Origin of the sequence: Allobosea sp. LjRoot237 (assembly GCF_964253285.1) — a bacterium.
Taxonomy (GTDB): domain Bacteria; phylum Pseudomonadota; class Alphaproteobacteria; order Rhizobiales; family Beijerinckiaceae; genus Allobosea.
The window spans coordinates 1-57,671 of the sequence record NZ_CAXUQP020000001.1 but is presented as its reverse complement, the minus strand read 5'-3'; the positions used below and the strand labels follow the sequence as shown (position 1 = coordinate 57,671).

Below are 57,671 nucleotides of genomic sequence, written 5' to 3'. Positions count from 1 at the left end.
TGAGGAAATTGCGCCTATTGGCGCGTGTCTTCGTCTGCTCGGACGTCATGGTTCTCTCCCCGGAGAAACGGCGCCGTTGAAGCCGGCGTGCATTGTTTGCGGCTCTGAAGGCCGCCGGATTTCAGAGTTTCGGCGGCAGCGGGAGATAGCAAGCGGGAAGGTCGTTGCACTTTAGTTGCAGGCGGAACGGGTATTATTCCCAATGGGAACGAGTGCTGTTCCCTTGCGGAAAGAAATGGCAGGCGAACGCCTGCGTGCCAAAGAAAACGGCGCCGCACAAAGTGCGGCGCCGCCATCGATCGGACGAGCCTGATCGAGAATTCGTGTTCAGCGGCGCTTACCGGCGACCCGCATCTCCATGTACTGCACGGCTTCGAGCAGCACGCGACGCGGCCGCTCTGCATCGCGCTTGGCCTGCTCGGCCTTGCGCTGCACCTCGCGCTCGATCTCGGCCTGACGCTCGGCCTCCTCCTGGGCTGCACGCTCCAGGGCGGCGAGGCGCTCGGCTTCCAGGCGCTCCGCTTCCTTCTTGGCATCGCGCTCGGCCCGCGCGACGGCGATCGCCTCGCGCTCGGCCCGACGCTGCACCATCACCGGATCGTCCGGCCCGGGGCGCTTCTTGAAGCGCTCGAGCAGGGCCTTCTTCGCATTGGCGGAATTGGCCTGGCGGTCGGTGAAATGGCGGTCGTTCGGATTCTTCAAGGTTGGCCTTCAGGAGTTGCTCGGGCGAAAATGCCGCCCGCGCGCTGCAGATAAAGCAGCGCGCGGGGTTTTTGTAGTGAAATCAGCGCGGGGCGGCTGCGCCGGCAGCGCGGGGCTTGAGCACCTTCGGCTTCGGCGCGGCGATCAGACCTTCGCGCTGGGCCTGCTTGCGAGCGAGCTTGCGGGCGCGGCGGACAGCCTCGGCCTTTTCGCGGGCGCGCTGCTCGGACGGCTTCTCATAGGAGGCGCGGCGCTTCATCTCGCGAAACACGCCTTCGCGCTGCAATTTCTTCTTAAGAACGCGAATGGCCTGATCGACATTGTTGTCGCGCACGAGAACCTGCATCCGTGTCTCCAGCTTTGCAGGATGGAAGGAAAAAGGGCCAGGCTGAGCCCGACCCTTGATGAATTACGCGCCCCGGTAACAGAAATCAGCGGCCAACACCACCCCCGTTTTACCCCGTTTTGCGCATGGCGAGCCCGCATCGCCTCACGCCTCTTGGCATGGCATGACCCGCCATGCACCCTCGAGCTTCCCTTCGATCATCCCGGACACCATGGATTCCCAAGCCGCCAACGAGCTCTTTGCCCATATCCGCGTCGTCATCGGCATGGTGGTCGGCCTCGGCATCACAAGGCTACTCACCGGCCTCGCCCGGCTGATCCAGCATCCGAAGCGCTATCGGCTGTCGGCAATCCATCTGTTGTGGGTTTTTTCGCTGCTGGTCGAGCTCGCCTTGTTCTGGTGGTGGGAATTCGCGCTGTCCCGGCTGCCGAGCCTGACCTTCGGCACCTTCATCTTCCTGATCGTCTACGCGCTGACGCTCTTCCTGCTATGCGCGCTGCTGTTCCCGGACGATCTCGACGAATATGCCGATTACGAGGACTATTTCCTCAACCGCCGGCGCTGGTTCTACGGCCTCTTCGCGCTGACTTTCGTCCTCGACGTCGTCGATACCGCCCTCAAGGGCTCCGAGCGCTGGAGCCATTACAGCGCCGATTATCTTGTCCAGGTCCCGCTCGGCCTCGGGCTCTGCCTGCTCGCCTCGCTCTTCGCCAACAAACGCCTGCAGCTCGCAACGGCATCGCTCCACATCGCCTACCAAGCCTATTGGATCGTCCGGGTGCTCGGCGCGCCGGTATGACGAGCCTTTCCCGCGCGGGGCGTAGCGGCAATGCACCTGCGCTGCTTTACAATGCCGGCGATTTGGCCAAGGAACGGCGACAGGCACTATCTTGCCCGCCTTGAAGCCCGGTCCCGCCGTGAACCTGCCCGCCCTCGACCAGTTCCGCCGTATCGTCGTCAAGGTCGGCTCGTCCCTGCTCGTTGATCGCACGCAGGGGCGCTTGCGCCATGCCTGGCTCGCCGCGCTCGCCGAGGACCTCGCCGAATTGCACGGCCGCGGCGCCGACGTGCTCGTCGTGTCCTCCGGCGCAATCGCGCTCGGCCGCACCGTGCTGAAATTGCCGGCCGGCCCGCTCAAGCTCGAGGAAAGCCAAGCCTCCGCCGCAGTCGGACAGATCGCTCTTGCCCGCAATTGGGCAGAAGCGCTCGGCCATCACGGGCTCAATGCCGGCCAGATCCTGCTGACGCTCGCCGATACCGAGGAGCGCCGGCGCTACCTCAACGCCCGCGCGACGCTCGGGCGTCTGCTCGACCTGCGCGCCGTCCCGGTCATCAACGAGAATGACACGGTCGCGACCTCCGAGATCCGCTATGGCGACAATGACCGGCTCGCCGCCCGCGTCGCCACCATGGCCGGCGCCGACCTCCTGGTGCTGTTCTCCGACATCGACGGGCTCTATACCGCCCCGCCTTTGTCCAGCCCGGACGCCAGGCACATCCCGGTCATCCCGGCGATCACCCCGTCGATCGAGGCGATGGCCGGCGGCGCCGCCTCCGAGCTATCCCGCGGCGGCATGCGCACCAAGATCGAGGCCGGCAAGATCGCGACGGCTGGCGGCGCTCATATGCTGATCGCCGATGGCCGCTCCAAGAACCCGCTGCGCGCTGTCGCCGAAGGCGCCCGCTGCTCCTGGTTCCTCAGCGCCTCGACGCCCGCGACCGCACGCAAGACCTGGATCGCCGGCTCGCTCGAGCCGCGCGGCACGCTCCACGTCGACGACGGCGCCGCCCGGGCACTGCGTGGCGGCGCGAGCCTGCTGCCGGTCGGCGTGACCCGGATCGAGGGCGCCTTCAGCCGTGGTGATGCCGTGGTGATCCGTGCCGGCGACGGCAGCGAGCTCGGTCGCGGCCTCGTCGCCTATGATGCGGACGAGGCGGCGCGCGTGCTCGGCAAGGCCTCGCGCGATATCGAGGCAGTGCTCGGCTATCCCGGCCGCGCCGAGATGATTCACCGGGACGACATGGCGCTGCGCCTCGGCTACGATCCGGGCGTGTGAGGAAACTTCAGGCCGCAATGACCAGCGAAAGCGCCAGGCGCCCCCCCGCGCCCGACAATGAGAACGGCGGCGTCGCCGCGCTGATGAGCGCGCTCGGCCGAGGCGCACGCGCCGCGGCGCGCCGGGTCGGTACCGCCCCGGCTGAGCAACGTGACCGTGCGCTCGCGGCCACGGCGGTCGCCTTGCGCGAACGCGCCCCGGCGATCCTCGCCGCCAATCGTCAGGATCTCGCCGACGCGCACGCCGCCGGCCTCGCTGCCTCCTTCATCGACCGGCTCACCCTCGATGATGTCCGTCTGGAGGCGATCGCCCAGGCGGTCGCCGACATCGCCGCCCTGCCCGATCCGGTCGGCCGCGTATTGGCGAGCTGGACTCAGCCCAACGGCTTGTTCTTCGAGCGCGTCGCCACGCCGCTCGGCGTCGTCGCCGTGATCTTCGAGAGCCGCCCCAACGTCACGGCGGACGCCGGCGCGCTCTGCCTGAAGAGCGGCAACGTCGCGATCCTGCGTGCCGGCTCCGACAGCTTCCGCACCTCGAGCGAGATCGCCACCGCCATGCAGGACGGGCTTGGCGCCGCCGACCTGCCGCGCGAGGCGATCCAGCTCGTGCCAAGCCGCGACCGCGCCGCCGTCGGCGAAATCCTCAAGGGGCTCGATGGCGCTATCGACGTGGTCGTGCCGCGTGGCGGCAAGAGCCTCGTAGCGCGCGTGCAGAAGGAAGCGCGCGTGCCGGTCTTCGCCCATCTCGACGGCAACTGCCATGTCTATGTCCATGCGCAGGCTGACCTCGCCATGGCTCGCTCGATCCTGCTCAACGCCAAACTGCGCCGCATCGGCGTCTGCGGCGCCGCGGAGACGCTCCTGGTCGACGAAACCTGTGCCGCGACGCATCTGCAGCCACTGGTGGCCGCCCTGCTCGACGAAGGCTGTGCCGTACGCGGCGATACGGCGGCGCAAGGCGTCGATCCGCGCGTCACCCCGGCGAGCGAGGAGGATTGGCGCACCGAATATCTCGACCGCATCATCGCGGTGAAGGTCGTGCCGGGCCTCGACGCCGCGATCGCTCATATCGAGACCTACGGCTCGCATCATACCGAGGCGATCGTGACGGGGGACGAGGCCGCCGCCACCCGCTTCCTCGCCGAGGTCGATTCGGCGATCGTCCTGCACAATGCCTCGACCCAGTTCGCCGATGGTGGCGAGTTCGGCTTCGGTGCCGAGATTGGTATCGCCACAGGCCGCATGCATGCGCGCGGCCCCGTCGGTGTCGAACAGCTCTGTTCCTTCAAATATCGGGTCCATGGCCGGGGTCAGGTCCGACCGTGAGCGCCGAGGAGCTGCGCCTGCCGCCGCACGCACCCGGCCTGCGCATCGGGCTGTTCGGCGGCACCTTCAACCCGGCCCATGACGGCCATCGCATGGCGAGCCTCACCGCCTTGCGCCGGCTCCAGCTCGACCGGGTCTGGTGGCTGGTCACCCCCGGCAACCCCTTGAAGGACAACCACGCCTTGCCGCCGCTGACGCAGCGCATCGCGACCGCTCGCGCGCTTGCCGACCACGGCCACATCAATGTCACCGGCATCGAGGCGACCTTGCGCACCCGCTACACCGCCGACACGCTGCGCCAGCTGAAGCGCCGTTGCCCGGGTGTTCGCTTCGTCTGGATCATGGGCTCGGACAACCTGGCGAATTTCCACCGCTGGAACGAATGGCGCGCCATCGCCAGGATGATGCCGATCGCGGTGATCGACCGGCCGGGCTCGACCCTTCACTCGGTCGCCTCCCCCGCCGCCAATTGGATGGCGCGCTGGCGCTTGCCGGAGAACCAGGGCGCCGCCCTGCCGGTGCGGACGCCGCCCGCCTGGATCTTCCTGCACGGGCGTCGGTCCGAGCTGTCCTCGACCTATCTGCGCGAGCTCGCCGAAAGCAATTGAACTCAACCCCTCCGACGCTTAAATTGGGGGTGTCGCGCTGTGAGCGCGTCGTCACGTGAGGATACGACTCTGGACCGTCAATCGATCGGCGAAGCTGCCATCACGCCGCTTCCCCCGGCTGCCCTGACCGACAACCCGGCCGCGTCCAGCATTGCGCTCGCGCTCCAGGTTCTGGACGACATGAAGGCCGAGGACGCCACCGTGATCGACCTGGTCGGCAAGACCTCGCTGGCTGACGCCATGATCATCGCTTCCGGCCGGGTCAACCGTCACGTCGCCTCGATCTCCGATAGCCTGGTCGAAGCCTTCAAGAAGGCTGGCCACGAGACGCCGAGGGTCGAAGGCTTCCCCGCCTGCGACTGGGTGCTGATCGATACCGGCGACCTGATCATCCACGTCTTCCGTCCGGAAGTGCGCCAGTTCTACAATCTCGAGAAGATGTGGGGCGCCGACCGGCCGCGCGAGCGCCTCGACGGCTAACCCCTAGTTTTCGTGCGCCTTTCGGTCATCGCCGTCGGCCGCCTCAAGGATGGGCCGGAGCGCGATCTTTGCGCCCGCTATCAGGAACGCGCCCAGGGTCTCGCCCGTGGACTCGGCCTGAGCGGGCCTGATGTCGTCGAGCTTGCCGAAAGCCGCGGCCGCCGTACCGAGGAGCGCCGCCGCGACGAGGCCAGGCTGATCGCCGAGCGCCTGCCTCCTTCCGGGCTCGTCATCGCCCTGGATGAACGCGGCAAGAGCCTGGACAGCGACACATTCGCCAACAGGCTCGCCATGGCGCGCGACGCCGGGACCCCGGCCGCGACCCTGCTGATCGGCGGGGCCGACGGGCTCGATGCCGGGCTGCGCGAGCGTGCCACGCTGGTGCTCTCGTTCGGCGCGCTGACCATTCCGCACCAGATCGTCCGGGCTCTCGTACTCGAACAGCTCTATCGGGCAATGACGATCATGGCCGGCCACCCTTATCATCGGGCATGACCCGCCCCTTCCGGCTGATTCGGATTTCGCGCGCGCTCCGGCCCTGGCCGGCGCTGCTTTGCGCTTGCCTCGCCGGCAGCACCGTCATGGCTCAGACGGCTCCCACACCCGAATCGGAGCAGACCGCCCGCGAGACCGAGCAGAAGCGCGAGGAGAAACGCGCCCGTGAGGCCGAGCTCAAGGCGATCGAGGAGCGGCTTGCCGGCAGCGCCGAGGCCCGCGCCAGGCTGGAAGCCGAGATCGCCGGCATCCGCGCCGACCGGACCAAGCTCAACCAGGCCCTGCTCGATACCACCGCCCGCACGCAAGGCGCCGAAGGCCGCATCGCCGGGCTCGAACAGCGCCTTTCCCTGCTGCAGACCAGCGAGACCGCGATCCGGCGCTCGCTGGAAAGCCGGCGCGGCCTGATCGGCGAGGTGCTGGCTGCGCTGCAGCGCATCGGCCGCCGGCCACCGCCGGCGGTACTGGTCCGGCCAGAGGATATCCTCGAAGCGGTGCGCGCCTCGATGCTGCTCGGCGCGGTCGTGCCCGATCTGCGCCAGGAGATCGCGATCCTCGGGACCGACCTTGCCGAACTGGTGCGCCTGCGCGAGCGCATCGCCGAGGAGCGCAAGGCGATCGCCGGCGAGATGGAGGGATTGGCCGGCGAGCGCCAGCGCCTCGCCTCCCTGATCGAAGCCAGGCGCAGCCGCGAGGCAAGCGCCACCCAGGACATCGAGGCGCAGCGCGCCACAGGCAGTGAACTCGCAACACAGGCGAAAACCCTGCGCGATCTCGTCGAGCGGATCGAAAAGGACATCTCCTCCGCCACCCGCGCCGCCGAAGCCGCCCGCCGCGCACTCGAGGCCGAGACGCAGGAGCAGCGCCAGCGCATGGCCCAGCTCGCCTTCCGCGATCCCGCCCGACTCGCCCCCAAGGCGGCCTTCCAGGAATTGCGCGGCATGCTGCCCCTGCCGGTCGCCGGTTCACAATTGCGTGGATTTGGGTCGAGCGATGAAGTTGGCGCCCCAACGCGCGGAATTTCGCTTTCCACCCGCCCAAATGCCGTGGTTTCGTCACCTTCGGATGGCTGGGTGGTCTATGCGGGGCAGTTCCGCTCCTTTGGCCAACTCTTGATCCTCAATGCCGGCAATGGTTACTATGTTCTTCTGGCAGGCATGCAGCGCATCGATGTTTCGCTGAACCAGTTTGTGCTGGCTGGAGAGCCGGTTGCGGTGATGGGCGAGACTGCGGAAGCGGCCGCGACGAATGTGGGAGCGGGGACCGGTGAGCCGGTCCTCTATATCGAGTTCAGGAAAGACGGCGTCTCGATCGATCCGACGCCGTGGTGGACGAAATCGCAAAGCGAAAAGGTTCGCGGATGATGCGCAAGGTTTCTCTCGTTCTGGTCGGCGCCATCGCCGGCGCGGGCCTCACTGGTGTCGCGACGCAGACGAGGCTGTTCTCCTCGACCAGCGCGGTCGCGGCCTCGGCCGAGGTTTATCGCAGCCTCAATCTGTTCGGCGATATCTTCGAGAAGATCCGCACCGACTATGTCGAGAAGCCGGATGAGCAGAAGCTGATCGAGGCCGCGATAAACGGCATGGTCTCGTCGCTCGATCCGCACTCGGCCTATCTCGACGCCAAGAGCTTCCGCGACATGGATATCGACATGCGCGGCCAATTCGGCGGACTCGGCATCGAGGTGACGATGGAGGACGGTGTCCTCAAGGTCGCCAAGCCGATTCGCGACACGCCCGCCTCCAAGGCCGGCATCCTGGCCGGCGACATGATCCGCCAGATCGACGGCGACGAGGTCAAGGGCCTCAGCCTCAACCAGGCCGTCGAGAAGATGCGCGGCATCATCAACACGCAGGTGAAGCTCAAGATCGAGCGCCCCGGCAAGACCGAGCCGCTGGAATTCACCCTGACCCGGTCCAACATCGTCGTGCCGGCGGTCGAGGAACGCGTCGAGACCGATGTCGGCTATATCCGCATCGGCACCTTCAGCGAGCAGACCTATGAGGGCCTGCGCAAGGCGCTAGACAAGGTCAATGCCGAGATCGGCTTCGACAAGGTCAAGGGCTACGTCATCGACCTGCGCAACAACCGCGGCGGGCGGCTCGACCAGTCGGTGCTGGTCTCCGACGCCTTCCTCGACCGCGGCAAGATCGTCTCGACGCGCGGCCGCAATGCCGAGGAGACCCAGGTCTTCAACGCCAAGTCGGGCGACCTGACCAAGGGCAAGCCGGTCGTCGTGCTGATCAACGGCTCCTCGGCCTCCGCCGCCGAGATCGTCGCCGGCGCCCTGCAGGACCACAAGCGCGCCACCGTCATGGGCTCGCGTTCCTTCGGCAAGGGCTCGGTGCAGACCGTCATCCGCCTCGGCGACAATGGCGGCCTCAGACTGACCACGGCGCGCTACTACACCCCGTCCGGCAACTCGATCCAGGCCAAGGGCATCACGCCCGACATCGAGATCATCCAGGACGTGCCGGCCGAGCTGAAGGAAAAGATCGAGAACAAGGGCGAGGCCTCGCTCAAAGGCCATCTGCGCAATGGCGATGGCAAGGAGGAACAGGCCGGTTCGCCGTCCTACGTCCCGATCGACCCTGCCAAGGACACCCAGCTCGCCGCGGCGCTCAACCTGCTGCGCGGCAAGAAGGACGTGGCATTGCCTGCCACTCCTGCTCCCGCCCCGACCCCCGCGCCCGCTCCGGAGGCAGGGAAGACAGACTGAGCAAGTCAGACTGATCCGCTGGACTTTCCCGCCCGGCAACTCGGCACTTGTGCAACGGCCGCAGGAGATTGTTTTCCCTGCGGCCGATTGGCGATTGATTCCGGCCTGAATCATCCGACTCTAGCGCTGCGAACTGATTCGCAATGTGATGACGTCGAAGAGGACGGCGCCTCTTGGCCGGATTGCCGCTCAGCGAACTCGACCAGCCGCTCGGGCAGGCGAAGCGCGCACACGCGCCGCGACCCTATGGGCGCTGGCTCTGGCGCAGCCTGACCAGCGCTCTGGCCGTCACCTTCGCCGGTCTTGCCCTCTATGCAGCGCTGAAACGCGACCCCGTCGGCGGCGAGCCGATCGCGACCGCCGTGATCCGCGAGCGCCCCGTAGCTCCCGATATCGCCAGGGCCCTGCTTCAGTCCGCCGCGCCCGAGGAAAGACGCGGCCCGGCCAGCGCGAGCCAGCTCGAAACCGACTCCGGCGTCACCGTCGTCCGGCCGGGCGCCGATGCTCCCGGCGCGGTCATCATCACCGTGCCCGACGACGGCGCGGTCAAGCTCGCGCCGGCGCCGGACAAGCGGCTCGTCGAACGCACCCGGCATGGCCTCTTGCCGAAGATCGGCCCCGATGGCGCGACACCGATGCAGGTCTATGCCCGCCCGCTCGGCCCCACCCCAGCCGGCAAGCCGGCTGGTCGGATCGCGATCCTCGTCGGTGGCCTCGGCATCAGCCAGAGTTCGACCAGCGAGGCGATCGCGCGCCTGCCGGGAGCCGTCTCGCTCGCCTTTGCCCCTTACGGTGCCGATCTGGAGAAGACCGTGCAGCGGGCGCGCAGCGAGGGCCACGAGGTCTTCCTGCAGGTACCGATGGAGCCGTTCGACTACCCAGACAACGATCCGGGGCCCCATACCCTGCTCATCGGACCGAAGGGCAGCGATAATCTCGACCGGCTGCAATGGGTGCTCGGCCGCGTCACCGGCTATGTCGGCATCGTCAACTTCCTCGGCGGCCGCCTGACGGCCGACGATACGGCGCTGACGCCATTGCTGCGCGAGCTCGCCGGACGCGGCCTGATGGTCGTCGACGATGGCTCCTCGCCGCGCAGCCTGCTCGCATCGGCGGCGACAAGGGCCCAGATCCCGGCGCTCAAGGCTGACCTCGCGCTCGACGCCGTCCCGCGCGCCGAGGCGATCGACAGGGAATTGCAGCGGCTGGAGACGCTTGCCCGCGACCAGGGCGCCGTCATCGCCATCGCCAGCGCACTGCCGGTCACGGTCGAGCGCATCACCCGCTGGGCCCGCACGCTCGAGAGCAAGAACCTGGTCATCGTCCCGGTCAGCGCCGCCCGCGGCTTCCGCACCCCTTCGACCACCGGCTCGCTGCGATGATGAAACCTCCCGCCGGCTACCGCCCCTGTGTTGGCCTTGCCCTGTTCAACCCGGCCGGCCTCGTCTTCATCGGGCGCCGCGCCAACCGCAGCCAGCGCGAGCATGTCGCGCCGGGCCATGAATGGCAGATGCCGCAAGGCGGAATCGATGCCGGCGAACAGCCGATCGAGGCCGCCTATCGCGAATTGCGCGAGGAGACCAATGTCGCGTCCGTCTCGCTGCTCGCCGAGGCGCCCGACTGGCTGAGCTACGACCTGCCGCGCGAGATCGGCAAGGAGGCCTGGCGCGGCCGCTATCGCGGCCAGTCGCAGAAATGGTTCGCCTTCCGCTTCGAGGGCGACGAGAGCGAGATCAACATCCTCGCTCCGGCTGGCGGCCACAAGGCGGAATTCGACGCCTGGCGCTGGGTCCCGCTTGCCGAGACACCCGACCTGATCATTCCGTTCAAGCGCGATGTCTATCGCGAGGTCGCGCGCCTCTTCGCAGGGCTGGCGCGATGAGCGCCCGGCGCAAACGACGGGACCGTCACGAAACCCTTACATGGCGGCCCGATTCTGCCGTGATGACCGATTCGGTGCAGAAGCTCTACGCCGCCGTCCTCTCGGCCCGCGCCCGCGATCCAGCCTTGTCGCGAACCGCCAAGCTTATCCGCGAAGGCGTGCCAAAAATGGCCAAGAAGCTCGGCGAGGAAGCGGTCGAGGTCGGCATCGAGGCGGTGCAGAACAACCGCCCGGCAGTCGTCCGCGAAAGCGCCGACCTTCTCTACAATCTCGTCGTGCTGTGGAGCGAGCTTGGCATCACACCCGGCGAGATCTGGCGCGAGATGGACCGGCGCGAGGAGCTCTACGGCATTGCCGAGAAGCTGCCGAAATCCCGGCATGGCGGCCAGCCGCCGGTCGGCGAGACAGGCAAGGACGGGACACAGCGCGAAGCCCCGCATCCGCTCCTGCTCCATGGCAAGCACCGCTGACGGCTTCTTGGCAGCCATCTGGTCCGGGCTCCGAGAGAAAGCGAACGAACAGGGCAGAACGGGGCTTGCCAAGCGCAGCGCGAGCCTTTAAGTCGGCTTTCGTCAGCCCCGGCGGCCTTAAAAACCGCTCCGCTGTCATGCGCCCGTAGCTCAGCTGGATAGAGCATCAGACTACGAATCTGAGGGTCAGAGGTTCGAATCCTTTCGGGCGCGCCATTTTTTTCAACGAGTTAGCCAAGTTCCACCGTTTCAATTTCGTAGTCTGAAACGGTTTTTGCTGGCAGCCGCGATCGCGCCGCATTTCATACGCTGCCGCTTTCCATTAGCTTCGACGGATCCGGTGCGTTGATTGCTAAGGCCCTCTGCCAACCGCAAAAGCCGCTCTCTGTCCGCTCTCAAACAGAGCGAGGCGACCAATCATGGCCCGATCACGCGCAAAATGCCTCGTGTCACCAAAGGCAGCATGCCTCGCTATTCGGATTGGCCGTATTTGGACTTGTAGCACTCCTCCGGCGCCAGCCATTCCGCCAGCAAGGCCAGTGGATCCAAAAATCGCCTCATACGATACCGTCAGGAGAGCGGTCACTACAGCCGCTTCATGCCCTGGCATGCTGCGGCGGAGCACAGGCTCGACCTCGCCTTTGTCCGCAGTGAACTCGCGATACGGCATGCGGTGCACGGTCGTCGTGACACACCACGCGCCGCCCCGCGGCCGGTCTAGCCGAGACATCAGGGAAGCGCGCTGTCGCCCGCATTCGTGTCGGACCTCAGTGCGCTGATCGAAGATATTCAGCCCGACCTCTGGATTCATGGACACGATCACGGTTCGCACGGTTATCGCGTCAGCAAGACCCGTGTTTTCGCCAATCAGCCCGGTTATCCAAATCTCCACGGCGACAGAGAAAACCGCGGCTTTGATCCGCGCTGCGTGATCGAGATCGGGCGCGTGAGTACATGAGCGCGAACGCGAGCAATATGAGGCGTTCCGCGGGACGCAAACGACAGCCATTCGGCGTTAGATGTTTGATCCCGGATTTTGATGGTGCAATCTCGACGCCGGATTCGAGGGACGCGCTATGGGCTAGGTTCTTCACGGGAGCGCCACGACGACTGAGGCAGTCCGTCGAGCGATACAAAATAGTCAAGCGAGCCTGAGGGCGCTGGCGAAGCGCTACGGCATCAACCAGAAGACGGTCGCCAAGTGGAAGAAACGGACCTCTGTGGCCGATGTGCCGACCGGGCCGAAGAACCGCTCCTCGACGGTGCTGACGATTGAGGAAGAGGCCGTGGTGGTCGCCTTCCGGCGGCACACGCTGCTTCCACTTGATGACTGCCTGTACGCGCTGCAGCCCACGATCCCGAGCCTGACGCGCTCGTCTCTGCATCGCTGTCTGCAGCGCCACGGGATCAGCCGCCTGCCCGAGGTCGAGGGCGAGAAGCCGGCGAAGACCAAGTTCAAAAGCTATCCGATCGGCTTCTTCCACATCGATCTGGCGGAGCTGCGGACAGCCGAAGGCAGGCTCTACATGTTCGTCGCCATCGATCGCACCAGCAAGTTCGCCTTCGTCGAGCTTCATCGGCACGCCAGGCGGCGCACGGCCGCCGACTTCCTCCGGCGGTTGATCGCAACGCTCCCCTACAAGATCCACACCGTGCTGACCGACAACGGCATCCACTTCACAACGCCGGGCGCCGGCGGATCGGCAGTCCCGCTCATCAAGGAAGCCATGGCCAAGGGTGAGCTGTTCCGCACCCATGCCTTCGAGCTCGCCTGCGCCAAGGCCGATATCGACCATCGCACCACCAAGCCGAAGCATCCGTGGACGAATGGCCAGGTCGAGCGAATGAACCGGACGATCAAGGAAGCGACGGTCCAACGCTACCACTACGACAGCCACGATCAGCTCGAACACCACCTCAACGACTTCGTCGCGGCCTACAACTTCGGGCAGCGGCTCAAGACCCTTAAAGGCCTCACGCCCTACGAGTTCATCTGCAAGCGATGGACAATCGAGCCCGAAAACTTCAAGCTCGATCCGATCCAGCAAATGCCGGGACTAAACAGCTAGCGCCTCTCCCGCCGCCGAGAAGAAGTTGGCTTCGCTGGCGAGCGTCTTTGTCCAATCGGCCGCGCTGATCGCAGAGCCGCTCGGCCTCCCGATGATGCGCGACCCCTGCAGAATGATCTTGCCGGAAACGAACCTGAGTGTCCGTTCTCGTCGCAGCGCTCAACATCGACCTTCGAAACGTTTTAGACGCTTATGAAGCCATCAGCGGGAGCCAGTCTGCCGCTTGAGCCCCTTGCATCACGACCGCTCGCGCGATGACGTCTACATTGTCGAAGTTCGGCCCGCTCGACTTGCAGGCCTTCGCGAAGGCGTAAGGCAGGCCGCTGGGCGGGCACCGAATTGGTCTAGCGAGGCAACTCGCCACGACGCGACGCTGCAAGAACATCGGCGATGCGCTCATCGGCCAGGCCGTAATCCGCCCTGGCGACCTCGGCGGAGATGTAGCCCAGCGCTAGATCTCGCTCGATACTGCGCTGGCCCCGTTCGCCGGGTGCGCCGTAACCCGCCCCGCCAGGGAAGGCCATCACGACCTTGCGGCCATGTGGCACGAACTGCTTGCCCTTGCCTTTCATCGCCGTGCCGTCGTCGAGCGCGATCGTGGTCGGTGCGCCAGCGCCACCGCCGCGTCGGCCCCGGGCGGGATGGTGGACACGGTCGAACATCGCCTGGATGTCGAACTCATAGCCCTCCCAGGCGCCGACCTCCATGTGCTGGCCGAGGCCGCCGCGATGCTGGCCGGTGCCGCCTGAATCGGGCCTGAGCTCCTTGCGCCAGACGATCACCGGCCCGACCTGCTCGGTCGCCTCGACCGGCATCGTCATCACGCCCGAGGGGAAGGCGGTCGCGTTCATGCCGTCGAGCGTCGGGCGGGCGCCCGAGCCACCAGAGTTGAAGGTCAGCACCTCGGCGCGGATGGGTTCGGCCGGCACCGGGGCGTCGCTGCGCGGCCTGAGCGAGACCTGGAAGTTGCACAGGCTGCCAGCCCCTTCGGCGGGGGCGACGCCGGGCAGGATCTTGTCGAGCGCATCGTAGATCGTGTCGGGCACCATATGGCCGATGATGTGACGCAGCGCGACCGGGGCCGGCCAGAGCGCATTCACGATGGTGTTCTCAGGCGCGACGATCCGGAACGGCGCCAGCGAGGCGGCGTTGTTGGGGATCTCCGGCGCGATCGCGCATTTCAGCGCATAGCAGGTATAGGCCTTGGTATAGACCAGCGGCACGTTGATGCCGTTCTTGTCGAGACCGGAGGTGCCGGCCCAGTCGCAGAGCACGCCGTCCGACTCGATCGAAATTCTGACATGCAGGTCGATCGGCCGGCTGTAGCCGTCGATCCGCATATGCCCTTCGGCCTGCGCCCGCGGCAGCGCCGCGATCTTGTCCAGCGTCGCCTGTCGCGAGTTCGTCAGGATGAAGTCCGATATGCCGGTGAGATCGGCAAGCCGGAATTCGGTTATCATGTCGATCAGACGGCGATGGCCGATCTCGTTGCAGGTCGCCAGCGCATAGACGTCACCGACGAGCTGATCGGGCTCGCGGACATTGCCGCGGATGATCGCGACCAGCGTCTCGTTGACCGTGCCGCGGTCGACGAACTTCATGATCGGGATATGGAGCCCTTCCTCGTAGACCGAGTTGGCGTCGGCGCCGAAGCCGCGCCCGCCGATATCGACGATATGGGCCGTGCAGGCGAAGAAGCCGACGAGGCGTCCGCCATGGAAGGAGGGGGTGACGACGGTGATGTCGTGCAGGTGGCCGGTGCCTTCCCACGGGTTGTTGGTGATGTAGACGTCGTGCTCGCAGATATTGTCGCGCCCGATCCGGCGGATGAAATGGGCGACGGCATCGGCCATGGCGTTGACGTGGCCGGGCGTGCCCGTCACCGCTTGCGCCAGCATCTCGCCCTTCTCGTTGTAGACGCCGGCCGAGAGGTCGCCGGCCTCGCGTACCGAGGTCGAGAAGGAGGTGCGGATGAGCGCCTGGGCCTGTTCCTCGACGACCGAGATCAGGCGGTTCCACATCACCTGATAGGCGACTTGCGAGATCTCAGACATGGGCAGCCTCCTTGCGGGCCGCCGCGCGTGGCGCGGACGAGGTATCCTGCTGGTGGATGTCGATGCAGCCGTCGTTCAGCGTCACGGCCATGCGGCTCGACGGCACGATGATGGTGGTCTCGTCCTCGGTGATCACGCCGGGCCCGCTGACCTTGCGGCCGGCCGGCAGCGCATCGCGGCAGTGGACCTCGGCTTCGACGCGCCGGCCAAGGCCGGCGTCGAAGACCGAGCGGCTGCCCTCGGCTGAGGCTTCGTCTGTTCCTGACAGAGGTTCGACCGGCACAGTCGCGGCTTGCGGCGTATGGGCGTTGACGGACCAGACGGTGATCTCGGCTTCGAGTCCCTTCACCGTGCGGCCGAACAGATTGGCGTATTCATGCTCGAAGCGCTGCAAGATGACAGCCGGCTCGGCTCTGCGCGCCTCCTCGGGCGTCAGGATGACCGGGATCTCCCAGCCCTGGCCGGCATAGCGCATATAGACCTTGTACTCGGTCAGGATCTCGCCATCCCAGCCGCAGGAGCGCACGACGTGTGTCGCCTCGTCCTCCATCTCGTCGAAGAGCTGCGAGACCCTCTGCACGTCGAAGCGCGCCAGCCGCATGAACAAGGTCCGATTCGCCTCGAAGCTGAACGGTGCCCGCAGGAAGCCGATGGCCGAGCCGACGCCGGCTCCCGGCGGGACCAGGCAGCGGGCAATGCCAAGCTTCTCGCAGAGCCGGCCGGCATGCAGCGGCGCGGCCCCGCCGAAGGCGATCATCGTATAGTCGGACAGGTCCTCGCCATTCTCGACGGCGTGGACGCGGGCCGCATTGGCCATGTTCTCGTCGACGACCTCGGCGACGCCCCAGGCGCTTTCCTGCGCGTCCATGCCGAGCCTGTCGCCGATCTCGTGCTTCAGAGCGCCCACCGATTCATCCGCGAAGAGCGGGATCGTGCCCGCGGCGAAGTTGTGCGGGTCGATCTTGCCGAGGATGACGTCGGCATCGGTGACCGCCGGACGCTTGCCGCCACGGCCATAGCAGGCCGGGCCGGGCTCCGAGCCGGCGCTCTCCGGCCCGACGCGGATCTGGTTCATAGAGTCGACATGGGCGAGGCTGCCGCCGCCGGCGCCGATCTCGACCATGTCGATCACCGGGATCGAGATCGGCATGCCCGAGCCCTTCTTGAAGCGATAGGTCCTGGCGACCTCGAAGACGCGCGCGGTCTTGGGCGTGTAGTTCTTGATCAGGCAGATCTTCGCGGTCGTGCCGCCCATGTCGAAGGAGAGCACCTTCCTGAGCCCATGGCGGGCCGCGATGTCGGCGGCGAAGACCGCACCGCCCGCGGGGCCGGATTCGACGAGGCGCACCGGAAACTCCGAGGCGCTCTCCAGCGAGATGATGCCGCCGCCCGAATGCATCAGGAAGATCGGGCAGGAGGCGCCTTCGGCGGCGAGCCGCCCCTTCAGCCGGACGAGATAGCTCTTCATCAGCGGTTTGATGTAGGCATTGGCGATCGTCGTGTTGAAGCGCTCGTATTCGCGCATCTGCGGCGAGACCTCCGAGGAGAGCGAGATCATCACGCCGGGCAGCCGCTGCGCCAGCACGTCGTGGATCATCCGCTCGTGCGCGTCGTTTACATAGGAGTGGAGCAGACCGACGGCGACGCTCTCATAGCCCGCCTCGCGCAATTCGTCGGCAAGGGCTTCGACCGCGGCCCGCTCCAGCGGGATCAGCACCTGGCCGCGCGCATCCATCCGCTCCCGCACCGTGTAGCGACGGTTTCGCGGCAGCAGCGGCTCCGGCAGGGTCAGGTTGAGATCGTACTGCTCGAAACGGCTCTCTGTGCGCATCTCGATGACGTCGCGGAAGCCCTCGGTGGTGATCAGCGCGGTCTTGGCGCCGCGCCGCTCGATCAGCGCGTTGGTGGCCAGTGTCGTGCCGTGGATGATCTGCCCGACCATCGAGACGGCGACGCCGGCCTTTGCACAAACCCGGTGCATCCCTTCGATTATGGCATCCTCGGGCGCGCCGTAGGTCGTCAGAACTTTGGCCGAGAACCGTTGCCCCGCCTGTTCGAGCACGACATCCGTGAAAGTTCCCCCTATATCGACGCCCAAGCGGGTCCCGAGAGTGGACATGGCCGTTTCGCCTCCATTGCCTGACCGGGGGGAGGATAGGAAGGGCACTCGATGCCGTCGAATTATTATTCCGAATATAACTCGATACAGAATGTTTATCGGCGGCCTGCGGATGGCACCGGCGTTAATGATGGCGGGCGGCGCGGTCGCTGGCGAGCTCGGCCGCGCGCCTGAGCAGGAAGCTCGCGGGCGTATGAGCGAAGGAGGCCGTGAAGACGAGAGCGCTCGGCTTCCAGTTATAGGGGATCTCGACCAGCTCGCCGGCAGCCAGCGGCTTCTCCACGACCGTCCGAGGCAAGGGAGCGATTCCGAGGCCGTCGATCGTCATCTGCAGGCAGGCCGACAGGCTGCTCGATGGCACGATCCGCATCGGCTTTTCCCAGAGCTCGCGGAAATGCGCCGAGAGCTCGACGAAATGGCGCGTATTGCGCGCATGGGTCAGGATCGTATGGGCAGCCAGCGTCGCGATGTCGGAACCGGCCAGCGCGAGCCGCGGTGAGGCCACCCAAAGATAGGGTACCGAGCCAAGATCGATATTGGTGATGTTGAAGTTCGAGATCGGGCCGTTCAGCAGGCAAAGATCGAGCGCCCGTGAAACCAGCTCCTCGCGCAGGTTGATGGTTAGATCGACCCTGAGCTCGACATCGACATTGGGGAAGACCTGCCGCAGGTCGAGCATGTAGTCCCGCAGCCAGGTCTGGGCGATGAGTTCCGCCACACCGAGCCGAAGTATGCCGATCTGCTGGTCGGAGCGGATCGACTGCTGCGAGAACTCCTCCGACGCGACGAGGACCCTTTCAGCATGTCCGAGCAGCGAGTGCCCGATCGGCGTGAGCGCGACGGAGCCGGAGTCGCGATGAAACAGCCTGACGCCCAGCACGGCCTCCAGCTGCGAAATCCGTACTGAAATGTTGGGTTGGGTCGTGTTCAAGCGTTCCGCCGTTGCCCGGAAGCTGCCGAGCTTGGCGACCCAAACGAAGCTTTCGAGCTGCTTCATGGTCCAGTTCGGCATCGCCCCTCCGGAGACAGTTAGGTCGCTGGGCGATGGTGGCCCGCGGTGCTCAATAAAGAAAATGCATCACGAAAACAGAAAAATTCAATTGGATGTTATCGCGGGAACACGGTGGAGTATCGACGCCGGCTATCGAGCCCATGGCTTGCATGCCGCGTTCGCGAACCCGTGCGGGCTTCCAGTCCGCGCCGAGGCAAAAATGAGGGAACGATGAACCGCAGAGCCCTGATTGCGTCCGCTGCCCTTGCGATGAGTGTCGGCCTGACCGCGCCGACCCTGGCCCAGACGAGCTGGACGATGGCCTCCGGCTATCCGGAGAGCAGCTTCTTCACGCAGAACATCCGGCAGATGATCAAAGAGATCGAGGAGAAGAGCGGCGGCAAGCTCAAGATCGACTTGCGCTCCAATGACAGCCTGATCAAGCTCGACGCGGTCAAGCGCAGCGTCCAGTCCGGCCAGATCCAGATCGGCGAAATCCGGCTCGGCGTCTATGGCAACGAAGCGGCGATGTACAATCTCGACAACATCCCCGGCGTCGCGACGACGTATGACCAGGCCACCAAGCTGACGGAGGCCCAGGCGCCGTTCTTCGACGCCATGTTCAAGAAGAACGGCATGCGGGCGATCAGCTATGTCGCCTGGCCGGGCCAGGGCTTCTACACCAAGCAGCCCTTGAAGGGGCTCGCCGACCTCAAGAGCCAGAAACTGCGCATCTATTCGAAGCAGACCCAGATCATGGGCGAGAAGCTCGGCATGGAGGCGCTGATCCTGCCGTTCGCCGAGGTGCCGCAGGCGTTCTCGACGGGCATGATCCAGTCGCTCTGGACCAGCGCCCAGACCGGGACCGACGTCCAGATCTGGGACTACGTCAAGCACTTCACCTACACCGGCACGATGCACAACAAGAACGCGATCCTCGTCAACGAGCGCGCATTCCGCCAGCTCGATGCGGCGACGCAGAAGGTCGTGACCGAGGCCGGCGAGGCCGCGAGCAAGCGCGGCTGGGAGCTCTCCAAGAAGGCGAGCGAGGAGCGCGAGAACGTTCTCAAGAGCCATGGCGTGACGATCGCCCAGGCGCCGAAGGACGTGCTCGACGCGATCGAGGCTGCCGGCAAGGGCATGGTCGCCGACTGGCTGACCTCCGCGACCGCCGAGGAGAAGGCCGTCTACGAGAGCTATCGGAAGAGCCTGAACTAGGCCGTCAGCCGAGATGCCGACTTCCACGAAACCATGGCCAGCGGGGTTACCGGTGATACGGGGGGTTCTCGACAAGTTCTATGAGGCATGCGGCTACCTGGCCGCTGCCTTCATGATCGGCATCGCCGTCGCGATCGTCGCGCAGATCACCGCACGCATGCGCGGCGTGACGCTCGACGCCACCGAGGCCGCGGGCCTCTGCCTGGCCGCATCGACCTTCTTCGGCCTGGCGCACACCTTCCGGCGCGGCGCGCATGTGCGCATCAGCCTGATCGTCGACCGGTTCCCGGCCCGCTTCCGGCAGGGCGTCGAGATCTTCAACTGCCTGCTGGGCGCGGTGGTCGTGTCGTATCTCGCCTGGCATGTCGGCGGGCTGGCACTGCAGTCCTATGAGTTCAACGACATCAGCCCGGGGCTGCTCGCCATGCCGTTCTGGATTCCGCAGACCGGCGTGGCCGTCGGCGTGACCGCCTTCGCGATCGCACTGATCGACGAACTCGTCTGGCTGCTGACCGGCGGCCGGCCGCGCTACGAGGCGCCCGACGAGATCGGCCTCGACCGACCCGTGGCATAGGGGCCTGTGATGGATCCGATCGTTGTCGCCTCGCTGATCCTCGCCGGCTCGTTGCTGTTCCTGCTCGCCAGCGGTGTCTGGGTCGCCCTGTCACTCCTCACCGTCGGCATGGTGATGATGGGCCTCTTCACCTCTGCCCCGATGGGATCCCTGATCGCCTCGACATTATGGGATTCCAGCTGGGGCTGGGCCCTGACCTCGCTGCCGCTCTTCATCTGGATGGGCGAGATCCTGTTCCGCTCGAAATTGTCGTCCGACATGTTCCTGGGCCTCGCCCCCTGGGTGTCGCGGCTGCCCGGTCGGTTGCTGCATGTGAACGTGCTCGGCTGCGGCATCATGGCGGCGGTCGCCGGCTCCTCGGCGGTGACCTGCGCCACGATCGGGCGCATCAGCGTGCCGGAGCTGGAGAAGCGGGGCTATCCGCTCAACATGACCATCGGCACCCTGGCCGGCTCGGGCACGCTCGGCCTGCTGATCCCGCCCTCGATCATCATGATCGTCTATGGCGTGACCGCCGAGGTCTCGATCGCCCGGCTGTTCATCGCCGGGATTCTGCCCGGCCTGCTGCTGATGGCACTGTTCATGGGCTACACCGCGATCTGGAGCCTGCTCAATCCGCAGAAGATGCCACCGGCGGATCCGCCGGTGCCCTTCCTCGAGAAGGTCTATCGGTCGCGGCGGCTGATTCCGGTGGCGTTGCTGATCGCCTCGGTGGTCGGTTCGATCTATGGCGGCATCGCGACGCCGACCGAGGCCGCGACCATCGGTGTGGTCGGCGCGCTCATTCTCGCGGCAATCGGCGGTGGCCTCACCCGGGAAAGCTTCATGGGCGGCCTGATGGCGGCAATGCGCACCTCCTGCATGATCTCCTTCATCATCGCCTGCGCCGCCTGCCTGACCATCGCCGTCGCCTTCGTCGACATCCCACGCTCGCTGGCGGGCTGGGTCGCCGCGATGCAGCTCTCGCCCTATGCGCTCCTGGCGGTGCTCGCCGTCTTCATGCTGATCCTGGGCTGCTTCCTCGAAGGCATCTCGATCATCGTGCTGACCTCCTCGGTGATGCTGCCGATGGTGCAGGCCGCCGGGATCGACCTGCTCTGGTTCGGCATCTTCGTGGTGGTCCTGATCGAGGCGGCGCAGATCACCCCGCCGGTCGGCTTCAACCTCTTCGTCCTGCAGAGCATCACCGGCAAGGACATCCTCGCGGTAACGAAGGCGGCGATCCCCTACTTCTTCGTACTGATGCTGCTACTCGTCCTGATCACACTGTTCCCGCAGATCGTCACCGCCCTGCCGAAGATGATGACGGGGTAGGCAAGAACCCAAATGGCGTCCGCTTTCGGGCGCCAACACAAGGACCGCTCCAGGCGCGAATCTGACAATCGCGGGCGCGAAGCCACCCCGCCTATGTGCACGCTAGAACTCTCCCGCGCTCTGAAGCGGCTTTATTTCATCCCACAAGTGGTGTGTTCTGACCGCGTCAGATCAGCCCCAACCCCTTGAAGCTGGCATGGCCGTCGCGGCCGACGATGATGTGGTCGTGGATGGCGATGCCGAGCGGCTTGGCGATATCGACCAGCTCGCGGGTCATGCGCATGTCGGCGCCGGACGGGGTCGGGTCGCCGGAGGGGTGGTTGTGTATCAGTATAGTCTAAGAAAAAATCGCTTTCAATACAGATACTTAGGCAATATTGAAGTTTAAATTGGGTATGGGTCTGGTACATGTATTCCGTGACGCGCGGTGATCATCACGTGGTGTTCCAGTTTATATTTCATATGCCGTGATGGTCACGCCTCATCACGGATTCGGAACGCCAGAAACACTACTACGACGCTGGCATGTGAAGAACAAGGACTCAGCTTCGATGGCTCGAACGCCGAGCCCTTGGCACGTGCTGATTCAACCGCGGGCGCGAACACCTCTGGCTGCGCCCGCCCGAATTGAACGGAGCGCGGCATGAGCATGACCAGACGACGCGTGCTGGTGGCGTGCGGCGAGGTGACAGCCTGCGCAACGCAGGGCGCTGGCGGTGTCGCTCATCCTGCCTCGCGATCGGCGCCAACCGTCGCGAAGGGAAGGGACCTCGTCCGCCTGCACTGGACCAGGTTCGACCGATCCCACCGATCCAGCTCCTCGACCGGGTATAGGACCGCCTTACCGATCTTAATGAATGACGGGCCGATCCTCATCGATCGCCGGCAATGGTGCAACGGCTTGTTGCACCCGGCGGCAATGCCAAGAGCCGATCGAACGTGGCCAAGAGAATTCGACGCCCGCGCGGCAGTTGGTGATCCGTTCTGCAACTCCTCAGAAATGTCTTCCGGACGACCGAACTCGTGCCAAGTATTTCCGCGGGCTGTTTCAATACAATCGGCGCGCAGCAGCCCCGCAGCAAATCTTTGACGGTCCACTTTGAGGTAGCCGAACAGGCACCGCGATGCCGTCTTTACGTCGCCAGGCCCAGGATCTGCATGTCCCGTGCTTCCTGACAGATATACAAGGATCATCAGTTTGTGGGTACCGATGCCTCCGCATCCCAGGCGTCGGCGCGCAGATCGCTGACGCCCGCGACGAGGTTGCGCTTTTCGATCTTGTTCGAGACCGTGCGCGGGAAGCTCTCGACATAGGCGTAGAAGCGCGGAACCTTGAAGGCGGCGAGGCTCTTGCGGGCATGCGCCAGGATCGCTTGAGGTGGCAGATCGGCGCGCGAATATCCGGACTTGAGCTGAACGTAGATCTTGATCTCCTCGCCGCGCTTGACGTCCGGCACTGGCACGGCGGCGCAGTCCTCGATCTGCGGCAGCTCACGGATCACGGCTTCGATCTCCCGCGTCGCAATGTTCTCCGACGAGCGGCGGATCATGTCCTTGAGCCGTCCGACGAGCCAGAGAAAGCCCTGCTCATCCGCCTCGAAGAGATCGCCGGTGCGGAACCACCGGAGCCCACCGTCCTCCGCAGCGCGAAAGGCCTCGGCATCGGCGTCCGGCCGGTTCCAGTAGCCCGTGAGCAACCCGCGCCCGCGCACCCAGAGCTCGCCGCGCTGGCCGGTTGGAACGGGCTTGCCCTCCTCGTCGCGGATCGTGGTCTGGCGGAAGGGCCCGTCGATCCCGACCGAGCCGGAATCATACATCGCCTCGAAGCCCGCCGGCATCAGCGTGCCGAGCCCGATCTCGGTCATGCCGAAGCCTTCCCGTGCTCTGACACCGAAGCGCCGTCTGAACGTCCGGCACGTTTCGCCTTCCCAGCCGAAGGTCGCGACCTGCTTCAGTGCCGTTGCGTTGTCATCCGGCGCCTCGGGCTGGCGTGTCATCAGGATCGGGAACTGGCACCACTCGATACCGTATTGCTTCACCCAGCCGATGAAGCGCGAGGAGGAGAGCTGCGGGGCGACGAACAGCGTCCCGCCGAGCACCATCGTTTTCAACAGATGCCATTGCGGGTCCATGTAGAAGAAGGGCTGCGCCGTCATAAGCCGCGAGACCATCTCGACGTCCCAGCTCGCGGCGCCTTGCGCCAGGACCATCCAATAGTCGTGGCTGAGCATGCAGCCCTTCGGGAAGCCCGTGGTGCCGGAGGTGTACTGGATGTTCATCAGGTCGTCCGGGCCGATGCCGGGATCGGGCGGTGCTGCGTCGGATGCGGCTGCGACGAGCGCATCGAGATCGACCATGCCTGGCGCGGCCTTGCCGTCGGGCACCAGGGTCCGGGCCGCGGGCGGCAGCCGATCGCGTTCCTCGACCGCCGCCAGCGTGTCCAGATGGACCGGATCGATGACCAGCGCCGTGGCACCCGAATCGCCGGTGACGTAGGCGATCTCGCGCGGCGTGTAGCGCGTGTTGACCGGTACATGGATCGCGCCGAGCTTGGCGAGCGCGAGAAACAGCAAGGGATAGAGGATCCGGTTCGGCAGCATGACCGCGACCCGGTCGCCCTTGCCGACCCCGAGTCTTGCGAGCGCATTCGCGATCCGGTTCGAGGCCAGGTCGGCCTGCGCACAGGTCGCGGTCTCGCCTCGGTCGAACACATTCAGGAAGGGATTGTCGCCGAGTTCAGCGGCACGCTTGCGGCAGAACTCGCCGATCGTGGTGGCGAGAAAGGTCGTCTCAAGCGCCTTGATGCGGGCCTTCTCCGCCGCGAGCTCTGCCGGACTGATCTTCGTTGCCATTGCCTCGCGCTCGCTACTGGTCATCACTCTTGCGGAAGAAGCCGGTGCCGGCGCCGGGCCCGTCATAGGCGACCCGCTGGAAGCGGAAGAGCGTGCCGGCATAGTCCATCGCCTGCTCCCGTGGCATGTCCATCGCTCGGTTGTAGGCTTCGAGCTCGACCTGGACCGCCACCGGCGGATGCTTGGCGATCGCACTCGCCATCGCTTGCGCCTCGGCCATCAGGCGCTCCGGCGCGACGATCCCGTTGATCAGGTGGACGGCGAGTGCCTTGGCGGCGCCGATACGCTCACCCAGCAGGAGCATCTCCATGGCCACCGCCTGCGGAACGACGCGGCCGAGGCGCGTCATCGCACCGGCGCCGCCCATGCCGTAGGTGATTTCGGGAAAGCCGAACTGCGCGCGCTCCGTCGCAACCCTCAACTCGGTCAGCAGCAACAGGTAGATCAGGCCCTGGCCGAGGCAATAGCGGTCGACCGCGCCGATGATCGGCTTCACGCGGCGCATCCGCATCACGTCCTGTTCCCAGCCCGGCCGCGTCAGCCCGGCGCGCGCGTCGTGACAATGCGGGGAAAGATGGGCCTCCAACGCCTCCTGCGGTGAGAGTTCCGGCAGCACGGTCCGGATATCGTCACCGGCGCAGAAGCTCTTGCCGGGCGAACCCGTCAGGATGCCGACCCGGATGGCGGGATCGCGGTTGAAGTCGGCCAGGGCGTCGAAGAGCTCCCGGTGCATCGCCGGCGTGAAGACGTTCACCTTGCCATTGTCGATGGTGAAGGTGGCGATGGCGCCGGTCTTGGAATAGCTGAGCGGCATGGAAATCCTTCAGGATGCGGGGCGCAGGCGCGCGGCAAGCAGCACGACCGCGCTCATGACGATCAGGACGAGGGTGGAGACGGCGGCCAGCAGTGGCGAGAAGCGCAGAGTCGCCTCGTCCCACATCAGCTTCGGCAGCGTCGACTGCAGTCCGCCCGCGGCGAAGAGCGCGATGTTGAGCTCGTCGAGCGAAATCACGAAGGCGAAGAGTGCCGCCGAGACGATGCCGCCGGCGATCAGCGGCAGCGTCACACGCCGCGCCGTCGCCAGGGGAGAGGCGCCGAGGGATGCCGCCGCCTGGTCAAGCCGCCGGTCATAGGTCTTGAGCACCGCCGTGACGGCGATGAAGACATAGGGCAGCGCGATCACCGCATGGCCGATGACCAGCCCCGTTACAGTGCCGACAAGGCCGAGCCGGGCGTAGACATAGAACAGCGCCACCGCGATCACCATGCGCGGCATCAGCAGCGGCGCGATCATCGCGGCGAAAGCCGCACTCGCACCGCCACCTTCGAGGCGTTGGAACGCGAAGGCCGCAGGTACGGCCACGACGAGGCAGACCCCCGTGGTCAGCAGTGCGACAACGAAGGAGCGCCCGGCTGCATCGAGCCAGGCCGGGGAGGAGAACACCTCCCGGTACCAGCGCAATCCGAGGCTGGACGGAGGCCAGGACAGGAACTCCTGTCCCGAGAAGGAGACGGGCAGCAGCAGCATCAGCGGCACGATGAGGAACAGGATCGCAAGAACGGCGAGCGCCATCGTCCCGGCGCCTCCCTGGGCGGGCCTCGGCGGGGGCAAGCGCAAGGTCTCCGCCAGCCGCGCCGCAAGATCTCCCAGCCCGCCGCAGAGTCGCAGGCCGATGCCACTCCCGGGCAATGTCCCGCGCCTGACCTCACCCGACAGGGTCGAGAGGCCGACGGCCTTGTCGAACAGCGCGAAGAGGACGAGCGCGGTCGCGAGCAGGAGAAGGCAGAGGATCGCGGCAAAGGGCCAGTTCACCAGTTCGGTCACCTGCTGGATGACGAGCTGCGTGATCATCGTCTCGCGTGCGCTGCCGAGCAGGGCAGGCGCCATGAAGAAGCCGAGCGCCGAGATGAAGACCAGCAATGCCGCGGCCGTGACGCCCGGCATGGAAAGTGGAAGATAGACACGGAAGAACGCCTGCACCGGCCGCGCCCCGAGCGTACCCGCGGCTACCGTCAGGCCGCGATCGATCCGCTCCATCACGCCGACCATGGTGAGGATCGCGAAGGGGACCAGCACATTGGTCATACCGATTACGACCGCCGCCCAGCTATAGAGCAGGTCGACCGGCCGGTCGCTCAGGCCTGCGGCGACAAGCCCGGCATTGACCGGCCCCTGCCGGCCGAAGATCACGATCCAGGCGAAGATGCGCACGAGGAAGCTCGACCAGAAAGGAAGCAGGACGAAAAGCGCCCAGGTCGACTTGCGCCGGGGATCGGCATTGGCGAGCACATAGGCCACCGGGTAACCGATCAGCACGCTGAGCAGCGTCACCCATGCCGAGATCTTTACCGAGGCGACCATCACCTGCACATAGGTGCCGGCGGCCCACATGCGGCTCGCATGCTCCAGCGTCGGTGCTCCGTCGCGATCGAGGAAGCCCTGTGCAAGGAAGCTGCCGATCGGCGCAACGAAGAACAGGCCAAGCAGGAGAATCGCAGGCCCGAAAAGCAGAAGGCGCTGGCCGCGGCGCGTCACGAGGCGCTCTCCATCAGCGGAACGACATCCTCCGCCGCCGCCATGAGCCAGACGTCGCCCCCGATTTCGATTGGCTGGCCGCCGCCAAGGACCGTCATCGTGAGCCCCGCGCCATCGTCGCCGAGGATCGACAGGCGTCGCACGGACCCAAGGTCGATGACGTCCACCACCTTGCCTTGCAGGCACGCGGCTTGCGGCGTCGGGGCGAGGCGCAGCCGCTCGGGGCGGATGAGCACGGTGACGGGCTGGTCTGAGGCTGGCAGGCGGTCGCCATGGGCCGTGGCGAGCAGCCGCTCGCCGACCCTGACGCGCCCGTCCTCGACGATGCCGGTGATCAGGTTGCTCTCGCCGACGAAGCTGGCGGCGAAACGCGTGCGGGGGCGCTCATAGAGCGCAACCGGTGCATCGACCTGCTCGACCCGCGCCTCATTCATCAGGCAGACGCGGTCGGAGAGCAGCATCGCCTCGTCCTGGTCGTGCGTGACGTAGACGATGGTCTTCTTCAACTCGGCATGCAGCTTTCGGATCTCGAGCTTGAGCTCGTCGCGCAGCTTCTTGTCGAGCGCCCCCAGCGGCTCGTCCATCAGCACGAGCTGCGGATCGAAGACGATGGCGCGGGCGAAGGCGACGCGCTGCTGCTGCCCGCCCGACAGCTCCCGCGGCAACCGCGTGGCGAGATGGCCGAGGCGAACCAGCTCGAGCGCGCGGCCCACGGCGGCCTTGAGCTCGGCCTCCGGCCGCTTGCGCATGCGCAGCGGGAAGGCGACATTTTCGAAGACGCTGAGATGCGGAAACAACGCGTAGTTCTGGAAGACGACGCCGATCTCGCGTTGATAGGCCGGGGTCCGGGTGATCTCCTTGCCGTCGAGCAGGATCTCGCCGCCGGAGGTCTCGGTGAGACCGGCGATCATCATCAGCAGCGTCGTCTTGCCGGAGCCGGACGGTCCCAGCAGGGTCAGGAACTCGCCGGGCGCCACCTGCAGACTGGTCGGCTGCAGCGCGGTGGCCTCGCTATAGCGTTTGGTGACGCCACGAATATCGAGCTTTGGACGTGTCAAAGGATCAGCCTTGGCGGGCAGGCGGCGCGGGCTCGCGCACCTGCGGGAGAGCGATCGAAAGGCAAGCCACGGCCTCAGCCGACGACCCATTTCGTGAAGCGTTCGGTGGCCTGATCGCGGGTCCGCGTCCAGAAATCGACATCGACGAGGATTGCGCTGGCCTTGTTGGCCGGGAAGGTCGGCATGGTCTTGGCGACATCGGGCTCGATCTTGTCGAGCGCGGCCGGAATCGTCGGGCCATAGCCGGTCGCTTTGGCGAAGATCGCCTGGCGCTCCGGCGCCAGCGCAAACTTGATGAACTCGCGGCAAAGATCGGCTTTGGGGCCGCCCTTGAGGATCACCCAGCCCTCGGACTGCCAGAGTGCCTGCTCCCACATGATCGCAACCGGCGCGCCGGCATTGATCGCGGCCTGGATGCGGCCGTTCCAGCTCGGACAGAAATCGACCTCGCCCGATTGCAGGAGCTGCGTCGACTGTGCCCCGGAGGTCCACCAGGCGGAGATGTCCTTCTTGATCACGTCGAGCTTGCCGAAGGCGCGATCGAAGTCGAGCGGGTAGAGCTTTTCGGGCGTAGCGCCGTCGGCCAGCAGCGCCTGCTCGACACTGTCGACGGGCGAGCGGCGCATCGCCCGACGGCCGGGGAATTTGGCGATGCCGAGGAAATCCGCCCAGCTTTTCGGAGGCGTCTTCACGCGATCGGTACGGTAGCCGAGGACGGTGGCGACGACGTCGTTGCCGGCATAGAAGGGCGAGCGAAAGGTTTCCGGCAGCGCTTGCCAGCTCGGCTCGCTCTCCAGCTTCAGTGGCTCGAGATAACCTTGTCCGTCCGCCGCGAGCTGGTTGGCGACCTGGCGCGCGACGATCGACATGTCCCAGGTGTAGGTCTTGCTGTCGACCATCTGCTTGATCTGGCCGATCGGATCGTTGGCGCCGGTGATCGGCTGCACCTCGATCCCTGTGGCCCTGGTGAACTCGCGTCCATAGGCGTCGTTGAAAGATGTGCCGATGCCGAGATCGCGGACGACGATGCGGCGCGTCTGCGCCCTGACGATGGTCGGCATCGCCAGTGCAGAGGCGGCGGTGCCAAGTCCGGTGACGATCTGACGGCGCGTCGGCTGCGCAGGCTTTGCCATTGGCTCGATCCCCATTTTAATTTTATGACATTACTGTCAGTTTTTGTAAGCTGACACGAGTGTTAGTTTTTGACAAGATGGGCGACGACGGAAATCGAGACGATCTTGAAATGGCCAAAGGCAGCACGGCGCCCAGCCCGGCAATCGAAGCTCCGGGTCAGGATGGACAGCCGGCGCCGCGCCTGACCGGCCTGCTCGAAACCGCAGCCTCCGAACCCGGACTGCGCAAGGGCGAGCGGACGCGCCGCCGGATCATCTGGGCAAGCGCGGTTGCCCTGGAGCAGACGCCCTTCGCGCTGCTCTCGATGGACCGGATCGCCGAGATCGCGTCCGTCTCGCGTGCGGCGCTATACCAATATGTCGCCTCGAAGGAGGAAGCTGCACGCCTCGTGCTGCTGGCGCTGCAGGATCTCACGCTGACCATGCCGAGCGGCGGTGCCAGCGCGCGCTCCCCGCTTGAAGCGATCGTCGCGACTAATCGCTATTACATCGATTATTTCGAGAAGAACGCTGTCTTCATGGAGCGGGTCCGCGAGCTCCGTGAAACCCTGCCCGGGCTGATGGCCGAGAAGCAGCGGGTCAATCGCCGCTGGGCGGAGCGTGTCCTGGCCCATGCCGTCCGGCACCGTCCCTCTCCGCTCGATCCAGCCCGGCTGAAGCTGCGCGTCTTTGCCATGGAATGCATGGTCGACGACGTGCTGCGGGAGATCTTCGTGATTCGAAACCCGGATATCATCGAAGCCGCTGCGGATCGCGAAATGCTGATCCAGGAGTTGTCCGCGATCTGGTTCAAGGCTCTGTACGACGCCGATTGACACGACCCACCGCTGCGGTTGCCGGGAGCCCGTTTTCAGCGCGGTTTTACTCGGATGCGAAGCTGCTTGCCTGCTGCGGACACAGTCACGCCTCCTCAGGCGAGCACGCGCCTCCGCTCCGAGACAATGTCCTGCAGCGCGCCCAGGAATTGCTCCGTCGCCGCATCGTCGACGGCCAGGGACAGCGCAATGAAGCCACGGCGGGCGAGATAGAAACCGCGCTCGAGCAAATCCAGAAAGACCAGTTCCTTGAGGCGATCGTCGCTGCCATCGAGATTGTCGAGGCTGTTCACCGGGCCGCGCACGGCATGGATGTTCATCAGCGAACCTTGCCCGGTCGCCTGGAGCGAGACATCGGCACTGCGGAACAGAGCGTTCAGACGTTCTCGCAACTGCTCGCCGCGTGCGTGCAGCGCCTCGGCGACATCCGGGGTGAAGACCTGCGTCAAGGCGGCGATGCCAGCCGACATCGACAGCACGTTGTTGTTGAAGGTTCCCGCGTGCGGCAAGGAGCCGGGTTTCGACGGATCGTATATCGCCATGATGTCCGCCCGTCCGCCGAATGCTCCGAACGACATGCCGCCGCCGATCCATTTGCCGAGCGTCACGAGATCGGGTTCAAGCCCGAGCAGGCCATGGGCGCCGCTGCGGCCGAAACGTGATGTCATCACCTCGTCGAGGACAAGAAGCGCTCCTGCGGCGCAGGTCTCCTCGCGCAGCATGGCGAGAAAATCCGGGCGGGCGGGAATGCAGCCGCCCGATCCCATCATCGCTTCGGTCAGGACGCAGGCGAGATCCGATGCGTTCTCGCGGATCAGGCGGGCGGTCGCATCGGCATCGTTGTAGGGCGCGACGATGAATTCGTAGGGAGCGTTGATCGGAATGCCGCCGCCGCCAAAATAGAGCAGGCCGCCGTGATAGCCGCCCCGGAACACCAGCACCTTCGACCGCTTGGTGGAGGCGCGTGCCGTGGCAATCGCCATCAGGTTCGCCTCGGTGCCGGAGTTCGTGAACCGCACGCGTTCGATTGCCGGAAAGCGGGCGACGACATGCCGGGCGAGCTCCACCTCGAACATGTTGTGCCCGCCGAGATTGACGCCGCCGTCGAGCGCGGCGTCGATCGCGGTGCGAATGACCGGGTGGGAATGGCCGAACAGGCCGGCCGTGTATTCGCCGAGCAAGTTGATGTAGCGGTGGCCGTCGGCATCGGTCGCGATCGCCCCTTCGCCATGAGCCAGGCGGAGCGGAAACGGGTCATGGTAGAGGACCGTGCGCGTGTTTCCGCCCGGCATAACCTCGCAAGCACGCTGGTGGACGGTCCGCGATTTCGGGCGCCTCTGCTCGTAGCGTGCCCGGGCTTCCACCAGTTCGTCGTCGATTGTCCTGTTCAGTCGCGCCGCATCCATGATCTGCCTTCCACCAGTCGCCGTTGATGCGCCAACCTCAGGCCGGTGCATTCTTGTCAAGAGATAATTGTACGTTGTACAATTTATTTGTCGAGAGACATCGGCAAGGAATTGCTCGGCGAGGTTTCGCGGCATGAACGCGGCTGCTAATTGCGACATGTCGAGGATGGAACCGGCTCGACCGCAGCGAACGCCGTGGAGAACATGCAGGAAGCCGAGCAACGCAAGCGGCGAGGACGTCCCAAGCGCGACGAGGTCCTCGCGCTCGATCGCGAGCAGATCGTGGCAGAGGCGTTGCGTCTTATCGACGAACGCGGGCTGGAGGCCTTCAGCCTGCGCGAACTCGCACGGGCTCTCGGCGTCTTTCCGACCGCGCTGTACTGGCACATGCCCGGCGGTCGCAACGCCGTACTCGGTGCGGTCGCAGCCACGGCTTTCACCGATGTCGTCCCGCCTGCCGAGGATGCGGTCGGCGATTGGGAGACCTGGATCCGCGCGCTGTTCACCCGATACCGCGGATCGCTGCGCAAGCACCCCAATATCGCTCCGCTGCTCGGTGCCCAGATTGTCTCGAACACGGGCGTCGACATGGAGATCGTCGAACGGATTCTCGCGGCGCTGGAGTCGGCGGGCTTTCGCGGCGAGCGGTTGGTCGATGCCTACAACACAGTGGTCGCAGGCATGCTCGGCTATGTCACGCTGGAGCTCGCCCCCGGCCCGACCGAAGACGCCAGCGAATGGGCGCAAGCCTTCGAGGCCGAGATTCGTTCTGTCGATGCCGACCGCTTTCCCCGACTGGCACGCAATCTCGATCTGTTCGCCAATCGCGCCTTCATCGTCCGATGGCAGGGTGGCGCTGAAAAGCCGATGACGCACAGTTTCGACTTTTACGTCGAGACGCTCATCACCGGGCTGCGGGCACTGTCCCGCGGTCCGGCGTGAGGGCGCTCAGACGAAGGTCAGCAGCCGGCGCGGATTGCCGACGAGGATCGCCTCGATCTCGGTCTCGGAGAAGCCGCGCGATCGCATCAGAGGCAGAACGTTCTCGAAAATATGCGTGTAGCCGTGGCCGCCGAAGCTGGTCAGCCGCGTCTTGTAGCAGATGTCATGGCTGATCACGATGCGTTCGAGATGGCCGTGATCGATCAAGGTTCGGATGAAGCGCAGGCGGCCGGCATCGTTCGGCATGTCGATATCCGCCCAGATGTAGAACGCCTGTTCCTGGCCGAAGAGGTCGAACTCGATGACGCAGCCGGTATCGGCAAGCCGCAGCAGCGTGTCGTCATCGAAGATTGTTCGATCGATATGGCTGAAGATCACGCGGCCAATGTCCCCGCCATGCGCCAGGACGAAGGCGGCGATCTCCTGCGGCTGCTCGACCGTGCGTCCGGGGTGAATGTTGACGGCTGCGCCGGTTTCCGTCTGGGCGATGAGGGCACCCCGCAGAACGCGCTTTTCCAGATCGGTCCACGGCACCTGGCAGCCGATCTCGCCGATGATCCCGGCGCGCACCGAGGTGCCCCAGGCTCCCTCGAAGACCTGGTCGATCATCTCGGACGCGAAGCTGTCGACGTCGCGGTCGTCATTGGCCCTGTCCTGATAGTCGTGGACATAGTGGCCGCAGCCCATGACGATCGTCGCGCCGGTCCTGCGCGCAATCTCCGCAAGTCCGTCGGGCTCGGGCTTCAGCCCGCCGCTGCTCAACTCGACAATGGTCCGCCCGCCGGCATCGACCATCGCCTGCACTTCCTTCGCGGCGGTATCGCGACAGCGCAGGACGAGATTCCCGGGCACCTTCCAGCGCCCGTAGTTCATCCGGAAGCAGTTGCAGAGGGTGATCTCCGGCCCTTGGTCCGGATCCACCGCCATCGCGGATGTGCGGATGTCCCAGATCAGGTGCTCGTGCATCAGCGTGGGGCCGAGGCTCGCCGGATCGACGAGCCCCAGCACGCTTTGCGCCTTGCCTCGTAGGGCGGCGCGGTCGAGACGCCGGCTCATGCGGTTTCGAGCTCCCGGAAATAGGCCGAGCCGTGCTGCGCGCGGTGCGCGGTGCCGTAGATCCTGCCGTCCGGATAGTACTCGGCGTTGTATTGCACGATGGACGCCTTCTCCTCGCCAGCGACCGCGGCGATGAAGGCAAGCGTCAGATCGATCCCGGCCGAGACGCCGGCCGAGGTCCAGACATTGCCGTCGTGGACGAAGCGCTCCTCGATCACCTCGACGCCGGCCATCTCCCGCATCTTCGGCAGGAGCTTCCAATGCGTCGTCGCCTTGCGCCCGTCCAGCAGCCCAGCCGCTTCCAGGATGAACGAGCCCGTGCAGACCGACAGGATGTGCTCGCCTTCCCTAGCTTGCCTGGCGACGAAATCGACGACCTCGGGGTTCTTCGCCTCTTCGAGCGCTGCAAAGCCGCCTGGAACCAGCAGGTAATCAAGCTTCGGACAGTCGGCGAAGGAATGATCGGCCGCGATCTTGAGCCCTTTGGCGCAGACCGCCGGCCCGCCGGTCTGGCTGACGGTCACGCAGCCGGGCCCACCCGCATAGGTCTTCCACATCGTCGCCATTTCCCACGGGCCGACGAGATCAAGTTCTTCGACGCCGGGATAGATCAGGAAGCCAAACATCGTGTCTCTCCAGGAATTCTCATGCGGGCAGCTTGCAGCCGGTCTGGTCGGCGGTTCGGAATGCCTGCTCGGGCGGCACGGTCGCGAGGATCTCCTGCACGTCGAACGGCCCCTTCGACGCCGACGGAGCCTTCGTGCGCAGAACGTACATCGGGTGCATCACGCGTCCGTCCGACCGGATCGCGACATTCTTGTTGTTGAAGTCGTCGACCCGGGCCTTTCGCATCTGCTCGTTGACCTTGACCGCGTCGGCGCTGCCGACGGCCTGAACGGCCTTGAGGTAATGCAGGACCGCCGAATAGACGCCGGCATGCGAGAGATTCGGAATCTTGCCCGGTCGCTTCTCGTGGAAGCGCCTGGTCCAGGCGCGCGTTGCATCGTTGCGATCCCAGTAGAACGACTCGGTGCTGACCAGCCCCTGCGCCGCTTGCAGGCCGAGGCCGGGCAGATCGCTGGAGAACAGCGTGAGGCCCGCGAGCCGCTGTCCGGAACCGGATGCGCCGACACCGAACTCCCCCGCCTGCTTGATGATGTTGATGAGATCGTGTCCGGCCACGGCGAGCCCGATCGTCCTGGCCTTGGCCGCCTGCGCCTGCAGCAGGAATGAGGAGAAGTCCGGGGTCCCCAACGGCGCACGCACGCTTCCCTGGACCTTGCCTCCGAGCTTTTGCATCACGGCCGCAGCGTCGCGCTCGAGCGCATGGCCGAAGGCATAGTCGGAGGTGACGAAGAACCAGCTCTCGCCGGGCTTGTCGGTCAGGTAGGTGCCTGTCGCCGTGGCTTGCGCGTAGGTATCGTAGGCCCAGTGTGTCGACACCGGCGAACATTCGGTGCCGGACAGGGCAGGGTTGCCAGCCGCTGAAATCATGAAGCTCTTGCCGGCGCTTCGGGCGACGTTGAGAATCGCCAGAGCGCAGCTCGAGTTGCCGCCGCCGACGATCGCCTCCGCGCCCTCGACATCGAACCACCGCCGTGCCGTCGCTGAGGCGATGTCAGCCTTGTTCTGATCGTCGGCCGATAGGATCTTGAGCGGTCGGCCGAGAACGCTGCCGCCGAAATCCTGAGCCGCCATCTCGGCCGCTACGACCTGCCCCGGGCCGGAGAAATCGACAAAAGGCCCGCTCATGTCGGCAGTCAGCCCGATGACGAATGGCTTGGGCGCCTGCGCCCTGGCCGGGCCTGCGAGCATGGGAACCGCTGCTCCCGCGACGAAGGCCCGACGGCTGATCCCTGTTTCACGGCGCATGGATTGATCCCCTTGTTATGAATTAATTGTACGATGGACAATTAATTCGACCGATGTCAACCTGACCCAAACGGAAGACAGGAAAATGGGGGATGGCGATGAGACGGCGAGACTTCCTGGCGGCATCGGCCGGCCTTGTGGCTGTCGTGGCTTCAGGCCGCGCGGGCGCCCAACGGCGCGATCTGAAGGTCCTCAAATTCGTGCCGCAGGCGAATTTGACCTCGCTCGATCCAATCTGGACGACGGCCCAGGTCACGACCAATCACGGCTATCTCGTTTTCGACACGCTGTACGGCCTCGACAACGCGCTGCGACCGCAGCCGCAAATGGCGAAGGGGCATTCCGTTTCGGCCGACGGCCGCGTCTGGACGATCGAATTGCGCGAAGGACTGAAATGGCATGATGGCCAGCCCGTGCTCGCACGCGACTGCATCGCCAGCCTGCAGCGCTGGGCGAAGCGCGACGCCTTCGGTCAGTTGCTCGATGCCATGGCGGACAAATGGGAGGCGCCGGACGATCGGCATCTGCGTGTTACGTTCCGGACGCCGTTCCCGCTCTTTCTCGAGGCGATCGCCAAGCCTCTGGGCGTCACGCCTTTCATGATGCCGGAGCGGGTGGCGAAGACCGACCCCTTCAAGCAGATCACGGAGATCGTCGGCTCGGGACCCTACCGATTCCTGCAGAACGAGTATGTCTCCGGCAGCAAGGCGGTCTATGCCAAGTTCGACGGTTACGTTCCCCGCGGTGAGCCGGCCGAGCGCACGGCCGGCGGCAAAGTCGCCCATTTCGAACGCATCGAATGGATCGTCATGCCGGACGCCGCAACCGCCGCGGCGGCCTTACAGACTGGTGAGATCGACTGGTGGGACCAGGCCCTCCCGGATCTGATCCCGGTCCTGCAGACCAGCAGGAACGTCAAGGTCGCCATTCACGACCGGTCCGGCTTCATCGGCATGATGCGCTTCAACACGCTGCATCCGCCGTTCGACAACCCGGCGATACGCCGGGCCATCATGTTTGCCGTCGAGCAGGCCGATTACATGCGTGCTGTCACGGGCAACATCGAGGAAAACTTCCGCAGCTGCTTCTCGATGTGGCCCTGCGGCACGCACTACGCCAGCGAAACCGGCGCCGAGCCGCTCAAGGGCGCGCGCGACCTCGAGCATGCCAAGGCCATGCTGCGCGAGGCAGGCTACAGGGGCGAGCGCGTGGTCATCATCAGTCCAACCGACATCGCTAGCATCGGACCGCTCGGGCAGATCACCGACGATCTCTTCCGCAAGCTCGGGATCAATGTCGAGCTAGTGGAAACCGATTGGGGAAGTGTCGTGCAGAGGCGCGCCTCGCGCGAGCCGATCGAGAAGGGCGGCTGGAGTATCTTCCACACATGGTGGCCTTCGCTCGCCGTAGACAATCCCGCCATCAACCAGACGCTGCGCGGTCAGGGCGGCAAGGGCTGGTTCGGCTGGTATGATAACGCGACGGCGGAGGAGTTGGCCACAAGATGGCTGACGGCGAAGGACCCGGTCGAGCAGAAGGCGATCGCCGAGGCGATCCAGGTCGACGCGTTCAAGCAGGCGCCGATCATACCGCTCGGCCAGTTTTTCATCCCCACAGCCTATCGCGCCGATCTAACCGGCTTTCTCGAGTCGACGATACCGAGCATGTGGAATGTGCGCCGCATTCAATAAGCCAGAGTGGCGGCAAGCAAGGGTGGCGGCGACTGGCCGAAAGGACGGGTTGAGGGAATTTTCACCTTGGGACCGGGCTATCTGGCCTCGGGCGGTCATCAATCGAGCGATGACCCGCGCTGATGGCGTTCGCGTATGCCTCAGCTTGAGCGCCGAATGCGCTAGAGGTAGGTGCCCGAGAGCGGACCTTAAGAGCGTCCGCTCAGGGCAATTTTATCAAGCAAGCCGTTCCCTCACCTCCTGTGCTGACTTGCGTCAATGCGAAATGAAATGCGTGAGCTTGACGTTGAGATAGTCGTGGATCGCCTGCCGGCCGCCCTCGCGGCCCATGCCGGAATGATTAATGCCGCCGAACGGCGCCTCGGCATGCGCGATCATGAAGGTGTTGATCCCGACCATGCCGGCCTGGAGGCCGCTGCTCAGCGCCTCCGCCCGGCTTTGGCTCGTCGTGAAGCCGTAGGCGGCGAGCCCGTAGGGGGTCGCGTTCGCCCTCTCGATCGCTTCGTCGAAATCCCGGAAGGTCGCGACCGGCGCCAGCGGGCCGAACGGCTCTTCGCGCATGATCCGGGCCGTGTCCGGCACCTCGGAGAAGACGGTCGGTTCGAAATAGAAGCCCTTGTTGCGGTTGGCCGGGCGCCTTCCGCCGGTCAGCCGGCGCGCGCCCGACGCCTCCGTCTCCGCCGACAGCGTTTCGATGCGGTCGCGCTGACTCGCCAGCGTCAGCGGCCCCATGGTCGTCGCGCGGTCCTGACTGTCGCCAAGCACCAGCGCCTCCGCCGCCGCGACCATCGTCCGGCTGAAGCTCTCGGCCAGGCTTTCATGCACATAGAAGCGGTTCGGGGCGATGCAGACCTGGCCGGCATTGCGGAACTTGAACTGCGCGCACAGCGATGCCGCACTATCGACGTCGGCGTCCTCGCAGATCACCACCGGCGCGTGCCCGCCGAGCTCCATCGAGCAGCGCTTGACGGTCTTGGCCGCCTCCGCCAGCAGCAATTGCCCGACGCGCGTCGAGCCGGTGAGCGAGATCTTGCGAACCTCCTCGGCTGCCATCAGCGCGGGCGTCAGCGTCTCGGCCGGACCGTAGAGCATCTGGACGACGCCGGGAGGCGCGCCGCCTTCGACGCAGGCCTCGGCGATCAGCGTCGAGGTCAGCGGCGTCTGCTCCGACGGCCGGCAGATGATCGGACAGCCTGCCGCCAGCGCCGGCGCGATCTTGCGGGCGAGCAGGTTGATCGGGAAATTCCAGGCCGTGAAGGCGGCGACGATGCCGACCGGCTCCAGCGCCGTCGCCAGACGCCCGCCCTGGCGTGAGGGGATGGTCTCCCCGAACAGGCGCTCCGCCTCGCCGGCAAACCAGTCGAACTGTTCGATGGCGATCAGGACCTCGCCCTCCGATTGCGCGATCGGCCGGCCGATCTCAAGCGAGAGCGCTTGCGCCAGAGCGCCCTTGCGAGCTGCCATGGCCCGGGCGATGCCGCGCAGGACCTTGGCGCGTTCCCAGCCATGCACTTTCGACCAGTTTCTGAGGGCGGCCCGGGCGTGATGGAGCGCCTCGGTGACATGCTCCAGGCTGGCGCGCGGCGCAGTCCAGAGCAGCTCTTCATTGCAGGGATTGAGGACCTGCAAGGGTTCGAGCATCGTCTGCGCGCGCAATTCGCCGCCGATCAGCAGTCTGGGCGTCAGGTCGGACATGGAAGCCTCCGGGCGTTTCGGGGAAACCGCCGGCGCGCGGCCGGCTGAAAGGTCAGGGATGTCTGTGGCCGGCGCCTGGCCGTCACTGGCTCGCGGTGACGCCGCCATCGACGTAGACGACCTGCCCGGTCATGTAGCTGCCGGCCGGCGCCGCAAAGGTGATGATCTGGCCGACGACCTCGACTGGATCGCCGATCCGCCCAAGCGGATTGCGATCGAGAATGAAGTCGCGAAAGCCCTGGCGTTCGAGATGAGGGCGAATGCGCTCGGACTGGATGAAGGTCGGCGCGACGCCGTTGACGGTGATGTTGTGCGGGGCGAGCTCCATCGCATGCTGCTTGACCAGCATCACGAGCCCGCCCTTCGAGGCGCAATAGGCCGAGTAGCCGCGCCCGCGCAGCGCCAGCTGCGACCGCACCGAGAGCAGGTGGATCTGCCGGCCGCCGGAGCCCTGCGCGATCTGGTGGCGTGCCACTGCCTGCGCCAGGAACATCGCCGATTTCAGGTTAATCTCGTAGACTTGGTCGAAAGTCTCCTCGGTGACGTCGAGCAGGGCCTGCTCGCGCTGGATGCCGACGCAGTTGATCAGCACGTCGATGCCGCCCATGGCCTTGGCGGCGCGATCCGTCACCTCGGTGATCGCAGCCGGGTGACGGGCGTCGAGCTCGAAGCCATCGCTGTCGACGCCGAACTCGCGCAGGCGTTGCGCCAGTGCCGCGGCCTTGCCGCCATCGGGGCCGGCGATGGTGCAGCGCGCGCCGCGGCGCGTCATTGCCATGGCGATCGCCTCGCCGAGCGCACCATAGCCGCCGGGTAGGAAGACGCGCAGGCCCTTGATGTCGAAGAGCCGGTCCATCGCGTCGAGGTCGATCTGCGGCGTCAGATTGGTCGCGAGCTGGTTCACGCGGCGTTCTCCACGGCGGCGCGCCCGGTCAGGAGATTGCCGAGATAGCTGCGGGCCGGCTCGAAGGTGAGCAGGCCAGCATAGTCCGGCAATGGCGTGACGACGCCCTTGTTGACGAAGATGAAGCGGTCGCAGATCTCCTCGAGGATCTCGAGGTGGAAGGGCTCGTTCGGATGGACGCAGAGGAAAACCAGCCGGCCCTCAGCCCGCAGCCGCCGAAAGAATTCCAGCATGAAGCCGATATAGCCGTCCTGCGTATTGAACTGCGGCTCGTCGAAGAGATGTACCAGCGGATACTCGCTGCCGGCCCGCTGCATCAGCGCATTGGGGCGTAGCGAGCGAAAATGCCGGACCTGATAGGACTGATGATAGTGGATCGCGAGCCGGTCGCGCTCATCGGTGCGGACGCGGTGGATATCGCGCCCACAGACCCTGACCTCGCCCGCGGTCGGACGGTTCGATCCGGTGATCAGCTCGAACAATGTGGTCTTGCCGGAGCCGTTGGGGCCCATCATGCCGACGATCGCCGGCTCCTCGATCCGGAAGTCCGCGTTGAGCCGGAAGGTCGGCGTCCGGTCGAACCGGCCGCGCCTATAGATCTTCGAGAGATGGCTGACGGCCAGCATGGCGCTCATGGTCACATTCCGATCAGGCGCTGGCGTGTGGCGAGGTCGTCGAGCAGCGCGCGCGCCGGCCCGTCATGGACAATCCGGCCGCGATCCATGACATAGGCGCGGTCGGAGACTTCGAGCGCGGCAAGCGCGTTCTGCTCGACGATCAGCACGGAAATGCCCTCGGCCTTGAGCCGCCGCACCGTCGACAGCACGTCCTGGACGATCTTGGGCGCCAGGCCCTGGCTCGGCTCGTCGAGCAGGACGAGGCCGGGCGAGCCGAGCAGCGCGCGCGAGATCGCGACCATCTGCATCTCGCCGCCGGAGAGGTTCTCGCACTCGCGCGGCATCAGGTGCTCGAGCGCCGAGAAGATCGAGAACATCTCGCCGATCTGCCACGACCGGAATCGGGTCTTGCGCAGACCGAGCTGCAGGTTGCGCGCGACGGTCAGCGTCGGGAAGATGCGGCGGTCGTCGGGCACCCAGCCGATGCCCATGGCGGAGATGCGATGGGTCGGGTGCCGGGTGATGTCTCGCCGGTCGAAGCAGATCTGGCCGCGCCGGGGCGGCGTCAAACCCAGGATCGAGCGGATGGTCGTCGTCTTGCCGGCGCCGTTGGCGCCGAGCAGCGAGACGATTTCGGCCTCGCCGACGCGCAGCGAGACGCCGAACAGCGCCTGTGTCTCGCCGTAGAAGGTTTCGATATCGCGGATCTCAAGCATGGGTCGCCTCCGCCAAAGCCGAGCGGCGCACCCATTTGTTGTCGCCGAGCTGCGTCGGCGTTCCCTCGGCGATCACCTGGCCCCAATGGATCACCGAGATCCTGTCGGCGAGTTCGAACAGGAAGCGCATGTCGTGCTCGATCATCACGATCGTGTAGCGAGCGCGCAGCTGCCGCACGAGCTGGGCGAGACGGCGCGTCCCCTCGACGCCCAGACCCGATGTCGGCTCGTCGAGGAAGAGGATGCGGGGCTCGGCCGCGAGCGCCACCGCGATTTCGAGCGCACGGCGGTCGCCATAGCTCAGCGAGGCGGCAGGCTCCCAGGCCCGGGCGGCCAGCCCGACCTGGTCGAGCACGGCGAGCGCCTGATCGATCAAGGCGCGATCGGAGAACACCGCCGACATTGCGCGGAGCTGGCGCATCCGGAAGGCCGGCAGCGCCAGCATGACGTTCTCGATCGCCACGGTATCGTCGAAGAGGTTCATCAGCTGGAAGGAGCGCGACACGCCCATCCGCGCGATCTGCTGCGGCGGCAGGCCCGAGATCGTCCGGCCATCGAAGACGACCTCGCCGCGATCGGGCCGATGCTGGCCCGTGAGGACATGGAAGCAGGTCGACTTGCCGGCGCCGTTGGGGCCCATGATGCCGCTGACCTGTCCCTCCTCGAAGGCTAGCGAGATATTCTCCAGCACGACACGCGAGCCGAAGCGCTTGTGGATGCTGCGGGCTTCGAAGAGGGCCATCACGCCTTCTCCGTTGCCGGTTGCGGATGTTGCCGCGAGGCATGCTGGAGGCGAGCGCAGCGCTGCCGGAGGCCGTGCAGCATGCCGGCCAGCCCCTCGGGCCGCAGCATCACCATCGCCATGAAGGTCAGGCCGTACCAGAGCAGCCAAGTCTCGGTTAGACCGCCAAGCACATCGCGGGCGACGAAGTAGAACACCACGCCCAGGACCGGCCCCCAGAAGCTGACGAGGCCGCCGCCGACCAGGACCATCATCACCACGAGCCCGGACTGATGCAGGCTCATCACATCCGGATAGGCGCTCTGCTGGGCCATGGCGAGCAGGCTGCCGGCGAGGCCGGCGAGCATCGCCGAAAGCGTGAACACGGCCCATTTGAAACGCCAGACGTCGTAGCCGATGAAGCGGGCGCGGGTCTCGTTCTGGCGGATCGCCTGCAGCACGCGGCCAAAGGGCGAGTTGGCCAGCCGCCAGGCGAGCACGACGGTCGCGAGCAGCAAGACGGCGGTGAAATAGAACAGCGCGCGGTTGTCGGTCAGCGCGATCTGCCACGGACCAATCGTCATCGGCGGGCGCGGGATCCCGAGCAGGCCGTCCTCGCCGCCGGTGACGCGATGAAGCTTCATCGCGAGGAACCAGAAGATCTGGCCGAAGCCGATCGTCAGCAGCGCATAGTAGATACCGCGGCGGTGGGAGAGAAACGCCCCGACCATCGCGCCCGCGATCCCAGCCGCCAGCACGGCTGCCAGGAGGCCGCCCCACAGGCTGACCGCGACATGGTGCTGGAACAGCCCGAAGGCATAGGCGCCGATGCCGAGATAGGCGCCATGGCCGAAGGAGTGCAGACCGGTATAGCCGAACAGCAGGTTGAACCCGAGCGCGAAGCCGATCCAGATCGCGATCTCGATGCCGAGATACTGATAGAGCCCGACGGCAGGCAGCAGGTATGGCGCGGCCAGCAGCAGCAGGGCGAGCGCGATCATCGGCGGTGTGATCCAGGCCGATGGGCGCGCAGGGATATCCGAGAGCGAGATCATGGCGTCAATTCTCTAGGGCGCTCTTGCGACCGAGCAGGCCGCGGCTGCGGAAGCCGAGGATCGCGATCAGAAGCAGGTACATCGACATCGTCGACCAGGCGGCCGCGTAGGCACCGGTGATGCCCATGGCGAGACCGACCAGCAGGGCCGCGATGACGGCGCCCCAGAAGCTGCCGACACCGCCGATGACGATGATGAGGAAAGCGGGGATGACGATGTCGACGCCGACATGGGGACGCAGGCCCCAGATCGGCACCATCACCACGCCGGCGAGCCCAGCCAGTGCCGCGCCGAAGCCGAAGACGACGAGCCTGAGCCTGGCGAGATCGTAGCCGAGCGCGCGAACCATCTCGCTGTCATGCGCGCCGGCCTTGATCACGGCGCCGGCCGAGGTCCGCTCCAGGAAGAGCCAGACGGCGACGATCGCGGCGATGCTGAAGCCGGCAGCGAAGAAGCGGTAGGTCGAGAAGATCATGCCGTTCAGCAGGAAGGCGCCGTTGATCGCCTGCGGCAGCGCCAGGTTCTGCTCACCCGTGCCCCAGATGAGGCGGATCAGCTCCTCGATGACGAGAGCGGCGCCGAAGGTCAGCAGCAGGCCGTAGAGCGGCGGCTTGCCATAGGTCGGGCGCAGGCAGAGCTCAAGCAGCATGCCGGCGAGCCCGGCAAGCGCCGGCCCGATGGCGAGCGCCAGCACATAGCGCAGGCCGAGCGGCAGACTCAGCCACCAGGCGCCGAAGGGCGTTCCGGCGAACCAGCTGCCGGCGATCACCGTCAGCGCGAAATAGGCGCCGATCGCGAACAGCGAGCCGTGAGCGAGATTGATCACCTCCATCACGCCCACGATCAGGGTGAAGCCAAGGGCGATCAGGGCGAAGAGCAGGCCCAGCGTCAGGCCGTTGATGATATGCGGCAGAAGATCGATCATGCCTTGCCCGGAATGCAGCACTTGGCGTGGTCCGCGGCCGCTTCGAGGCGGCCGCGGATGGGAGGACGGGTCAGGCGTCGAAGCTCGGCGTCTTGTCGTAGGGCTCGAGCTTGCAGAGCGCGGCCGCGTCGGTGTCCTTCACGTCCTCGGCTTTCGTCTGGCTCAGGATCTCGAACAGGTCGTCCTTCTCCTTCGGCGCCGAATTCGCGGTGGCGAGATAAATCGTCTGTTGCATCTGATGCGTGGCAGCGTCGACTGCCGCATCGAAATGCTGCATCCGGTCCTTCGCCGAGATCTTGTGGCCTTCCAGCGCCTTGATCACGGCGATGTTGTTGGTCGATCCGGCCCTCTCGACGGCGCCCAGCAGTTCGCGCACCGACATGTAGCCATTGTAGAAGACGTTGCCGGGCACGCGCATCGCGGTCTCCGGATACATCGCCTGATAGCGCTTGACGAAATCGGCGACGCCCGGAAGGTCGAGGCGATAATACCAGGTGGTGCCGAAGACGCCGAACAGGTTTTCGATCGGCAGGCCGTACACGTCAGGCCAGTCCTGCTGGCTGTTGATCCAGGCCGGCTTGCCGCCCATCTTCAGCTGCACGACCTGCTGGCGCATCGCCTTCTGATCGTCGCCGCCGATCGCGGCCGAAACCACCACCGGCTTGCGCTGCTGCACCTTCAGTAGGGCCGACGTGAAGTCGCGCGTGCCCTGCGGGATCAGGATCTCTTCCATGACCTTGCCGCCATAGTCGGCGAGCAGGGCCTTCGTCGCCTTCGCGGTATCATGGCCCCAGACATAGTCGTTGGTCAGGAGCATCCAGTCGGGGCCGAAGCGCTCGATCGCGCTCTTGACCGCCGCCTTGGCGAAATTGGTGCCGTTGCCGTCGAAGACGAACTTGACGCGGTGACAATTCTGGCCGGCCTCGGTCGGCGAGGAGGAATTCGTATTGATGTAGACGACGCCGTATTTCTGAGCGACCTGGCTGATCGCATTGGCGACGCCGGAATGGACGGCGCCGACCAGGAAGCCGCATTGCTCGCGGCTGATCATCCGCTCGGCGACACGGCTGCCGGTCGCTGCCGTCGTCTCGGTGTCGATATGGACGAATTCGATCTTGCGGCCGAGCACGCCGCCGCGCTCATTTGCCTCGGCGATCGCCATCATCATGCCGCGCTTGTCGCTGGCGCCGGAGTTGGCGTACTGGCCGCTGGCATCGGCGGTGATGCCGATCCGGATCGGTTTGGCCGCGCCTTGCGCCCAGACACGGTTATGCTGCCACGGTCCGGCGAAAAGCGAGACCGCCGAGGCGGCTCCTGCTCCGCCCAGCAGTGCACGCCGTGATAGCCTGGTCCTCGACATCGATACCTCCCCGAAACGGGCGGGCTCGTGCCCACCTCTTGCTCTGAACGAACGTCAGAATTGATATTCGATTACAAAGAATATTTTTTCAATTATGTCAATATGACATCGAATTTGGCGCTTGCACTCGCTTCTGGGTCAGCTAGAAGAAGCGAATGAACGAAAATTCATTCGCAAGATCACCCTCGACTGCCGCCGCAAACGATGTCTCTCCGGAAACCTTCGAGGCGCTGCGCCAGCGCCTGCGAAACCGCTTCGACCAGCTGAGCCCGCATCTCCAGCGCATCGCGCGCTCAGCGCTTGAAAAGCCCAACGACTTCGCGCTGAACACGGTAGTCGGCATTGCCGGCGAGCTCGACGTGCAGCCATCGACCCTGATCCGCTTCGCCAAGGAATTTGGCTATCGCGGCTTCTCCGAGATGCAGCGGGTTTTCCGGCTGCGCCTGATCGAGGGCGGGCCGAGGGCGCGCGAGGAGGTCTTCGCCAGGCAGAGTTCTCCGGGAGAGGCCAGGGACTTCAGCGCTCTGCTGAACGGCTGCGTCGATGCGCTGATCGCCTCGCTGGAGGGTCTGCGGCGAAGCGTTTCGCCCGACGCTCTCGAGAGGGCGACGCAGATGTTGCGGCAGGCTGAGCATGTCTACATTGCCGGTCTGCGCCGATCACGGCCAATCGCGACCTATCTGGCTTACGGCCTGACCCGCTGCGAACGGCAGTGCAGTCTTCTCGATTTCGGCAGCGGCATGGCGGCCGAACAGATCGCGACGATGCGTCCGAACGACCTTCTCGTGGCGATCGCGTTCACGCCCTACTCGCAGTTGGTCGTCGACATCACGCTGGACACTCATCTCAGCGGAAAACGCATCCTGGTCCTGACCGACGTGCCCGAGAGTCCCCTGGCTCGGCATGCAGACCTGGTCTTCCTCGTCGATAATTCGGCCACGAGCCAGTTCCGGCCGATTTCAGGGGCGATCGCGCTCGTGCAAACCTTGATCACCGGGCTGGGCTCGGGATGAGTCGATGCGCCGCTCGCCGCACTCGCAGGGCGTCCGGCGGAATGTCGGCTTGCTGGCATCCACCCTACTTCAGAGGGAATTTTGGTCGAGGCGTGATCAATCGTGATCCAGAATGCCCGTGGGGTACCGAGCGGGATTATTATGCACCAGTCTACTCTAAGTTGAATTCTTGTTATGTTTCAATGTCATGCTTTAAATTCGAAATCAGGAGGGGTCTCTAAGTGGAATATGTAGAGCGTGACTACTCGTGATAAATAATCAACAATCACGCTTATGCTTGTACAACACTCTACAATCCCGCTTTGTCACGGATTCCGCATCGTGAATTTCGTCATATCGCATCACCGATGGCTTGAACAGCCAGCTATGGTGATCCACCTCAACCTCCCGGAGCGTACTCCTCCAACGACAAAGACCAGGAGGGTCTGCAAATCACCAGATTGGATTTGTCCCAACGATCGAGCTCGCTGACGGGATAGAGGACCGCCTTGCCGATCTTGATGAAGGACGGACCGATCCGATCGCTCTCCAGTTCCGCAGCGTGCCTTCGCTGATCTGGCTACGGTAGCGGGCAACAACTTCCTCGAGCGTGAGGTAGGCAGGGGTCGACACGAGATCTCCTGAGGCCAAGCAATGATGCAGCCGCCTGTTGCACGATTGGATGCGCCTTGGGTGAGTGCCGAGTAGCATAGCGAACCCACACGGGATGCCTCCCGCAAGATGCACAGGAGGGCAGGGCAAGCCGCGCAGTTCGATGGCTCACCGCAGACGTCTCGTCGTGGCCCTCCTCGGACGTTCCGAATGTCTGCTTTCCGGCAGGTCTTCAAAGGGCTGGACGGCATTGTTGGTCGATCACCCCGCAGGCAATGACGGCTTCGACGCCTCAATTGCTTTGCCGAGCCGGTGATCAGGGCCTCTGCAATTGTCGGAAACGCGGCGAGTTCGGGAAGATGCCTGAAGAAGAGGGCAGAAAACAGCGCGCCTCCGAAGAAGAAGCTGGTTGGACGACGTGGCCGATGAAGGCGCTGTGAAAAGGTATTCTCACCGCAATCCAGCGGTATCTGATCCAATAGGCACAATGCAGTATGAGGGTGCCGATTATGATCTGCACCTCAACGGATACGCTCACCTCCTGCGGTTCGCCCAGGCGCGCGATCAATTGTCGAAAAAGCGCTGTCAGCGTTTTCTGCCGAGCTCGCCGGGAATGACGCGTAGAAGCAACCCTCCCCAGACGGCAAGACTTGCGTGAAAGGCAACCGCGGGCCAAAGCAGGTGGCCGGTCATCTTCAGGATCGCACCCGCGTACACGAACAGAATTGAAGCAGCCACATTGTAGATCAAGATGCCGATGAGCAATCCGAATAGCGGAGGATTTAGCTCGTCTGTTCTCGCTATCCAGCTTGCAATGCCCATAGCAAGTAGCGCCGCGCCCGCGATGCGACTGACAAAAAGCGTCTCGACGGTAGCACTTTCCAAGCTAAGCAGGAGTGCGAGCGGAACGGAAGGCAGAACAAGAAGAGCGATGCCAATCGATGCTTCAACTGACGCAACTACGATCAGAAATAATTTTCGCTTCGCGTGCATATGCTAATTTCCCATCCTGACAGACCGGTCGTTGCGGTGATTTTCAGCGGCTGGTGATGATTTTGATCGGCGCCCCAAGAATCAAAACCGGCAAGAAGGTTTGCCTCAACAATAGTACCTGTACTTTGTACAAGATCGGCATTGGCTGGCGGCCGTTCCTCGCCATCGGGGCCGAGCCTGTTACCGGCTGAAAACCCTTCGATCCTGCGGCCAAGGTTCTCGATTCCTCGAGCGGTAGCAAAAACAGTGGCCAGCCGAACCGGAAGTTGAGCCGCAGCCAAAAACCGGACGCTTTGATCTACCGGAACATCCAACTCGAGACCGCCACCCGATAAGGTCGTACGGGAGTTCCGCACGACTTCACCTTGGGCTGCGTTACTGAAGGCCGCCGCTATGACGGTTGAAATTGCGCACCTATTTGCCCATCGCCGACCTTGCGGCCTCGATCCTCGTTTTTACCGCATCGAGGTTGAAGCTTGCCCCCCTCTGCATCGGCGGGAACTCAACCGCCGTCATCGCCAGCCTCTCGACCTGCTGCTGGACAAAGACGAAGCGCCAGAACTCGTACTGGAACCAGGTGAAGTAGTTCTGAGATCCTGATTTCGTGCCATTCTCCGGCCAACCGGTGCGCTCGAACGGGTCGAGGCGAAGATTGGTCAGGTAGGGCACATCCGCCTTGGTCTTGTCGCCGAGCCAGCCGCCGGGCTGATCAATGAAGCGGTACTTGTAGTCGCCGATGCGGATTGCGCCGAGCTCGCTTTCACCGAAGTAAAAGATCTCATTCCGGTTCGACGGGCCCTTGCCGGTGATCAGGTCCATCTGATTATAGCCGTCCAGGTAGACCTTGTAGTTGCGATCGCCGATCTGCTTACCCTTCATCAGCTCTTCGGCGATGTTGGGGTTGCCGGCCGCCGCGACGAAGGTGGGGAACCAGTCGAGCCCCGAGATCAAGCCGTTCTCGACCTTGCCCGCTGGCACTCGGCCCGGCCAGCGGATCATCGCCGGCACGCGAAAGCCGCCTTCCATGACCGTGCCCTTGCTTTGCGCGAAGGGCGTCTGCCCGCCATCCGGCCAGGTGAAGACTTCCGTGCCATTGTCGGTGGTGAAGACGACAATGGTGTTATCGTCTACGCCCATGTCCTTGAGCTTCTGCATGAGCAGGCCAACATCGTCATCCAGCTGCGCCATTCCGGCTTCCTGAATCGACCAGCCGTTCTTCGAATTGCGCATCGCCTCGTACTTCGGCGACAGATGTGTGACGATGTGCATGCGGGTCGGATTGAGCCAGAGGAAGAACGGCTTGTTGTCCGCCTTGGCCTTGTCGACGAACTTGAAGGACAAGTCCCGGATCTCGTCGTCTACGGTCTCCATCCGCTTCGGGCAAAGCTCACCGGCATCCTGGATCGTCTGCTTGCCGACCTTGCCCCAACGCTGGTCCACCGTGGCATCGTCAATGTCGGTTGCCAGCGAATGGACCATGTTCCGCGGGCCGACCTGCGACCTGAGGTCCTGCGGATAGTTCGGATGGCACGGGTCCTCCATCGCGTCGAGATGGTAGAGATAGCCGAAAAACTCGTCGAATCCGTGCACGGTCGGCAGGAACTCGTTCTTGTCGCCGAGATGGTTCTTGCCGAACTGGCCCGTAGCGTAGCCCATTCCCCTGAGCACGGTTGCAATCGTTGCCGCCTGCGCTGGCAGCCCGACGGGAGCACCGGCCTGGCCAACCGTCGTCATGCCGGTGCGGATCGGCAGCTCGCCGGTGATGAAGTTGGCCCGCCCGGCCGTGCAACTCGCCTCGGCGTAATAATCGGTAAACAGCATGCCCTCGGCGGCAAGCTTATCAAGGTTGGGCGTGCGCCCCGCCATCATTCCGCGATGGTAGGCGCCGATGTTCCAGATGCCGATGTCGTCCCCCATGACGACGACGATGTTAGGCCGTTGTTGTTGCTGTGATTGCTGCGCGACGGAGGGCACGCTCAATCCTGTAATCAGGCCGATTGCTGCAGATATACTGAGCCATTTGCCACGAGTATTCATATCGATCTCTCCATTAAAATTTTTTACCGATCACCCTGAGCGCTCTCAGGCCCTCGGCATTTTAAATGTGGAGTGCAGTGCCGGCATGCGGCGCCCATATCTGGATCACTCAGAACCGATAAGCGAAGCTCGCCGTAGCGCCGTGTTTGATAGCTTCAGATCCGTATTCACCGTCGTATTGCACCCGCACGTCGATGAGTTCGCTCTGGAACAGTTGCAGACCAGCGGAGACTCGCGCGGCGGCCCGGCCCATCGGTGCGCTCATGGCGAAGCGCTGATGGCTGACGTCGCCATTGAAGCCGGCATACCCTTTCCACGTATCGTTCGAGCGCAGGCTGACACCGGCTGACACGAACGAGCGCAGCACCATGCCGTTCGACAGGTCGAGACGGCTGCCGACCTCGACGGCGGGGGTCAGGATCGCCGTATTGTACAGGCCGCCATCGACCCGCAGGCCAAGATCGCCGACGCCGCTTTCCGCGAATGAGCCATTTCGGGAGTGCACCAGATCGAGGTTCAGGTAAGGCCGCACATAGAAGTTCTCGCCACCAAAGGTATAGGCGGCGCGGGCGCGCAGGCCTGCCGCATAGAAGCCGGCGTCAGCGCTCGCAATGGCGGCGAAGGTCGGGGCCGTCACATTCCGCTTGACGTCATACTCGCCGAAGCTGCCGAACAGCGCGCCGGTCAGCAACCATGGCCCCGTCTGGTATTTCAGGGTCACTGCGCCCTGCAGGCTCGATCCCTGCGCGGACACGCCGTCGCGTCCGCTGAACCAATCCGCCTGATAGGCCAGCGATCCGCCGAGCAGCAGGCCTTCGCCGATTTTGCCCTGGCCACCGATCTGCCAGGCCGCGGAGTCGAGGCTCGCCCTGCCCCGGTCCAGATCGCCGCTCAGCGTCGTCCGCTGTCCTCGCGTCGTCACATAGGCGCACTCCCCTTCGGTGAGGAAGGCGTGCGCGCCGATGCCGACGCCGGCGCCGCCAAACATCGGGCAACTCATCGAGGCGTCGGCAATGCGCGTGGCGTTGGCAGAGACGTGAGAGAACAACGTCGTGGCGCTTCGCGGCGCCAAGGCCGTGAGCGTACTCCGATATGACGCCGCTCCCTGACCAGCCGCGCTGTCAAGGCCGGCGTAAAACGCTCCGAGTTGTGGTTTTCCCTGAAAGAACATGGTCTGCAGGGCGCTCGCAACGCCACTTTGAAGCGACGTCAGTCCAAATCGCGACGCGTTGAAATGGGCCCCCGTGATGGCGACGTCATATTTCTGCGCCGTTTCCCGCAGCGTGTAGGAAAACAGAGGGCTGTCGGGCGCGGTGAGCGTACCGGTGACGGTGCCGTTGACCTGGAATGCCGGCAGAAAGATGTTCGGCATCGCCGTTGCAAGCGTCGGCTGAATGCTGCCGGCCAGGTTTGCATCGCCGGTGACGATATGACTGCCGCTGCGCAGATTGCTGTAATCGAGATGTGGCGCGATACGCCCGCTCGCCGTCTGGACAAAATGACCGTCGATGATCGAACGCCGGCCCGGCGTCGCCGCGACCACGCCGAAGTTTGTGAGCGTGCCTGCAGAAGGCGGCGGCGGGCTTCCGCCGACCTGATATCCGGTCGTGAAACTGCCGCCATTGAGCAACGTATCGCCATAGACCGTGCCGTAGTTGGCCACGTTGACGGAAGAGAAGCCTACCTGCTTGATCGCTATGCCTGATGCCGCCCACACCCAGGAGCCCTGCCCGACCGTGACCAGATTGGTGCGGCCGCCGGCGAGTACGATGCCTGCGCCCTGCTCCCCACCGCCGCCGGATACAAATCCGGGGTCGTTCGCATCCGTGCCCACCTCGATGGTGATATCGCCGCCGCCGCCGGGGCCGCTGCTCTGGGCGAATACGCCGATTCCATTGTCTCCCGAGGCCGTTACCGATCTCTGGACGGTAACGCTGACCGGTCCGCCAAAATAGGGATCCGGGCTCAGTGTCTCGACGCTGGTGGTTCCCGCATACACGGCGCCATTCAAGGCAGACAGGCCGCCGCCGCCGCCAATGCTTTGCGCGAGGACACCGAACGCACCAGCGCCAGTGACGAAGACGTTCCCCGCCACGACGTACACCTGGCCGCCATTGCCCTCGGAAGTCGTATTAACCGGAATGGGCATGTTCGTGGTGAACGCCGGAGTTTGGCCGGTGCTATAGTTGCTGAACACGCCGCCGCCACCGCCAATGGATTGCGCGACAACGCCGTGACTGCCGACACCGCGGGTCGAAATAGTTCCGGCTCCGGATGCGCCGACCACCACCGCCCCACCATCGCCGCCACCGTTAGTGGTTCCGAATTGCACTAACGAGATTGCGCCGCCGGAAACGGTCTCCACGATGCCGCCGCCACCGCCAATACTCTGCGCCAGGACGCCAAACGCGCCGGCGCCCGAAGTGGTCACGGTCGGAGTGGCTGCAACATTGACCGTACCACCAGTGCCATAGGAACTAGCGCCACCGATACTTATTGTCCGTGTTCCGCTGTTGCCGCTGTTGGCGCTGGAACCGATCCCGATGACGCCGCCGCCGGCGCCGATCGATTGCGCGACGATCCCGTGCCCCGCCTGGCCGGTGGTCGTGATCGTCGCGGGCACACCGAATTGTATGCTCGTCTGGGCGAAGAACGGATTACTGCCCTGCATGATCGCTCCGAGCTCGAAGCCACCCAGTTGATAGCTTCCACTGGGGTCGAACGTTGCATCGGCGCCTGTGCCACCGCCGCCAGAGATGCTCTGGGCAAGGACACCGTAGGATTGAAAGCCACCCGTGCTGATGTCGCCGGACAGCAAGACATTCGCGGAGCCGCCAAACCTCTCTTGGTTGACCACCCCCTGACCGCCGACAAAGACTTCCGCATGAATTGCGGATGACACGAAGCTCCCCATGGCGTTCTGCGACTGGTTATTGAGGTAGGCGACGGCGCCGCGACCACCACCGCCGCCGATGCTCTGGGCGAGCACGCCGTGCGAATAATCACCTGACGTCGCGGTCGTGCCGCCATGGGTGACCGCCACCGTTCCGGCGTTTCCACCCGAGGGGGAGATGCCGCCAACATTCAGCCGAAGAGTGATGTCGACGGAGGGCGTGCTGCTCGAAGGGCCGGTCTGCACCGGGGACAGGTAGACGCTCGTCGGTTTTCCAGCAGAGCCGCCGATGCCGCCGCCGCCGCCGATCGACTGGGCGATGATGCCGGGCGCATCGCTGCCGCGGGTCGTGATCGCGCCATAATGGGAAACGGAGACGGATCCGCCGGAGCCTCCGCTGCCGTATTGGGCGCCCACGCTAACATTGGGGTTCAGATTGAGGGATGGCAGTTCCGATCCGTCGCCTTTGGCGACGCTCTGCGCCCAGTCGAGAAGTCCTTCGATGCTACCCGATCCGCCTGAGCCGATGCCGCCGCCGCCGCCAATCGACTGCACGACGAGGCCCGGGGCGCTTTCTCCCGAGGTGCTGATCGAACCGGTCGCGTTGATTGTAGCGCTTGCATTGCCGCCATTGCCGCCGGCGCCCCCCTGGGCGCCAATGTTCATCGTCAGGCTATAGGAGCTATCTATGCCGTAGGAATTGGTGTTGGCATTGCCGACACCGGCATTGCCGCCGCCGCCGCCGACTGACTGGACCACGGCGCCTGCCGCTAGGTCGCCTGCGGTCGTGACGGAGGCCGCCGGCGATCCGCTGCTCTGCCCAAGCGTAAATGTAGCGGACGCGCCGTTTCCGCCAATGCATGATGACGAACCACTGGCGCATGTGCCGCCAACTGCAACCGTCGCTGAAACCGACTGCGAGCTGATGGTATCTTCTGGCAGGAACTGCGTGAAACCGTAGCCGAACGACGCCGTCATCGCCGAGCTGTCGCCGCCATTGCCGCCGCCGCCGCCAATCGACTGAACGATCGCGCCGTGGCCGCCGTCACCGGACGTGCTGATGGTCGAGCCGTTCATCGCCAGCGACGCGTCCGAGGCGCTGCCGCCATTGCCGCCGGAGCCGCCGACGGCGTAGGCGGCCGTGATCGTGAACGATGTTGACGGGCCCGATTCTGCCGGCATGGGCATGGACACCGCCACGGCGTTGGCCGAGGCGCCGCCGCCATTGCCACCGCCGCCGCCAATCGACTGGACCACAACGCCATGGGCGTCGTAAGCACCGTATGTTCCGACGCTGGAGTTGGCGAGCGTCACCGACGTAGCGCCGCCGGCGCCGCCCGAGCCTCCGGAGCCTCCGAGGCTGGCGGCTGCACTGAAGGACGCACCGACGCTCGTCGCGTAGGCGCCGCCACCAGAGCCGCCACCGCCGCCCACCGATTGTGCGACAATGCCAATGGCGCCGGCCCCGCTCGTTGAGGTGGAGAGGCCCGTGGCGCTGATCGCCACAGCTCCGCCCGCCCCGCCTGAGCCGCCTGCTCCGCCGACGCTGTAGGCCGCGGCGGCCGAATTCGAATAGCTGTTGCCGCCAGCGCCGCCGCCGCCGCCGATCGACTGGGCGACGGCCCCGTGCGCGAGCAAGCCGTGCGTCACGAGCGAGCTTGGTAACAGGTCGAAGCTGACGTTTCCTCCGGCTCCGCCCGCGCCTCCCTGGCCGCCGGATGCATAGAAGACGCCGCCGGCTGTTCCGCCCATCCCGCCGCCACCGCCGACCGACTGACCGACGATTGCCATGGCCGCTTCACCCGAGGTGGTGATCGAGCCGTTGTTCGTCATATAGACGGCGCCGGCGTTGCTGTTCTCGGCGCCTCCGCCGCCCTGGTCATAGAACAAGCTGCCGGTCGCGCTGCCGCCGGCGCCCCCGCCGCCGGAAATCGACTGGGCGAGTATGCCTTGGGAATACGAACCGGTGGTGGTGATCGCGCCGCTGTTCGTGAGCTCGATATTGCCGACGGAGCCGCTCACGCCCGGCCCGCCGGAATCACTGGAGAAGAGCGCGCCGGTGTCGCCGCCATTACCGCCTGTGCCGGAAATCACCTGAGCGAGAATCCCGCGGGACGTCGAACCTGTCGTGTTGATGGTCGCGTTGGACGTGATGTTGATGCCGGTGGCGTTGCCACCGCGGCCGCCGTTTGCGCCATAGGCGACGCCGATACCTCCGGCTGCCTCGCCCACCGAACCGCCAAGACCGCCGACGCTGCGCGCCGTCACGCCATCAGCGGATGTGCCCGAGGTGGTCAGGCTGACCTGGGGGTGGAGATAGATCCAGACATTGCCGCCGGTGCCGCCCTGACCGCCCGGCGCCGTGCTGGCGTTGCCGCTGTCTTGGTAGACCCCGCCGCTCGAACCGCCAATGCCGCCCTGGGCCTGCGCCAGAATGGCGCTGGCGCCGTCTCCCGTGGTCTTGATCGTCGCGTTCGGGAACAGTTCGAGCGACACGGATCCGGTCGTTCCGCCGACCCCGGGGGTGCCGGGCGAGAGATCACCCAAGGCGGAGATTTTACCGCTGTTTCCGCCATTTCCTGCCATGGCGACCAGCTGCATGCCATATGCATTCTGCCCGCTCGTCGAGATCGACAGGGAGCCGCTGCAACTCAGATTCGGCGTGCAGCTGCGGAATGAAATGCTGTTGGAGGCGCCGGTGGGATCGGTGGCCCACAGGACGGAACCACCCGCGCCGCCGTTACTTCCCGTCTCATTGATGGAAAGCTCGCCATCATGATCGGACCCGGCGCCGCCGTTTCCGGCCGTTGCCAACATCGCGATGCCCGGCGCGTTGTCGCCGTCCGTCATGATCGAGCTGCCCCGGCCGGAACTGCTGAACAGAACATACATGCCCGAGGCATTGCCGCCGGTGCCGCCGCTGCTGAATTCCTCGTTGGCCAGGCCATTTCCGCCAGCGCCGCCGATCTGGTTGACGACGAGGCCCCCAATGCCCTGGCCGGCGCCATAGAGCGTCACATCGGATACGGCCCCCGTGATGATTCCGCTGTTAGCGCCATGCCCGCCAGCTGATTTGTCCTGACCGGTCCCTCCGGCGCCGCCTTGCGACAGAACGCCTACGGCAGCGCCTGACCCGGCAACGTTCGAATAGACCGAGATCGTGCTGTTGCTGAGATTGAAATCTATGCTGCCGGCGTCGGCGCCAGGCGATGACGCCCCGCCACTGCTAGCGTCCGCTTCCATGTAGAGGCCGATCGTCGAATAACTGCCGGCCGGCATTGTCGACGGCTCAAAGGTAAGCTGTATGGTGCTGTTGCTGATGTTCGTGGAAATCTGGCCGGGCGCGGTACCCGGGTAAATATTGGAGCTGAGCTGGTAAATCGCCCGCATAGGCACAATGCTGCCGGACAGGCCGCTCGTGTTAACCGCCACCGACGAACTGGACATCGTCAGGCTCAGCGGCGTCACATACTCATACTGATAAAAGCCAGCCGCGAACCAAACGCCGTAAGGAAGGCTCGTGATCGTAAAGTTATTCTGGCCGCTTACGGTGGCCGTAGGGTCGAGCGCGATAGGAGGTACGGTCTGGGCAAGCCCGGTGGCGGGCTGCCATGCTGCAACCATGGAAAAGGCCATCGGCCCGACAAACCGCTTCATCCAGCCGTTCCCCAACTAGCGCGTGACTTGATTGCGCGTCGCAGCATCTTGCTCAATTACTGGTTACAACAGCAGAATAAATTGATCTTATCCGATCGGATTTAAGGTAATTAACTCATATAATATAGCTTTTTAAAGGAAAATTGACACATAATAGCGAAATTTAATGCTGCAGACCGCCACATAAACCAAGAAGCGCTGTATTTTATATTTATAATCCTAATAGATATAATTTATTCTACTTGGTATATAGTCACGTTGACTATGAAATAACGCCAGGCACGGATCGGCGGAAGGGTGTTATCGGTCCTTCGGGCAGACGCAAAACACTAACCGCTCGGCCAAAATCCTAATATCGTTGCGTCGATCGGCGCTTGCCCGATTCGATGAAACGGCCGATCCAGTCGATGAATCGACATTTCCACGGCCGGGCGGTCGCCGCATCATGGCAGCCGCAATCGGCAAGGAATGCGATTGGATGAATCTTCCAGCGGAGGCTCGAAGGCTCGCTGACTCCCTCCCCTTCGCGGCTGCGGATGGCGCCACGGATGGCAGTTCGTCGACCCCGGTATCCTTCTGGCGCGCGAACACAGCAGCCTGGATCTTCATCGCGTTCTTCGGCCTGGCCTCGCGGCTCGCCGCCTTCAGCGATGTCGCGCTGGCCGTGGCGCTGACCCTGGTGCTCGACCCCATCGGCTTCGTCCTGACGGCCGCGGCCTACAAGTTCTACCTGGAGCGAACCAGCCATCGCGGGGCCGTCATTGCCGCCTGGGCGCTGGCCTGCTCCGTCCTTGGCGGGCTGTTGCAGATGGGGATCGCCAATGCGCTCAAGGACGGCCTGTTTCCCGATATCCCAGCGGGCAACATTGCGGCCAATGACGCCGTGCCGGCGGTCTTCTATACTGCGGTCTTCCTCGGCTGGTCGCTGGCCTATTTCTGGATCCGGGCGGATGTCGACGCCCGGTCGGAGCGGGTGCGGCGCAGCGAGGCGCAGGCGGCCGCGACCCGGGCCGAACTGCAGCACCTGCGCCTGCAGCTGGATCCCCACTTCCTGTTCAACGCGCTGAACACTGTGGCTGCCGAGATTCCGGACAATCCCGAAGCCGCGCTGGAGATGACCCACCGCATCGCCGCCTATCTGCGCTACTCGCTGGACCAGCAGGCCCGGCCGGTGTGCCCCTTGAGCGACGAGATCGAGGCGGTGCGGGCCTTTGTCCGCATCCAGGAGCTGCGCTTCGAGAGCCGCCTGCGCTGCTCCGTGGAGATGGATCCGGCAGTGCGGGCGGTCCCCGTGCCCCACCTGGTCGTGCAGGGGTTGGTGGAAAATGCTCTGAAGCACGGGCTGCGGTCGTCCGCCGAGATGCTCGATGTCCGGGTGACTGTCCGGCGGATGGCTGACGACGCCGTCGTGATCGAGGTCGTGAACCCCGGCCAGCTGGCTCCTCGCGCCGGCGACCGGCCGGCGGTGGGCCTGGCCAACACCCGGCGGCGGCTCGAACTACACTATCCGTCACGTCACGAGCTGTCCCTGGTCCAGGACGGCGACGCCGTGGTGGCGCGGCTGCTGCTGAGGGGGAATGCATGCTTCGCGTGATGCTGATAGACGACGAGCCGCCGGCCCGGCGCGGCCTGCGGCGGCTGCTGCGGGCGCATGCGGATATCGAGGTGGTGGCCGAGGCCGGCACGGTGTTCGAGGCGCAGGCGCTGGCA

General features: G+C 65.0%; 48 protein-coding genes, 1 tRNA gene and 2 pseudogenes (1 of these 51 running past the window's edge). 22 read left to right on the top strand and 29 right to left on the bottom strand.

Annotated elements, in window-relative coordinates; genetic code table 11:
* From ACSQ24_RS00255 to rpsU, 3 genes are all read right to left on the bottom strand, one after another.
* A protein-coding gene (locus ACSQ24_RS00255; protein ID WP_436092758.1) for a TRAP transporter substrate-binding protein crosses the window boundary here: on the bottom strand, positions 1-49 show its 5' end (the start). It extends 1,067 nt beyond the left edge of the window; only the first 49 of its 1,116 coding nucleotides appear in the window; the start codon lies at positions 47-49; its stop codon lies off the left edge, out of view.
* 278 nt (positions 50-327) lie between these two features.
* Entirely contained in the window at positions 328-702 is a 375-nt protein-coding gene (locus ACSQ24_RS00250) for a DUF6481 family protein (RefSeq protein WP_436092757.1), read from the bottom strand.
* A gap of 82 nt (positions 703-784) precedes the next feature.
* Positions 785-1,048, bottom strand: coding sequence for a 30S ribosomal protein S21 (rpsU, locus tag ACSQ24_RS00245; protein ID WP_110489825.1), 264 nt, complete (start codon positions 1,046-1,048; stop codon positions 785-787).
* Positions 1,049-1,259: 211 nt separating this feature from the next.
* On the opposite strand from rpsU, the gene ACSQ24_RS00240 reads away from it, so the two are divergent.
* The 14 genes from ACSQ24_RS00240 to ACSQ24_RS00175 all read left to right on the top strand — a co-directional run bounded on the left by ACSQ24_RS00240 (position 1,260) and on the right by ACSQ24_RS00175 (position 13,153).
* Positions 1,260-1,847 (top strand): hypothetical protein, encoded by a 588-nt coding sequence (locus tag ACSQ24_RS00240; protein ID WP_436092756.1) that lies wholly within the window; start codon positions 1,260-1,262, stop codon positions 1,845-1,847.
* Between the two features lie 118 nt (positions 1,848-1,965).
* Positions 1,966-3,105, top strand: coding sequence for a glutamate 5-kinase (gene proB, locus ACSQ24_RS00235; protein WP_436092755.1), 1,140 nt, complete (start codon positions 1,966-1,968; stop codon positions 3,103-3,105).
* Positions 3,106-3,188: 83 nt separating this feature from the next.
* On the top strand, positions 3,189-4,430 hold the full coding sequence (locus ACSQ24_RS00230; RefSeq protein ID WP_436097787.1) for a glutamate-5-semialdehyde dehydrogenase: 1,242 nt from the start codon (positions 3,189-3,191) through the stop codon (positions 4,428-4,430).
* A complete protein-coding gene (locus ACSQ24_RS00225) occupies positions 4,427-5,038 on the top strand; it encodes a nicotinate-nucleotide adenylyltransferase (RefSeq protein WP_436092754.1) in 612 nt (203 codons plus the stop codon). Before ACSQ24_RS00230 ends, ACSQ24_RS00225 begins: the two co-directional genes overlap by 4 nt.
* A gap of 99 nt (positions 5,039-5,137) precedes the next feature.
* Complete coding sequence (gene rsfS, locus ACSQ24_RS00220; RefSeq protein WP_436097786.1) at positions 5,138-5,518, top strand: ribosome silencing factor; 381 nt, start codon at positions 5,138-5,140, stop codon at positions 5,516-5,518.
* Positions 5,519-5,530: 12 nt separating this feature from the next.
* Complete coding sequence (rlmH, locus tag ACSQ24_RS00215; protein WP_436092753.1) at positions 5,531-6,013, top strand: 23S rRNA (pseudouridine(1915)-N(3))-methyltransferase RlmH; 483 nt, start codon at positions 5,531-5,533, stop codon at positions 6,011-6,013.
* An 86-nt stretch (positions 6,014-6,099) separates the two neighbouring features.
* A complete protein-coding gene (locus ACSQ24_RS00210) occupies positions 6,100-7,377 on the top strand; it encodes a murein hydrolase activator EnvC family protein (protein WP_436092752.1) in 1,278 nt (425 codons plus the stop codon).
* Complete coding sequence (locus tag ACSQ24_RS00205) at positions 7,377-8,732, top strand: S41 family peptidase (RefSeq protein WP_436092751.1); 1,356 nt, start codon at positions 7,377-7,379, stop codon at positions 8,730-8,732. The genes ACSQ24_RS00210 and ACSQ24_RS00205 overlap by 1 nt, the downstream gene beginning before the upstream one ends.
* A 173-nt stretch (positions 8,733-8,905) precedes the next feature.
* The gene (locus ACSQ24_RS00200) at positions 8,906-10,114 is read left to right on the top strand and encodes a divergent polysaccharide deacetylase family protein (RefSeq protein ID WP_436092750.1); all 1,209 of its coding nucleotides are present in this window, start codon (positions 8,906-8,908) and stop codon (positions 10,112-10,114) included.
* Positions 10,111-10,614, top strand: coding sequence for an RNA pyrophosphohydrolase (locus tag ACSQ24_RS00195; protein WP_436092749.1), 504 nt, complete (start codon positions 10,111-10,113; stop codon positions 10,612-10,614). Before ACSQ24_RS00200 ends, ACSQ24_RS00195 begins: the two co-directional genes overlap by 4 nt.
* A 62-nt stretch (positions 10,615-10,676) precedes the next feature.
* Positions 10,677-11,084, top strand: a complete 408-nt coding sequence (hisE, locus tag ACSQ24_RS00190; RefSeq protein ID WP_436092748.1) for a phosphoribosyl-ATP diphosphatase — start codon at positions 10,677-10,679, stop codon at positions 11,082-11,084.
* Between the two features lie 139 nt (positions 11,085-11,223).
* A tRNA-Arg gene (locus ACSQ24_RS00185) sits at positions 11,224-11,300 on the top strand.
* A 541-nt stretch (positions 11,301-11,841) separates the two neighbouring features.
* The gene (locus ACSQ24_RS00180; RefSeq protein WP_436092747.1) at positions 11,842-12,042 is read left to right on the top strand and encodes a hypothetical protein; all 201 of its coding nucleotides are present in this window, start codon (positions 11,842-11,844) and stop codon (positions 12,040-12,042) included.
* A gap of 172 nt (positions 12,043-12,214) precedes the next feature.
* Positions 12,215-13,153 (top strand): IS481 family transposase, encoded by a 939-nt coding sequence (locus ACSQ24_RS00175; protein WP_436097785.1) that lies wholly within the window; start codon positions 12,215-12,217, stop codon positions 13,151-13,153.
* A 344-nt stretch (positions 13,154-13,497) separates the two neighbouring features.
* On the opposite strand, the gene ACSQ24_RS00170 is transcribed toward ACSQ24_RS00175, so the two are convergent.
* The 3 genes from ACSQ24_RS00170 to ACSQ24_RS00160 form a co-directional block, all read right to left on the bottom strand.
* Complete coding sequence (locus ACSQ24_RS00170) at positions 13,498-15,207, bottom strand: hydantoinase B/oxoprolinase family protein (RefSeq protein WP_436092746.1); 1,710 nt, start codon at positions 15,205-15,207, stop codon at positions 13,498-13,500.
* Positions 15,200-17,326 (bottom strand): hydantoinase/oxoprolinase family protein, encoded by a 2,127-nt coding sequence (locus tag ACSQ24_RS00165; protein WP_436092745.1) that lies wholly within the window; start codon positions 17,324-17,326, stop codon positions 15,200-15,202. The genes ACSQ24_RS00170 and ACSQ24_RS00165 overlap by 8 nt, the downstream gene beginning before the upstream one ends.
* Positions 17,327-17,450: 124 nt before the next feature.
* Positions 17,451-18,338, bottom strand: coding sequence for a LysR family transcriptional regulator (locus ACSQ24_RS00160; RefSeq protein WP_436092744.1), 888 nt, complete (start codon positions 18,336-18,338; stop codon positions 17,451-17,453).
* Positions 18,339-18,548: 210 nt separating this feature from the next.
* Between ACSQ24_RS00160 and ACSQ24_RS00155 the strand changes: the two genes are divergently transcribed.
* The 3 genes from ACSQ24_RS00155 to ACSQ24_RS00145 are packed head-to-tail and all read left to right on the top strand — an operon-like array spanning position 18,549 to position 21,423.
* Complete coding sequence (locus tag ACSQ24_RS00155) at positions 18,549-19,535, top strand: TRAP transporter substrate-binding protein (RefSeq protein ID WP_436092743.1); 987 nt, start codon at positions 18,549-18,551, stop codon at positions 19,533-19,535.
* A 52-nt stretch (positions 19,536-19,587) separates the two neighbouring features.
* Entirely contained in the window at positions 19,588-20,109 is a 522-nt protein-coding gene (locus ACSQ24_RS00150) for a TRAP transporter small permease (protein WP_436092742.1), read from the top strand.
* Positions 20,110-20,118: 9 nt separating this feature from the next.
* Positions 20,119-21,423 carry a TRAP transporter large permease gene (locus ACSQ24_RS00145; RefSeq protein WP_436092741.1) on the top strand — a complete coding sequence of 435 codons (1,305 nt, stop codon included), beginning with the start codon at positions 20,119-20,121 and terminating at the stop codon, positions 21,421-21,423.
* Between the two features lie 166 nt (positions 21,424-21,589).
* Here ACSQ24_RS00145 and ACSQ24_RS00140 read toward each other — a convergent pair.
* The 6 genes and pseudogenes from ACSQ24_RS00140 to ACSQ24_RS00115 form a co-directional block, all read right to left on the bottom strand.
* Positions 21,590-21,757 (bottom strand): annotated as a pseudogene (locus ACSQ24_RS00140) (JAB domain-containing protein); the annotation flags it as partial.
* Positions 21,758-22,616: 859 nt separating this feature from the next.
* Complete coding sequence (locus ACSQ24_RS00135) at positions 22,617-24,275, bottom strand: class I adenylate-forming enzyme family protein (RefSeq protein WP_436092740.1); 1,659 nt, start codon at positions 24,273-24,275, stop codon at positions 22,617-22,619.
* Between the two features lie 13 nt (positions 24,276-24,288).
* The gene (locus ACSQ24_RS00130; RefSeq protein ID WP_436092739.1) at positions 24,289-25,089 is read right to left on the bottom strand and encodes an enoyl-CoA hydratase/isomerase family protein; all 801 of its coding nucleotides are present in this window, start codon (positions 25,087-25,089) and stop codon (positions 24,289-24,291) included.
* 9 nt (positions 25,090-25,098) lie between these two features.
* Positions 25,099-26,811 (bottom strand): ABC transporter permease subunit, encoded by a 1,713-nt coding sequence (locus tag ACSQ24_RS00125; RefSeq protein WP_436092738.1) that lies wholly within the window; start codon positions 26,809-26,811, stop codon positions 25,099-25,101.
* On the bottom strand, positions 26,808-27,869 hold the full coding sequence (locus ACSQ24_RS00120) for an ABC transporter ATP-binding protein (protein WP_436092737.1): 1,062 nt from the start codon (positions 27,867-27,869) through the stop codon (positions 26,808-26,810). Before ACSQ24_RS00120 ends, ACSQ24_RS00125 begins: the two co-directional genes overlap by 4 nt.
* Before the next feature lie 74 nt (positions 27,870-27,943).
* Complete coding sequence (locus tag ACSQ24_RS00115; protein WP_436092736.1) at positions 27,944-29,002, bottom strand: ABC transporter substrate-binding protein; 1,059 nt, start codon at positions 29,000-29,002, stop codon at positions 27,944-27,946.
* A gap of 110 nt (positions 29,003-29,112) precedes the next feature.
* Between ACSQ24_RS00115 and ACSQ24_RS00110 the strand changes: the two genes are divergently transcribed.
* Entirely contained in the window at positions 29,113-29,817 is a 705-nt protein-coding gene (locus tag ACSQ24_RS00110) for a TetR/AcrR family transcriptional regulator (RefSeq protein WP_436092735.1), read from the top strand.
* Positions 29,818-29,912: 95 nt separating this feature from the next.
* Here ACSQ24_RS00110 and ACSQ24_RS00105 read toward each other — a convergent pair whose 3' ends face one another.
* The gene (locus ACSQ24_RS00105) at positions 29,913-31,445 is read right to left on the bottom strand and encodes an aspartate aminotransferase family protein (RefSeq protein ID WP_436092734.1); all 1,533 of its coding nucleotides are present in this window, start codon (positions 31,443-31,445) and stop codon (positions 29,913-29,915) included.
* On the opposite strand from ACSQ24_RS00105, the gene ACSQ24_RS00100 reads away from it, so the two are divergent.
* Complete coding sequence (locus ACSQ24_RS00100; RefSeq protein WP_436092733.1) at positions 31,428-32,165, top strand: TetR/AcrR family transcriptional regulator C-terminal domain-containing protein; 738 nt, start codon at positions 31,428-31,430, stop codon at positions 32,163-32,165. The genes ACSQ24_RS00105 and ACSQ24_RS00100 overlap by 18 nt on opposite strands.
* A gap of 6 nt (positions 32,166-32,171) precedes the next feature.
* Here ACSQ24_RS00100 and ACSQ24_RS00095 read toward each other — a convergent pair whose 3' ends face one another.
* The 3 genes from ACSQ24_RS00095 to ACSQ24_RS00085 are packed head-to-tail and all read right to left on the bottom strand — an operon-like array spanning position 32,172 to position 35,036.
* Positions 32,172-33,221, bottom strand: coding sequence for a phosphotriesterase family protein (locus ACSQ24_RS00095; RefSeq protein WP_436092732.1), 1,050 nt, complete (start codon positions 33,219-33,221; stop codon positions 32,172-32,174).
* Entirely contained in the window at positions 33,218-33,847 is a 630-nt protein-coding gene (locus ACSQ24_RS00090) for a DJ-1/PfpI family protein (RefSeq protein WP_436092731.1), read from the bottom strand. Before ACSQ24_RS00090 ends, ACSQ24_RS00095 begins: the two co-directional genes overlap by 4 nt.
* Positions 33,848-33,866: 19 nt before the next feature.
* Positions 33,867-35,036 carry an ABC transporter substrate-binding protein gene (locus tag ACSQ24_RS00085; RefSeq protein ID WP_436092730.1) on the bottom strand — a complete coding sequence of 390 codons (1,170 nt, stop codon included), beginning with the start codon at positions 35,034-35,036 and terminating at the stop codon, positions 33,867-33,869.
* Positions 35,037-35,191: 155 nt separating this feature from the next.
* Between ACSQ24_RS00085 and ACSQ24_RS00080 the strand changes: the two genes are divergently transcribed.
* On the top strand, positions 35,192-36,784 hold the full coding sequence (locus ACSQ24_RS00080; RefSeq protein ID WP_436092729.1) for an ABC transporter substrate-binding protein: 1,593 nt from the start codon (positions 35,192-35,194) through the stop codon (positions 36,782-36,784).
* Between the two features lie 255 nt (positions 36,785-37,039).
* On the opposite strand, the gene ACSQ24_RS00075 is transcribed toward ACSQ24_RS00080, so the two are convergent.
* The 8 genes from ACSQ24_RS00075 to ACSQ24_RS00040 all read right to left on the bottom strand — a co-directional run bounded on the left by ACSQ24_RS00075 (position 37,040) and on the right by ACSQ24_RS00040 (position 44,777).
* Positions 37,040-38,479 (bottom strand): NAD-dependent succinate-semialdehyde dehydrogenase, encoded by a 1,440-nt coding sequence (locus ACSQ24_RS00075; RefSeq protein WP_436092728.1) that lies wholly within the window; start codon positions 38,477-38,479, stop codon positions 37,040-37,042.
* Between the two features lie 82 nt (positions 38,480-38,561).
* A complete protein-coding gene (locus ACSQ24_RS00070) occupies positions 38,562-39,383 on the bottom strand; it encodes an SDR family NAD(P)-dependent oxidoreductase (RefSeq protein WP_436092727.1) in 822 nt (273 codons plus the stop codon).
* Complete coding sequence (locus ACSQ24_RS00065) at positions 39,380-40,018, bottom strand: ATP-binding cassette domain-containing protein (protein WP_436092726.1); 639 nt, start codon at positions 40,016-40,018, stop codon at positions 39,380-39,382. The genes ACSQ24_RS00070 and ACSQ24_RS00065 overlap by 4 nt, the downstream gene beginning before the upstream one ends.
* Before the next feature lie 2 nt (positions 40,019-40,020).
* On the bottom strand, positions 40,021-40,716 hold the full coding sequence (locus tag ACSQ24_RS00060) for an ABC transporter ATP-binding protein (RefSeq protein WP_436092725.1): 696 nt from the start codon (positions 40,714-40,716) through the stop codon (positions 40,021-40,023).
* Positions 40,709-41,458 (bottom strand): ABC transporter ATP-binding protein, encoded by a 750-nt coding sequence (locus ACSQ24_RS00055; RefSeq protein WP_436092724.1) that lies wholly within the window; start codon positions 41,456-41,458, stop codon positions 40,709-40,711. Before ACSQ24_RS00055 ends, ACSQ24_RS00060 begins: the two co-directional genes overlap by 8 nt.
* Entirely contained in the window at positions 41,458-42,492 is a 1,035-nt protein-coding gene (locus ACSQ24_RS00050) for a branched-chain amino acid ABC transporter permease (RefSeq protein WP_436092723.1), read from the bottom strand. Before ACSQ24_RS00050 ends, ACSQ24_RS00055 begins: the two co-directional genes overlap by 1 nt.
* 4 nt (positions 42,493-42,496) lie before the next feature.
* Entirely contained in the window at positions 42,497-43,417 is a 921-nt protein-coding gene (locus ACSQ24_RS00045) for a branched-chain amino acid ABC transporter permease (RefSeq protein WP_436092722.1), read from the bottom strand.
* Between the two features lie 70 nt (positions 43,418-43,487).
* A complete protein-coding gene (locus tag ACSQ24_RS00040; RefSeq protein WP_436092721.1) occupies positions 43,488-44,777 on the bottom strand; it encodes an ABC transporter substrate-binding protein in 1,290 nt (429 codons plus the stop codon).
* A 155-nt stretch (positions 44,778-44,932) separates the two neighbouring features.
* Here ACSQ24_RS00040 and ACSQ24_RS00035 point away from each other — a divergent pair, with 155 nt between their 5' ends.
* Complete coding sequence (locus tag ACSQ24_RS00035; RefSeq protein ID WP_436092720.1) at positions 44,933-45,790, top strand: MurR/RpiR family transcriptional regulator; 858 nt, start codon at positions 44,933-44,935, stop codon at positions 45,788-45,790.
* 379 nt (positions 45,791-46,169) lie between these two features.
* Here ACSQ24_RS00035 and ACSQ24_RS00030 read toward each other — a convergent pair.
* The 5 genes and pseudogenes from ACSQ24_RS00030 to ACSQ24_RS00010 form a co-directional block, all read right to left on the bottom strand.
* A pseudogene (locus ACSQ24_RS00030) lies at positions 46,170-46,402 on the bottom strand (helix-turn-helix transcriptional regulator).
* A gap of 564 nt (positions 46,403-46,966) precedes the next feature.
* Positions 46,967-47,374, bottom strand: a complete 408-nt coding sequence (locus tag ACSQ24_RS00025) for a hypothetical protein (protein ID WP_436092719.1) — start codon at positions 47,372-47,374, stop codon at positions 46,967-46,969.
* Positions 47,347-47,688 carry a hypothetical protein gene (locus ACSQ24_RS00020; RefSeq protein WP_436092718.1) on the bottom strand — a complete coding sequence of 114 codons (342 nt, stop codon included), beginning with the start codon at positions 47,686-47,688 and terminating at the stop codon, positions 47,347-47,349. Before ACSQ24_RS00020 ends, ACSQ24_RS00025 begins: the two co-directional genes overlap by 28 nt.
* Before the next feature lie 100 nt (positions 47,689-47,788).
* On the bottom strand, positions 47,789-49,411 hold the full coding sequence (locus tag ACSQ24_RS00015; protein WP_436092717.1) for an arylsulfatase: 1,623 nt from the start codon (positions 49,409-49,411) through the stop codon (positions 47,789-47,791).
* 109 nt (positions 49,412-49,520) lie between these two features.
* Complete coding sequence (locus ACSQ24_RS00010; RefSeq protein WP_436092716.1) at positions 49,521-55,961, bottom strand: hypothetical protein; 6,441 nt, start codon at positions 55,959-55,961, stop codon at positions 49,521-49,523.
* A gap of 445 nt (positions 55,962-56,406) precedes the next feature.
* On the opposite strand from ACSQ24_RS00010, the gene ACSQ24_RS00005 reads away from it, so the two are divergent.
* Positions 56,407-57,555 (top strand): sensor histidine kinase, encoded by a 1,149-nt coding sequence (locus ACSQ24_RS00005; RefSeq protein ID WP_436092715.1) that lies wholly within the window; start codon positions 56,407-56,409, stop codon positions 57,553-57,555.
* Positions 57,556-57,671: the final 116 nt, after the last annotated feature.

What these genes read in the sequence shown, in the direction of transcription:
- ACSQ24_RS00075 (WP_436092728.1), bottom strand. Translation starts at nt 38,479, where the DNA reads ATGTCCGACCTGACGCCCAGACTGCTGATCGGCGGCGAATTGCGCGCG.
- ACSQ24_RS00155 (WP_436092743.1), top strand. Translation starts at nt 18,549, where the DNA reads ATGAACCGCAGAGCCCTGATTGCGTCCGCTGCCCTTGCGATGAGTGTC.
- ACSQ24_RS00085 (WP_436092730.1), bottom strand. Translation starts at nt 35,036, where the DNA reads ATGCTCGCAGGCCCGGCCAGGGCGCAGGCGCCCAAGCCATTCGTCATC.
- ACSQ24_RS00005 (WP_436092715.1), top strand. Translation starts at nt 56,407, where the DNA reads ATGGCAGCCGCAATCGGCAAGGAATGCGATTGGATGAATCTTCCAGCG.
- ACSQ24_RS00160 (WP_436092744.1), bottom strand. Translation starts at nt 18,338, where the DNA reads ATGCCGAACTGGACCATGAAGCAGCTCGAAAGCTTCGTTTGGGTCGCC.
- hisE (WP_436092748.1), top strand. Translation starts at nt 10,677, where the DNA reads ATGACCGATTCGGTGCAGAAGCTCTACGCCGCCGTCCTCTCGGCCCGC.
- ACSQ24_RS00165 (WP_436092745.1), bottom strand. Translation starts at nt 17,326, where the DNA reads ATGTCCACTCTCGGGACCCGCTTGGGCGTCGATATAGGGGGAACTTTC.
- ACSQ24_RS00195 (WP_436092749.1), top strand. Translation starts at nt 10,111, where the DNA reads ATGATGAAACCTCCCGCCGGCTACCGCCCCTGTGTTGGCCTTGCCCTG.
- ACSQ24_RS00045 (WP_436092722.1), bottom strand. Translation starts at nt 43,417, where the DNA reads ATGATCGATCTTCTGCCGCATATCATCAACGGCCTGACGCTGGGCCTG.
- ACSQ24_RS00050 (WP_436092723.1), bottom strand. Translation starts at nt 42,492, where the DNA reads ATGATCTCGCTCTCGGATATCCCTGCGCGCCCATCGGCCTGGATCACA.
- ACSQ24_RS00090 (WP_436092731.1), bottom strand. Translation starts at nt 33,847, where the DNA reads ATGTTTGGCTTCCTGATCTATCCCGGCGTCGAAGAACTTGATCTCGTC.
- ACSQ24_RS00095 (WP_436092732.1), bottom strand. Translation starts at nt 33,221, where the DNA reads ATGAGCCGGCGTCTCGACCGCGCCGCCCTACGAGGCAAGGCGCAAAGC.
- ACSQ24_RS00035 (WP_436092720.1), top strand. Translation starts at nt 44,933, where the DNA reads ATGAACGAAAATTCATTCGCAAGATCACCCTCGACTGCCGCCGCAAAC.
- ACSQ24_RS00135 (WP_436092740.1), bottom strand. Translation starts at nt 24,275, where the DNA reads ATGGCAACGAAGATCAGTCCGGCAGAGCTCGCGGCGGAGAAGGCCCGC.
- ACSQ24_RS00055 (WP_436092724.1), bottom strand. Translation starts at nt 41,458, where the DNA reads ATGGCCCTCTTCGAAGCCCGCAGCATCCACAAGCGCTTCGGCTCGCGT.
- ACSQ24_RS00080 (WP_436092729.1), top strand. Translation starts at nt 35,192, where the DNA reads ATGAGACGGCGAGACTTCCTGGCGGCATCGGCCGGCCTTGTGGCTGTC.
- ACSQ24_RS00060 (WP_436092725.1), bottom strand. Translation starts at nt 40,716, where the DNA reads ATGCTTGAGATCCGCGATATCGAAACCTTCTACGGCGAGACACAGGCG.
- ACSQ24_RS00010 (WP_436092716.1), bottom strand. Translation starts at nt 55,961, where the DNA reads ATGAAGCGGTTTGTCGGGCCGATGGCCTTTTCCATGGTTGCAGCATGG.
- ACSQ24_RS00145 (WP_436092741.1), top strand. Translation starts at nt 20,119, where the DNA reads ATGGATCCGATCGTTGTCGCCTCGCTGATCCTCGCCGGCTCGTTGCTG.
- ACSQ24_RS00230 (WP_436097787.1), top strand. Translation starts at nt 3,189, where the DNA reads ATGAGCGCGCTCGGCCGAGGCGCACGCGCCGCGGCGCGCCGGGTCGGT.
- ACSQ24_RS00025 (WP_436092719.1), bottom strand. Translation starts at nt 47,374, where the DNA reads ATGCACGCGAAGCGAAAATTATTTCTGATCGTAGTTGCGTCAGTTGAA.
- ACSQ24_RS00040 (WP_436092721.1), bottom strand. Translation starts at nt 44,777, where the DNA reads ATGTCGAGGACCAGGCTATCACGGCGTGCACTGCTGGGCGGAGCAGGA.
- ACSQ24_RS00205 (WP_436092751.1), top strand. Translation starts at nt 7,377, where the DNA reads ATGCGCAAGGTTTCTCTCGTTCTGGTCGGCGCCATCGCCGGCGCGGGC.
- ACSQ24_RS00015 (WP_436092717.1), bottom strand. Translation starts at nt 49,411, where the DNA reads ATGAATACTCGTGGCAAATGGCTCAGTATATCTGCAGCAATCGGCCTG.
- ACSQ24_RS00210 (WP_436092752.1), top strand. Translation starts at nt 6,100, where the DNA reads ATGGCTCAGACGGCTCCCACACCCGAATCGGAGCAGACCGCCCGCGAG.
- ACSQ24_RS00240 (WP_436092756.1), top strand. Translation starts at nt 1,260, where the DNA reads ATGGATTCCCAAGCCGCCAACGAGCTCTTTGCCCATATCCGCGTCGTC.
- ACSQ24_RS00110 (WP_436092735.1), top strand. Translation starts at nt 29,113, where the DNA reads ATGGCCAAAGGCAGCACGGCGCCCAGCCCGGCAATCGAAGCTCCGGGT.
- ACSQ24_RS00065 (WP_436092726.1), bottom strand. Translation starts at nt 40,018, where the DNA reads ATGAGCGCCATGCTGGCCGTCAGCCATCTCTCGAAGATCTATAGGCGC.
- ACSQ24_RS00170 (WP_436092746.1), bottom strand. Translation starts at nt 15,207, where the DNA reads ATGTCTGAGATCTCGCAAGTCGCCTATCAGGTGATGTGGAACCGCCTG.
- ACSQ24_RS00130 (WP_436092739.1), bottom strand. Translation starts at nt 25,089, where the DNA reads ATGCCGCTCAGCTATTCCAAGACCGGCGCCATCGCCACCTTCACCATC.
- rpsU (WP_110489825.1), bottom strand. Translation starts at nt 1,048, where the DNA reads ATGCAGGTTCTCGTGCGCGACAACAATGTCGATCAGGCCATTCGCGTT.
- ACSQ24_RS00115 (WP_436092736.1), bottom strand. Translation starts at nt 29,002, where the DNA reads ATGGCAAAGCCTGCGCAGCCGACGCGCCGTCAGATCGTCACCGGACTT.
- ACSQ24_RS00100 (WP_436092733.1), top strand. Translation starts at nt 31,428, where the DNA reads ATGCAGGAAGCCGAGCAACGCAAGCGGCGAGGACGTCCCAAGCGCGAC.